We start from the raw sequence: 57,671 nt of genomic DNA, 5'->3' as shown, positions 1-57,671 counted from the left end.
TATAACCTGGAGGTGTTCTCCTACGTGATGACCGCGGATTACAACGAGTTTCTGGAGATCCAGGAAGACCTGCTGCTGCGCATGCTGGACGTGATCAATGCCAGCGGATCGGGGTTGGCGTTTCCGTCCCAGACACTGTACCTGGGCCGCGACACCGGCTTGTCTGAGGAGAAAACCCAGGCCGCCGAGGCCAAGGTACGCCAATGGCGCGAGGCCGATGACCTGCCCCTCCCTGGTTTCAGCGAGGAACGGATTGCAAGCCTACGCAACACCATTCCTTATAAGGAGAAGGACGCTTAGGGGAGGATGGAATAGAAAACCCGTTCTGGGCTTGTTGTTCAGAAAACAGGCCCAGAACGGGGTTTTGCTTTGTAGGCTTGTGGATGCGGGTAAGTGCTACAAATTCGGCACGTGGTCCAACGCCATGAGTACAATGGCTAACCCCGGACCACATCAATGGAGTAAACTCGGTTTTGGAGGGCTTGCGCCAGCGGAGTAGAAGCTTCAGTGTGGAGCATAGGCGGGACTGAGTGAGTAATTTTTTTCTTTGTTTGCCGTAATTTTCTACTTGTTTAAATATTTAAAACAGGTAGAAAATTACTTAAGCATTTTTTAATAAAAATTAATTTATAAACTTTGGGTAGAATTTTTCATAGAAATAGCTGTTGCTTTTAGGGTCTTTTAAGCTTACGCCTGGGTAGTAGGTTTTTGTTATTTTTTTTATAAACTGCTCTAGCTTTAAGTCCTTATTATTCTTTAGTAGATTATTAAGTTCAATAGGGTCTAAATTTAAAGTCGCAGAAACTTTGGAAGCCGATGAGTTGAGTATAGCATAGGTTATTCCACTTAAGAAAAGTTTATTCTTTCTTGATAATATGCTTGTGTTTTCTTTGAATAAAAACGAAATACACCAATTGAATTTGTTAGACCCAAAAAATATTTTTTGTTTAAAATATGAACTGTATATTTTATGTGTTGAGTTAAGGCTAAATTTTTTTATGAATTCAGATAAGGAATCTAGGTAAGTGTTTTCGTTTAATAAAAAAGGATAATGATCAAGTATAAATAAATATTCATTATCAAAGTTTAAAGAGTTTTCTTTTAAAATTTTTATTAGGGAAGTCTCTCCAGATGCTATTGATAATTCATAAGCAAAAATTCCAAGATTTTCTTCTTTTAAATTTGGACTTTTTCTTTTTATGAGTTTTTCAAATGATTGATCTATTAAAGGCTTGAATTTTTCTAAAGTATAGAGTGCTAATAAGCTGTTAAAAAGATGTTCTTTGTAATCATTTTTATTGTCTTTTGATTTGCTAGTAAGATCAAAACAGCTTTGGATTGAATTTTCAAAAAGGAAATTTGAAATTCTAGGACTTACGTTTTTAAGATATTTGATGATCTGAAGAAAAAATAAAATAGCATCTATCCCATTTTTATTTACTTGTTCTTCAATGATTTCATCTAAAACCTCAAAGTCAATCATTTGATCATCAATTTTACATATAAGGAGTTCCAAAACTACTGCCCAAGATGATAAACCAATAAAGTTTGTTAATATGTTTTTGAATATATGTTGATTTTTGTGCTTTGAATAATAATTGCTAAAGATGAAATAGGCTGTAAAGTATTCTAAGAATGTTTTGTGAGTGAATTTATTTTCTAAATAAATTGATCTAGTTTTAGCAAACTCCAAAAACTCAGTTGCTGCTGAGTCTGCTAAATTGTCTTCAGAAAATTCGTTTTTTTCAAGGAGATATTGTTTGATGTGGTTTTGGGAATTGGTATAATTGAAAACTCTATTTTTTCCACTTTCTGAAAATTGCCAATATGCTAAGGAAGAGAATACAGAAACTTTATTTCCAACTTTCAAATTAATCTTAAGCTTCTTTTCATTGGTGTCACGTGTGTCGACTATTGTTTGTGTGCAACCTTCGTATATTTTCAATTTACTAGTAGGAATTTCTAATTCATTTCGGTAAAGAATTAAAATCAAGGATAACAGTAGAGGATTGTATTTTAATTCGGGATCAACATTCTTTAGTTGTTGAAGACAATTCTTGATCTCGTTTTCTCGAATAACTTTATTGGGTTCTTCAAGATTATACCAGTTGTTTACATATTTCTCAACTTGGGAATCATTGAAGTTGTTTACAACTAAGCTGCTGAATTGCTTACCATCTAAATTCACTTCCTCGTATGATTCAAATCTACTAGTTACAAGAACTTTCGATTCTTGATAGCTTTTAACGAAATTCTCAATATCATTTCTTACAGAAATTCTTTCTTGTATATCAAAAATCTCATCCAAACCATCAAAAAATACTAAAGTTGGAAAATACTGTAAAATATATTGGAGATTCTCAGCCGAGATATTGAGCTGGTATTCTTCCTTAAGTAATGATTCAAGGTAATCTACAATGCCAATATTTTTTGAGGTCTTTATTTGGTTATACTTGTGAAGTTCGATTCTTAAAGGTAAAGTTTTGTAAATTTCCGAACTTTCGAAAACATCAGTATCATTCTCTAGTATTTTGCAAATAGAGTATTTAATCATTGAAGATTTTCCTGCCCCTGGATTGCCTAAAAGAACAATGTTATTATGGATAGTATATAGTTTGGAGAATTCAATTCCTTTTGTAGTTGAATAAAAAAAATCGTTTTTACTTAGAATTTCATAAGCTTCAATTGATTCAATTTTATCTGTTTCTAGTTTTATTTTTATCTCATTTTTTAATGCTTCTTTTAATTCAAATATACTTTCCTCATAAATTCTAGATTTTAATTTATTATAATGAGTTTCAATGTTTACTTTTATTTTAGATGTGTTTAAGCTAAATGTCGGTGACACAAAAAGAGAGTAAAGTTCAACTTCCCTAGGTTTCTTACTGATTGATAAACCAAAGAAATTTAGTCTTGAGAAGTTGGTTAGGCATTTTTCTTTATAACTTTCTCTGAATTCTTCTAGTTGTTTAAAGGTGAATATGCCATTTATCTTGCTCTCAGAAAATTGTCTTTCTAGTAGATTTGCTATCTCCCTTATATTGTCGAAATTATTCTGTGTTTTTATTTTGTTATATATGTCAGATGCATCTAAAATGTGTTCTTTTGCCTTGAATTTAAATTTGTCTTTGCTTTTGTCAATGCTTTCTTGGGAGTAACTGCTTTGTTTGTCTGTTAGTATATAAATGAATAACGTTTTTACATCCTTAAAATTTGTAGATTTTGATAACTTCTCTAAAGTGTTTTTAACTTTAGATATTTTGTTAGTTGATGTAACTTGAATCGCAGTTTTATTTGTGATGTCTATTAAGTCGATTGAATCGGCATTCTTTACCTCGTTATTTGCATTCTTAAAATTGCTTTCAAAAACTAGGTTTAGGATTGGAATCAAAATATTTTCTGAATGAATGTTTATATCATATTCATTGTTTGCAGAGCTTATTTTTACAATCTGTTGGTACCAGCCTAAATATTTCTTGATTTTGTTTAGATAGTCAATTTGGTTCATTGATTTAGCTAAGTATGGTTTTTGGATATCTAAATATAGGGAAATACCTTTTATGGTTTTAAATCATCATTTAATTATTATAAAGTATTGTTAAGTAAGTATATGGTGGATTTGCATTTTCAAGCAGATGAAAATCCCATTACCAGCTTCGTCACCGTTCGTGGTGCACGCGAGCAAAACCTGAAGAACATGGATTTCACCATCCCGAGACGCGCTGGTGGTGTTCATGGGCGTGTTAGGAAAGTCGTCCCTGGCGTTCGTGTTGCAAGACAAATTCCATTCAGTGCTGTAAAGCAGAAGAGCCGTTTTGAAACTGTTTTCATTTAAACAGCTTCAAAACGGCTCTTCTGCTTTAGGTTGGTAGAACTTCTTATTAGGTGAGCAGGTCTTTTAGTTGAAGTTGAAAAACTAAATACTCATGTTCCTCTTCGTCAATATAGCCCATTTCCATTAGCCACTCAAATCTTGCCAGGTGAACTTCACGGCTTAAATGAGGCTCAATGTTCCCAAACTTGTTCTTGTAGTAACATTTAATCTGTTCATACAATGCAGCAATAAAATTATCAACTTCCCCCTTAGAAGGAGAGGACCTGAACAATTCCAGTACCTTGGTGCCACCTGTTAAATACACCACCTCTTTATTGAGGCTTTGCAAGGCGAATACTGTTAAGAACCCAAAGAAAACAGCACTTGCCGCCCACATGAGAACCTCTACTAAGCGTTCTCCATTGATTAGGGCATCAACGAGCAGGTATAAGTCAAGCAGTAGCAGCAGGCCAAAAAATATGACCCCTATCATAGCACCCTTCTCCTGTTTCTTTACCTGTTCAAAACCAAGTTCTTCATACTTAATGGTGTATTCCAGGTTTTCCTGCAGGGTTTTAGAAACCACTTTCACCCCAGTCTTCTCCAGGTAAAATTCTTTCTTAGTAAACTGTGCCCGTTGCTTTAACTCCGTCATTTGTTTCTGTATATAAAAAGGAAAGCCGCTATGAGGCCGCCCGCGATGATCATAAAATTGCCAAAGAAAAGATTGAAGTCTCCTCTAATGTAGTGTGGCTTCCCTTCTTTTTCTATCTGTTGGGTGAAAAAGATAATCTTCTCGGCTTCCCCATTTGATTGAGCAAAAAACGGGGCTTCTTCATAGTACACCGTCACCGTGTCGCCTGGCCTCAGTTTGGCGATGGATTGAAAATCAGGAAGAAAATCTCCTGATTCCCCTCCTAAATAGACCTCAAAGGCTTTCTCAAAACCTGCTACTTGAATGTATCGGTCTTTGGGGCCTGCTCTCCTTGGAAAATCTGGATGCTTTTCTAAGATACTTGTGATTGGCCCGGTGACCTGTTCAAATTCTGACAATTCCTTTTTGCCCGAGAACACCATATACAGCCCCATGAAAATAATCAATAAGGTGCCTACCCAATACATAGGGTTATAAATAGCAAAAGCAGATTTGTTCATATCGCTCAAGCAGCGGTAAAATAGATTAAGAAACAATAAAGGTAGCAAATAGGTACCTTGCTTAATGATTGATTTCCTACTCTTATAAAATTTAGTAGGGAGGAATCTGTCAATTATTTTATGACCATGGACTCCAATTCCCCATCAAATATCCCTTTCACCGGCTTCGTCACCATACGCGGGGCACGCGAGCATAACCTGAAGAACGTAGACCTCACCATTCCCCGAGACGCGCTGGTGGTGTTCACGGGCGTGTCGGGGTCAGGGAAGTCGTCGCTGGCGTTCGGGACGCTGTACGCCGAGGCCCAGCGCCGTTACCTGGAGAGTGTGAGCCCCTACGCGCGGCGGCTGTTCCACCAGATGGCCGTGCCCGAGGTAGACGCCATTGAGGGCCTGCCCCCGGCCGTAGCCCTGCAGCAGCAACGCGGCACGCCCACCACCCGCTCCAGCGTGGGCAGCGTAACCACGCTCTCTAACCTGGTGCGCATGCTGTATAGCCGGGCCGGAGACTATCCGCCAGGCCAACCCATCATCTACGCCGAGGCATTTTCGCCCAACACCCCCGAGGGGGCTTGCCCCACCTGCCACGGCCTGGGCCGCATCTACGAGGTCTCCGAGGAAAGCATGGTGCCAGACCCCTCGCTCACCATCCGGGAGCGGGCCATTGCCGCCTGGCCCACCGCCTGGGGCGGCCAGAACCAGCGCGACATCCTAATGACCCTGGGCTATGACGTAGACAAACCCTGGCGCGAGCTGCCCCAGAAAGACCGCGACTGGATTTTGTTCACCCAGGAGCAACCCGTGGTGCCCGTGTACCCTGGCTATACCCCAGAGCAAACTCGCCGCGCCCTGCAGCGCAAAGAGGAACCCAACTACATGGGCACCTTCACCAGCGCCCGGCGGCACGTGTTCCATACCTTCGCCAACACCAACAGCCCCCAGATGAAAAAGCGGGTGATGCAGTACATGCTCCACACAGACTGCCCCACCTGCCACGGCAAACGCCTGAACCCCGCCTCGCTCTCCGTCACCTTCGCGGGCTATGACATTACCGAGCTGTCGCGCCTGCCCCTCAAACGCGTGGCCCAGACCCTGCAACCGTACGTAAACGCCTCGGCCCCTGGTCCAGCCGCGCAAGATGAGGCCCACCCCGAGCAACAGATCGCCAAGCAGCGCATTGCCCAGGACCTGGTAGCCCGCATACAGGTGCTGCTGGATCTGGGCCTCGGGTACCTGTCTCTGGAACGAAGCACGCCCACCTTGTCGCCCGGCGAGTTGCAGCGCTTGCGGCTGGCCACGCAGCTGTACTCGCATTTATTTGGAGTGGTGTACGTGCTGGACGAACCCTCGGCGGGCCTGCACCCCAGTGATACCGTAGCCCTGCTCACCGCTCTGGCCAACCTGAAGAAAGCGGGCAACTCCCTGTTTGTGGTAGAGCATAACCTGGATGTGATCCGGCAAGCCGATTGGCTCGTGGACGTAGGCCCCGCCGCCGGCGAGAAAGGCGGCGAAGTCCTCTACAGCGGTCCGCCCGATGGCCTGCAACAAGTCACTAACTCCCAAACCGCCGCCTACCTGTTCGGCTCGGCCCCTCTGCAAACGCGCCCGCGCCGCACGCCCTCCGGCTGGCTCAAACTCAGCGGCGTGACCCGCAACAACCTGCATAACTTGTCTGCCGAGTTTCCGCTGGGCGTGTTCACCACTGTCACGGGCGTGTCGGGCTCGGGCAAGAGCAGCCTGGTGAGCCAGGTGCTGGTAGAACTGGTAGCCGAACACCTGGGCCAGGAACTCCAGCCCGAGGAAGAGGAAAGAGATGCGCTGGAGAGCCCCGCCCCGCAGACCCTGGGCGGCAGAATCGTGAGCGGCATGGAGCAGATCAAGCGGTTGGTGCGGGTAGACCAGAAAGCCATCGGCCGCACGCCCCGCTCCAACATGGCCACCTACACCGGCCTCTTCGACCACGTCCGCAAACTCTTCGCTGAGACGCCGCTGGCCAAAAAACGCCGCTATGACGCCGGCCGCTTCTCGTTCAACGTCGCCAAAGGCCGTTGCGAAAACTGCCAGGGTGAAGGCTTCGTAATGGTGGAACTGCTCTTTTTGCCCAGCGTGTACGCGCCCTGCCCCGTCTGCCACGGCGCCCGCTACAACGCCCAGACCCTGGAAGTCACCTACCGCGACCTCAACATCGCCCAGGTCCTGGACCTCACCGTAGACGCCGCCTGGGCCTTTTTTGACGAAGAACCCACGCTCCACCGCATCCTCACCGTGCTGCGCGAAGTAGGCCTGGGCTACCTGCGCCTCGGCCAGCCCGCCACCGAGCTCTCCGGCGGAGAAGCCCAGCGCATCAAACTCGCCACCGAACTCCAGCGCCTCAGCCGCGGCAACACCCTATATGTCTTAGACGAACCCACCACCGGCCTACACCCCTCCGACGTAGACAAACTCATGGCCCAACTGGAGAAACTGGTTGACGCCGGTAACACCGTGCTGGTGGTAGAACACACCATGCGCGTCGCCGCCGCCTCAGACTGGGTGATAGATATGGGTCCTGGCGCAGGAGAGGAGGGAGGAACTGTTGTGGCGGCTGGTACCCCGGAGGAAGTAGCGGAGGCCTCAGGCAGCAAGACAGCTCCGTTTTTGGCAGAAGCGTTGAGGGGGTAAGTGGGAATTGGTGTGTTTTGAGGCTGGTTTAATTCAATCAGCTTTAAACTACATTAGTAGATTCGCTGGCGCGAGCTTGCAGCTCGTGTCCGCACGCATTGCTGATTAACATTATTTACGTAGTAACATTGTTTTACTATTGTAATGCAAGCCAAGTAGTAGAAAGGGTAAGTTAATCAGCAAAAGAGGATCAGGTACGCGTGCGGACACGAGCTGCAAGCTCGCGCCAGCGGGGTGAATGAAGTTGCATTTTGTTAGAGCCCAAAAGCAAATGAGCCGAAAGTATAAGTTCTACAATCAGGAAGGTCTGTACTTTGTAAGTTTTGCGGTGGTCTATTGGATAGATGTGTTTACCCGGGAAGCGTATTTCCAGATTGTGACGGATAGCCTTGCTTACTGCCGGAAACACAAAGGAATGGAGATATATGCCTGGTGCGTGATGCCGAGCCATGTGCATTTGCTTTTCCGCTCGAAAGAAAATAACCCAAGTACGGTTCTGAAGGATTTTAAGGCGCATACCTCAAAGCAGATGCAGAAAGCCATTGCAGAAAACGTTCAGGAAAGCCGGAAAGAGTGGATGTTGTGGTTAATGGAAAGGGCCGGTTTGAAGAACAGCAATGTCCAAAAGCGGCAGTTTTGGCAACAACATAACCAACCGGTTGAACTGTGGAGCCCTGCAGTTATTGAGCAAAAGCTACAGTATATTCACAATAATCCGGTAGAGGCTGGTTTTGTCTCTGAACCACACCATTGGAAGTATAGCAGTGCCCTTGATTATAGCGGCGGCAAAGGAATCATTGACATTGACCTGGATTGAAGTTGGGTATTGCAGGCAAAGGGCTTTGAGAAAGGGGAGCTGGGCTGCGGTTGTAGGTAGAGGTTCGGAATGCGTGCGGACACGTGCGGGACGCTCGCGCCAGCGGAGGCTCTCCTTCAGGCCAACGGGACTCTCCTTCAAGTTTAAGCGAAGCGGTAACTTGGAGGACCAATGACCGCTAGTTTGTAACTGGCGCAACACACTACCTGATTACGTAGCAAGCCAATTTGTACCAAGCCAGTTACAATCTATAAGCAAACCCGCCAACTATAGTAAATGGTCCCCTCAAACTTGCAGCATAGAACATTTTTAACACATTTCTAGAAATCACTACAAAAAAAGAGAGACGCCGGAAACAACCCCCCATCTCTCTCGTGCAGAATTTCTATTCTTTATCAAACCTTAGTCCTTGTCTTCCGGGATGCCCAGTCTGGCCTGGGTGGAGTCTTCAAATTTGTTCCAGGAGTTTTTGGTCTGTTGCCATTTCTGTTTGGTTTTCTCGTCCCAGGTGCTGCTTTTGGCCTCAAGTTCGGCCTCGCGGGTTTTGTACTCGGTTTTGAGTTCCTGCCATTCTTCTTTGGTGGCGGTTTTCGCGCGGGATGTCTTTTCGCTTACCCAGGTGGAGAAGTCATTCAGGTCACGGTCGGCCTCATTGCCGGCTTCGTTCGCCTCGCTGGAGATCTCAGATCCGGCCGCGCGAGTTTCGGCTCCTACTTCGTTTGCTTCAGCGTTGGTTTCTCTTTGCGCTTCCTGGGAGCAGGAAGAGAACAGCAGCATACCGGCAAAGCCGAGGTTAAGGGCGAAGGTTTGGTTTAACAGTTTCATGGTATAACTTCTTTTGTGTAGGGGTTTATACGGATAAACCCTAAAGGAGTATAGAATAAATCAGATATAAGGATTGTACTGGCTGTAAAGCATGTAAGATGCTGGATAGTAGTTTTTTATCAGTTTTAACCTTGCTTGGAGATGCTGGGTGTTGGTTTTGCGAATACGGCAGGGGCGTCCAGGGGCAGGAGCCACCTGAGCAGGGTGCTTCAGATGATGAGCTTCTACCAAAGGTTTGCGCTGAAACCTTACGCCACCGATGGACTTCTGATGCCAATTCTGGTAACACCCAGACCTCAAATTTTTATGGGCGGCGGCAGCTACTTACCTCGTCATTTTTGGTAAATTAGGTGCCGGCCGCCTACATTAGATGGCTGAAATTTTAAAGACCCGTCTATGATAAAAAATCTACGAAACTATTGCTTTCTCCTGGCGCTTTCTCTATTCACCATGAACTGTGGTTCAAACGAAAAAGAGGACCCAGATCCTGTGGTAGACAGTGCCTGTTACTTTACCCGGGAGGTGTTTACCAACCCTAACACTGGCCAGACCCGCACCCGGGATTTTGTCTATGGCAACGACCGCCTGGAGGTGATCAATGAAACCACCAATCTGCCTGCGGCCACTACGCTCAACCTTGTAGCCGAGTATGATGGCCAGGGTAGAGTGAGTAGAACTGTTACCCTGCAGAATGGCCGGGAGATGCAGTACTACACGTTTGAATATGACAACCAAAACCTGCTGCGGAAGATCAATCTCTATACCGATCGGAACGGTAACCTGGGACTGAATTCCTCGATAGAGTTGGGGTATAATGCCCAGAAACAGATTGTCACGTCAAAGAATTACTTTCTGTTAGGGTCGGCGCCCCTCCTCACCAATGACATCACCTACACCTATGACGCCAATGGAAACATGATCAGAAGCCGGGAGTACCGGGTTCTTTCGTTCAGGGGAGCCGAGGTCTTATCAGATGTGGTGATCAATATGCAGTACACGCATGATGACAAGATCAACCCGCACTACAGAGTTCCTTATCTGATGTACACCTATCCTAATTCTATGGCAACTACCTTGTCTAAGAATAACTCAGTGTCGGTGGTTTCTTCCACGTCCACCGAAGGTACCCAGAAAGGACCCGGCACTTCAGATATGAGGCCTTTCAATTATTCGCGCACCTTTACGTATACCTATTCAGACAAGAACTGGCCTTTAACCCGCATGGGGGCAGATGGCACCAGCACCTCCTATGCCTATATCTGCGAGTAAGCGTAAATGCCTTAGACATATAACTCAAAACAGAAAAGCGGCGGAATGGGGTAATACCCGTTCCGCCGCTTTCTTTATGTGGTATCAGGTGTCTCTACCTGTGTCTATATCACCAGGCTTGCAGCCTTCTAAAAACCGCCCAGTTCCCTGGTGCTGCGGCCATTGTTTTGGGAGGAGGTGTTGCCAGAACTGCCCATGCCGCTGCCGTAAGAACTGTCGTTCATTGAGCCATAGCCGCTGATGTTGCCTGAGTAGCTGCCGTAGGAGTTATTCCCCCAGGTACCGCCCATGTGCCCGCCGGTGTAACCAGTGCCGCCGCCGTAATTGGTGCCCCCGTAAGAACTGCCCAAGCCGGAGCCGTAAGGTTCCTGGAAAGAGCGGGTGCTGTAATTAGGGACGCCCCGGTCTGAGTGCAATCCTGAGTCGCCGAGGCCGCTGCCAAACTGGGCGCTTCTGAATTCGTCCTGAGCCCCGGAGTAGTAGGGTTGCTCATCCTGCCGGTCGCCGTAGTGTTGCTCGCTATTTAAGGTATTGAACCGGTCTGAGGTGCCGTCATAGCTGGAGATGCCGTAGCCCTGCCGGATGTTGCCCATCAGGTCATCGTCTTCCCGCCCCTGGGGCATGGTAGGGTCATGCCGGAAGTTACGCTGGTAAGCGTCCCCGAACTGGTCACGGTCCTGGCGGTAATTGCTCTGGTAGGGATGGCGGCCGTCCTGGTCTCTCCGGTACTGGTGGGAGTCATTCCGGCGGAAGTCTTCCTCCCGGTTATAAAACTGCCCGGACCGATGATATTCATTTCGGGAGTCATAAGGATAATGCTGGTCATCATGGCTCATGCCCTGGTCAGACCAATTTTCATGGTAGTGGTCAAATCTGTTTTGGTGTCTGTTCCCACCGTTATCATAGCGATCTCTGTCATCTCTTTCCATAGTATGTAAGTTAAGGTTAAACAATACACCACTTTTTTAACGAGTGCAATCCGCTACGGTTGATGTACTTAGCTAGGAACGTTGGTGGGTTTTAGGAAGGTGGCGGTTTGAGGTTGACTAGCCCGGAGGGAGTGGCATGTTACTGGGTGGTGCAGTTTTTACAAACCAAGGAAGGCTGAACCGGAAGAGAATGTCCATGATTTTCTGGTATTACAGCTGGCCCACAAGATCCTTTCAGGATGACAAAAGAGAGAATAGGCTGGCAAGGTATGATAGAAATAGGATGCCAAAAATGAGGGAATAGGGTGACGGTATCGGTAATGAACCGGATTATAAAAAAGAGAAGGATTTACCTCAAAGGAAGAAGGTTTTACCTCGCCTAAACCTGGTAATTAAGTTTACTTCCGGGTAGCTATTAACTATTTCAAAAACCATTCAACGGCGGCTTGAGAGATGTTGGAGGGGATCTCGTGCTCACCGTCAAACTCCAGGTATTTCACCTCCAATCCTTCCTTCTTTAAATCCCGGTGTACCAACCGGCCGCAGGGATCAATGGGCAGGATGCCGTCATGCACACCGTGGGAGATGAAAACGGCGGGGGCGCCGTGTTTCTCGCGGGTAAAGCCGAAACCCGGAGAGAAGGCAATGATGTGGGTGAAGACATCGCCGTTGGTTAAACCCATGCACAAGGCATAGGAAGCACCGTCTGAAAAGCCGCCAATGGCAACCTTGCCCGGGTCGATGTTGAAGTGATCAAAGGCAAAGGCGAGGGACTGGTCAATGTAAATGGCATCGGGCCCGAAAGTGTCTGTCACGATCACATCCCAGGTGTATTTGCGCGAGGCCGGGGAGATAAGGATGATGTTGTGGTCATCTGCGTAACGTTGGAGGAGCCACATTCCCTGCTCAGGGTTACCACCCGAGCCGTGTAGCATCAGGGCCAGGGCAGCCGGTTTGCTCCGGTCGTACCCCTTGGGGAGGTAAAGCAAACCGTCTTTGGCGGAATCCAAGCCAAGCGGCTGTACCACGCCAGCCTGTAAAGGTTTATCCTGGGTAGGAACTCCGTGCCGGGCCGTGACCCGTCCGGTGCTGTAAGCGTCTCTCTTCCTGATTTGCATCTTACTGGCTTCTTTACAGTGAGACAAAATGATGCATACGGCAAAAAGCCACACAGTTATGCGGCCCACCCCTTAAAAACTAAGACCAGAAGAAAAGAAGCCGTACCCCTTCATACCTAAAGACATCAAAGCTGGATGCTCTGTCTACGGCTGGCGCTTGCGGCCAAAGAGCAGCTTTAAGCTTGTTTTCTGAAAATCAGGGTAAAAACAGGAATTCCTTTATACGGAAGGAGAGGAGAGAGCACTTTTTTCCTGAACTGCAGTGATCGGGTTTAGAATGCTATACAGAAGTTCGTTCCGGTTCTTGCCCACCACGGTGAGGGCCTCCATTTTGCGGAGGCAGTAAGTGATCTGGCGGCACCGGTGCAGGGGAAGGAGCAGGGCTTTCTCCAGGTCGCGGTTAGAGAAAGGCTGCGGCAGGTTAGGCGGCAGAAACAGCAGAAAATCCTGGGCGCAGTTAAAGCGGTGCGAGCTGATGACCTCCAGGAGTTTCCGGTCTTTAATGCTCACCTTCTTGCGGTGCTTGCTACCCTTCCCATCGCGGCAGCGGACTTCCTCTTCCCTGATGAGGGGGAATTCCAACGTGAACCCCTCATGCTTCACCAGTTCCGGGATGCGCACCAACTCCTCGAAGATATCGGTCAGAGCCCCTCGGAAAGTTGATTTCCGGCGGGACAGCACCGAGGTACCTTTGGCGTCTACCTGCACCACCCATTTCTCAAACGTGATGGGGTGCAGCAGATGCACCTTGTGTTCCTTGAGCAGGGCCTGCAGTTTGGGCCGGATAGCCGTGAAATTACGCGTCTGGATCTCCACCAACTGCGGTCCCCGCACCAGGTCAATTACGAAACCACCCACCGGTACCTCAAACCTGTCTTCGGGCTGCGCATACCACAACTTCAGGCCCGCATGCAACGACCGCTCATTCTGAACATTAATCCCGTTCCTCTCCGCCGCTGCCCGCCTTTTCTCCCCCGATTCTTCCACTACCCCTGCTTTTCTATGAAAGTAAAGCCTCAAAGCTACGAATTCCCATGGTTTGACTAAACAAAGGCTAGGCGCGAAGGCAAGATTTTAGCTTAGTTGATTTCGAGGTCTTTTTCAGAAGACATGCTCTAAACAGGTACCCACCCCTGTCCCTCCGCGGAGGGGAATTCTGGAATGCGAAGTAGGTGGTTTAGCTGCAGTTTTGGTTGTTGGTGATAACACCCCCAGCGGTTAGCAGGGTTGGTACGCATCCACAACGGATTGGTGAGCCATTCTCCGGCAGACGGCAAGAAATGTAGGGGCATCTCTTGTGGGTGCCCTCAGGTAGCGCCTGTTATTTCCTGTAGCAGCCGCCTATTGCGGTGGAACCGTGGGAGACAAGGCATGCCTTGTCTCTACATTTTTCAACCAATGATAACAAGACGAGAACAGCTGCATTTTCCATCCGTCCGAAAGGACGATGCAGGCATTGCAGCGGTTCTCTGCCAAGGCAGCTAACATGCAGGGAGGCGGAGGTTGGGCGCGTGCGTAACCCAACCTCCGGTGACCGCAGGCAGGAATTGCTCCAATGGCAGTGGCGTTAGTTAGCTATGCAACAGAGGACAGTGGCGAGGTGTCACAAGAATGAAGAAAAGACTGTTTGAGCGTCAGCGAGTTACTTTTCTTCTTGATTCTTTTGGTTACTTTTCTCATCAAGGAGAAAAGTGACAAACCTCCAAACGGAGGAACAAGCGTTGGAGGCAGAGTAAGGAAGATAGTTGTAAGTAAAGACTCATAAAGTGCCTTTGAGGCTGACGCCTCACTGCAGTTGCAAACTGCAGACCATAGTAGGTCCAAGTTGAAAACTTGAACCAGAGAAGAGAGAAGAAGGATCTGCAGAAGAAGTCATCCCCAACCCCCTTCAAAGGGGGACATACGCTTAGGAAAGCCTTTTGCAAACGGGCATAAAAGCCTACAGCCAATAGAACATTAAGAGAAACAAACCCTTGAACTAAGTGCAACAAAAGCAACGCGCAAGTCACCCGTACAAATACGCAATCCCCTCCGGAGGAAACTACTTAATTTCAAACCCTTCCTCAACTCAGGGATGAAAACTCCCGTTGCGGAGGAAAAAGCAATACCATGATTTTACCTCCCTTTCTCAAGGCCGGCGATAAGGTTGGGCTTCTGAGCACCAGTTCTTTTACTGAGCAGAAATATGTGGATGAGTTGGTGCAGATTCTGAAGGATTGGAAACTGACACCGGTGCTGGGGAAAACCATCGGGGCGCGGGAGGGGAGCCTGGCGGGGCCGGATGAGCTCCGGCAAACCGATCTGCAGGAAATGCTGGACAATGACCAGATCAGGGCCATTCTGCAGACCATGGGCGGCTACGGCATTGTGCGGGTCATTGACAGGGTGGACTTCAGTAAGTTCAAGTATAAACCCAAGTGGCTCGTGGGGTACAGTGATACCACGTTTTTGCATACGCACGTGCAGGGTATGCTGAGCACCGCCACCATCCATGGCACCATGGCAGCCGATCTGGAGGCCGGTTACACCAAAGATTCCTGGGAATCTCTGCGCAAGGCTTTGTTTGGGGAGAGATTGGAATACAGTGTGAAAGCGCATCCTTTGAACCGGAAGGGCTCCTCGCAGGGCTTACTGGTGGGTGGCAATGTGAGCCTTCTGTGCAATGCCAAGGGCACCATGTCTGAGGTGGACACCAACGGAAAGATTCTGTTTCTGGAAGAAGTAGGCGAAAAGCATTTCCGGTTGGATAGTTACCTCAGGTCTTTGAAGCAGGCGGGCAAGTTTGAGTACGTGCGGGGCCTGGTGGTGGGAGAATTAGTGGAAATGGAAGACGATGACCCGCCCTTCGGGAAAACGCCTGAGGAGATTGTCCTGGAGGTGATGCAGGAATTCGATTTTCCTATCTGTTTCGGATTTCCGGCAGGGCACGGAAAGGTGAACAAAGCACTCATCTTCGGGGCGATGGTGCATTTGGAGGTGACCGCCAAGGGCAGCATTCTTAAGTTCGATATTTAACTTAAATCCGGTTGGAAAGCGGTTCCTGTGTTTAGGGGCTGTTTTCTGAAAATCGGCTTGAAAACACCTTACGCTTTATTCTGATACCTATGCCTGTGACCTGCCTCCTGACCTGTGAACATGCCGGCAATGACATCCCGGACCAATACCAGCACCTGTTCAAAGGCAAGGAGGAGAAGCTTTATTCGCACAAGGCTATTGATTTCGGGGCGCTCCGCCTGGCCAAACATCTTGCCTCAGAGTTGGACCTGCCGTTGTTCTACACCACTTTTTCAAGATTGCTGGTGGAGGGCAACAGGTCACTGGACAGTGACGAGTTGTTCTCTCATTTCACCAAAACTTTGCCGCAGAAAGAGAAGCAACATATCCTGAACGAATACTACCACCCGCACCGGAATGAGGTTGAGGAGAAGATCAAAGCCGAGACAGCTAAGGGGCAGCAGGTACTACACCTGGCGGTGCATACGTTCACGCCGGCCAAAGAAGGAGAGGTGCGGGAAGCAGACATTGGGATTCTGTTTGACCCGGCCAGGTCAGGGGAGAAGGACTACGCCGCCATTATGCAAGCCGAGCTCCAGAGGCTAAATCCAGGCCGGAAGGTGCTGTACAATTCGCCGTACCCCGGGGTAGATGACGGTTTACCCACGTATCTCCGGAAGAAGTTCAGGAATGACCAGTACGCCGGCTTTGAGCTGGAGATCAACCAGAAGTTTTTTCTGGCAGGGGAGCCCGAGGTATGGCAAAAGCTGCTGGCTGAAATGACGGCGGCGGTGAAAGCGGCCGTTTTTGGTGAAAGGGAAAATTGACCATTCCTGCAAGGAGCGAGGGCAGGCCTGTCGGTTGTTTTTGAGCCGGAAAAAAGGAAGGAGCAGAGAAACGCAGTTTGTACGTAAAAAGCGAAGACTATGGAAATGCGCATCGGTAATAAGGGTACCCAATTGTTTACCACCGCTTTTCCTAAAAACGGGCGCGAAACGGTAATCCTTCTGCATGGCGGGCCCGGGGTGCCGGAGGGTATGACCTTTCTGGTGAAGTACCTGGCCCGGCATTTCCAGGTCATCCATTTCCATCAGCGCGGAACCCTTAAATCGCCCAACCCTTCCGGCGACTACTCTCTGCAGAGCTACAACTCAGACATTAACCGCATCGCGGAGCTTTTCCAGCTGGAGAAGTTCCATTTGCTGGGGCATTCCTGGGGCGGTCTGTACGCGCAGGTGTATGCCCAGGAAAACCCGGACCGGTTGCTGAGTTTGTTCCTGTGCAGTCCGGCCTCGGGCACGGGCCGGCAGTGGGCCCAGACTTCCCTGGATATAGCCCGGTACAACAAAGGTAAATCCAGCTTTTCTGAGGGGCTGGCCATGCTGGTGAACTCGGGTTTGGGTACACTGGGCAGTGACCTGGGGTACAAAAGATTCTATAGCCAGGCGCTCATTAACTTCAGCCGCGGGTTTGAAGAGTCGCACCCGGAGTATTTCGCCATTGACTGCGTGAAGGCCAAAGCCATCAACCAGACCATCAAATCTATCCTTACCTATCCCGTGCTGCGGGACATGCAGCAGACGCCGTTCAAAACTACCATTGTGTATGGAAGTGAGGACCCCATCCAGGAAAGCAGGAAACACGTGCTGCAGCGGTACCCCGGGGCTTCGGCCCATATCATTTCGGGCAGCGGCCACATTCCGTGGTCTCACCGCCAGAAGGAGTTTGTCAGGATTTTGCACGAACACTATGGTATTCAGTAAAGCCTAATGGTAAGGGTGGCCTGGTCTAAGTTCTTTTAGGACGATGCGTTTTAGGTAGGAATGTCTCCAGCCCCTTGAAAGAACTTCACGTTCCTGCAGGGAGTGAATACGGGAACAAGCTAAGGAGGTGCAGATGAAGGCAAGTGGGAGGCGTTTGCTTTTAACGACCTTCGATACAGAAAAAAGAAGTTAAAGTAAGTTTTTGCCCATTTTGGGAAGGGTTTGCACCCAAGAGATAAGGAATACAACAGGCACTGCCATTTTTGGCGCATTTTCCTAAAAGGAGGTGCTTTTCAGCTTACATGCCTTCCAAACCAGCTACTATATCGATTCTCAGCCTTCTTCCCCATGTGGTGTTTTCCGGCGGCTTAAGGGCAATAAAAGCAAACCCATAAGTCAGGTAATCGTCAGTTGCGGTAAGCACGATGGATGGATGTAGGAAATACCTAATTCCTTTTGGGCCACCAACTTAACAGGGTGGCGGGCGTACCTCTTTACCGGACCAGGAATTTAAAATGGTAAAGAAATGGTAGCAATAATCACAGGAGCATCTAGCGGAATTGGGCGTGCCACAGCCTTTGAGTTTGCCCGTAAAGGGCATGATGTGGTGTTGGCCGCCCGTTTTGAGGCTGGTTTAGAGGAAGTAGCCATAGAATGTGAGCGCCTGGGCGTGAAGGCCCTGGCCGTGCCGACCGATGTCGCCAAAGAAGAAGAGGTGAACGCGCTGGCGGCCCGGGCCAGGGAAGCCTTCGGTGGGTTTGACGTTTGGGTGAACAATGCGGCCGTGGGCCTGTTCGGGCACTTTGAGGAAATCCCTACTGAGGACATCCGCCAGCTCATGGACATCAACCTGTTTGGGTATATCTACGGTGCGAGGGCTGCGGTGCGGCAGTTCCGGACTCAGGGCTTCGGGACGCTGATCAATGTTTCCTCCATGGTGGCCTTGGTAGGGCAGCCTTTCTCTATTCCGTATTCCATCAGTAAGTTCGCGGTGAGGGGCATGAGCATCAGCCTGTCGCAGGAACTCGCCGATGAGGAGAATATCCACGTTTGCTGCGTGCTGCCCGCCGTCATTGACACGCCAATCTTTCAGCATGCCGGTAACTACATGGGCAAAGCCATCAAGGCCCCGGATCCGGTAATTCCGGCCAAGCGGGTAGCCAGAACCATCTACAATCTCACCAGAAAGCCGAAGGAGCAGGTCACCGTGGGGAACATGTCGCGCATGATGCGGTTCCAGCGCCTGACCTCGCCCGCCCTACTGTTTGACAAGTACATGCAGAAGATGATCGCGGCCAATCACTTTAAGAGCAAACCATCCAGGGCCTTTCAGGGCAACCTCTATGAGCCCCTCACCAACTGGAACAAGGTAAACGGCGGCTGGCTACCCGAAGATTCAGGGAAAGTCAAAGTGAAAACCATTTCTGCTTTGGCCGGAATGGCTCTGGTCGGCGCTTTAGGGGTGATTTTCTGGAACAAGCAGAAAAGGAAAACCTCTGCCGTCCGGAGTAATCCCATCACCCCGCTACCCAATACTTATCCTCAAACCCCAGGTCAGCAGGGTTCTGTTTCTGGCAGCCATGGCGCAGATACCGAGGTGAAGGAATCTGTGGTTTTTGAACATCACCGGGATGATTCTGAAACCCTGGGAACCGTCTTTGTAGACCCTGATAATACCACCGACAGTCACGGCATTACTCCCGGAAGCTTGTAAATAGGGGCATGCCTGAGGGATGAAGAAGAAGGGCTTTGGTTTGCACTTTCCTTCTTAATTCCTCCTAAAACCAAAGTTCTAAAATTAAATCAGTTATCAAATTCATCAGAAGAAAGAGAAGTGTTGTATGGACCAGATGAAGAGCAAGTCTACCGGCTGTTGGTTTCTGTTTCTGCTTTGCGTGCTGTGTTTGGGTTGTAACAAAGCGCCTCAGCCGCAGACCGCAGGAACACAGTTGGTAGGTCAGCAAGTGGCGCAGAAGAAAGATAAATCCGTTACCCTCAAAATACCTAATTACCCGCTGAGAGACCAACGCGACCTTGACATCCTGCTGCAGGAGATCGGCGATGCCCGGGTGGTGCTGCTAGGAGAGGCCTCGCACGGAACGTCCGAGTATTACCAGTGGCGGGCCGCCATCACCAAACGGCTCATGCAGGAGAAAGGCTTTGATTTTGTGGCCGTAGAAGGGGAGTGGGCCGATTCTTACCGGGTAAACCAGTTCATCAAAGGTCCGGCCAAAGACAGCGCAGCCGCCGTGTCCCTGCTGGAGCAGTATGACCGCTGGCCTACCTGGATGTGGGGAAACCACGAGATCGCCTCTTTGGTGACCTGGCTCAACAAGTACAACCAGGGAAAACCCGCCCCTGAAAAAGTAGGCTTCTTTGGGCTTGATGTGTACTGCTTGTGGGAGTCCATGACCGAGCTCATGCCTTACGTGAAGAATAACCCAGACCTGGTGAAATCAGCGCGGGGCGTGCATCAATGTTTCCAGCCTTTCTCCGCCGATGCCATGCAATACGCCGAGGCCGTTGCCCGCGCCTCGGCCAATTGCCGGGGAGAAACCAGCCGCCTCTGGAAGGAAGTGCAGAACCTGGGCCAAGCCAATGGTACACCCCAGACAGAAACCCATTTCGTGGCCGAACAGAACGCCCTGGTGGCGCTTAACGGGGAGCGGTACTACCGGGCAGCGGTGAGCAGCAACACCGAGTCCTGGAACATCCGGGACAACCACATGGCCCTTACCCTCAAGCGCCTCCTTGATTTCCATGGCCCTACCTCCAAAGCCATCGTGTGGGAACATAACACCCACGTGGGAGACGCCCGCTACACCGACATGGCCAGCAGCGGCGAGGTCAATGTGGGGCAGTTGGTGCGCAAAGAATACGGGGAGGAAAATGTGTACATCGTAGGTTTCGGGTCACATAGGGGAACCGTGATTGCGGCCGGGAGCTGGGGCGCACCAATGAAGAAAATTGAAGTGCCAGCGGCAACCCAGGGCAGTTGGGAGCAGATCCTGCACCAGCTCAGCCCCACAGACAAAATCATCTTTTCAAAAGACCTGCGGGACAACAAGGTGCTGAACCGGCCGGTAGGGCACCGGGCTATTGGGGTGGTGTACAACCCCAAGCTGGAGCACCTGGGCAATTACGTACCCTCCGTCATGCCTAGGCGCTATGATGCTTTCATCTACTTAGATAGTACCCGGGCGCTGCGGCCCATCCAGAACATTACCGTCAGAAACGAGCCACCAGATCTTTACCCCTCAGGCTCTTAATCGCGTATGACCTTTGGCCTGACCTTTAGCAGCAGGCGCCAAAGCGCGGCCCCTGCCCAAGGTTTGTGCCCCATGTAGAAATAATTAAGCGCATCTTTGCGCAGTTAAATTTTTAAGATGCAGTTAATTCAAAAGCAGCGGATTTTCCTCAGCCTTTTCTTTTTTCTTTCCGGATTCAATTTCTCCAGCTGGGCCTCCAGAATTCCCACCATCAAACAAGCCTTACACCTGAACGAGGCCGAGTTGGGCACCATCCTGCTCACCATGCCCATTTCCTCCCTCATCGGGGTGCCCTTGTCGGGTTGGCTCGTGTCCAGGTTTGAGACCAGGATTCCCCTCTCGGTGGGTTTTCTGCTCAATTCCATCGCGCTTTCCTTTATAGGGCTAGCCTCTACACCGATGGCCCTGGCCATGGTGTTGTTCATGTTTTCCCTGAGCATGCGCATCTTCAACATCTCGGTGAACACCCAGGCCATTACGCTGCAGAGGAAGTTTGACAAGAAGATTAACGGATCTTTCCACGGGCTCTGGAGCACCGGCGGGATCATTGGCGTGGGGTTCACCACCTTGCTCATTTCCTTGGATGTTCCCATGGTTCCGCACCTCATCACGGTATCGGTGATCAGTGTGCTGGCCACCATCATCTCTTTCCGCTATTTGCTGCAGAACGACAGATCCACCTCCGGGAACAAACTGACCCTGAGCAAACCCGATCCTTACATCCTGTTTCTAGGCTTGCTGGTGTTCTTCGCGGCCGTCTGCGAGGGAGGCATGTTTGACTGGAGCGGCATTTACTTCCAGCAGGTGGTAAAAGAAGATGTGTTTACTGTGGGATACCTCACATTCATGGCGTTCATGGCGCTCTCCAGGTTTATGTCTGATCTCATCATTGACAGGATTGGCATGGCCACCACCTATATGCTGAGCGGGGTGTTCATCTTTTCCGGCATTACGCTGGCCATTCTGTTCCCCACCTTCTGGCCGGCCATGATCGGGTTCTCGCTCGTGGGTTTCGGAACGGCTTCCGTGATACCCATGACCTACACGCTGGCCGGCGCATCTAAAACCTATTCCCCGGGCATCGCCATCTCGCTTATCGCCACCTTCGGGATCGTGGGCATGCTCATCGGACCACCCCTGATCGGGTACCTGGCCCACGCCTTCAACCTCAAAATCTCCTTTATCGCCTTCGCTCTGGCCGGCCTCCTGTTGATTCCCTTCTCCCGCATGTTCTTCAAAACGCAACGCTCCGAGAATGAAATCTATGAAGTGGAGACCAGAGAGGTAGCTTGATTTAGGTCTGTTTTCTTAAAAGGAGCTTGAAACTGAAGGAGTAATTGCATGTGGTTGCCCTTTCCGTTTCCATTGTTCTCACGCATTAATCCCCCTTTGAAGGGGGTAGGGGGATGATTACTCCTGCAGATCTCACGCATTTCAATATGTAGGGGCAATCCCTTGTGGTTGCCCATGGTGAGGAGAACCATTGAAGTCTCTGCTCTGTAGATAAGCAAATCGGTTCTTCATGCGCCTTTGTCATCCCCCTACCCCCTTCAAAGGGGGACGGAATGCGTGTTCTCTAAAGAAGGAGATTAGCGTTTTTCTGCCGTTTTTTGGTTGTTAGTGTTATCTCTAACAACCAAAAAGGTAGAATGCGCATGGGCAACCACAAGGGATTGCCCCTACATTTTTTAGCAGAGTAACCAGTATTTGACCTTGCGCTTTGAGCCTGTTTTTCCCAAAACAACCCTAAAAGCCGGCGGCGGCGTCATCTCCGCGGGGATCGGCGCCGCCTTCCAGTTGGCCGGTGGGGAGCACCAGGATGCCGGCGGCTCTTCCTATGCCTCCGTATCTGGGAACAATCTTATGGCCTTTGATCCACAAACCCGCACCGGTGCCAAACCCTAAAGCGCCCCACTCAGATAAAACCCAATTAGGTTTCCATTGATGGTGGAACCGGCCGGCGCTCACGGCTCCCTGCATGGTGAAACCGTGCCGCGTCACGTTCTGAATGATTTGGTAAACAGTGGTAATAATAGTGGAGCCGCCCATCGCCCCGATGACCATGAACAGTTTACCGTCTTTTTCCAGGATGGTGGGCGACATAGAACTGAGCATGCGCTTGCCGGGGGCAATGGCGTTGGCTTCCTCTCCCACCAAACCATAACTGTTAGGATAGCCGGGCTTGATACTGAAATCATCCATCTCGTTGTTGAGCAGGAAACCCGCGCCGCCCACAAACACCTTGCTCCCGAAACTGCTGTTGAGAGTAGTAGTCACGGAAACGGCGTTTCCCTCCGGGTCCACAATGGAATAATGTGTGGTGTTAGGGCCTTCGGGGAGGGGCGGCACCCCCGCCGATACTTCTTTGCTGGGCGTAGCTTTCTTAGGCGAATATCCCCGCATCCGGCTCTTGATATAGGTGGTGTCCAGCAATCCTTTTACCGGAACCTCGTAGAAATCGGCGTCGCCGAAGTGTTTGGCCCGGTCGGCGTAGACCCTTCGCTCGGCCTCAATCATGAGGTGCGCTGATTTTACCGTGTTCCAGCCCCATGCTTTCAGCGGATAATCCTGGGCAATGGTCAGGAGTTGGATAAGGGCGATGCCGCCGCTGGAGGGCGGGGGCATGGAGATGACGCGGTAATCGCCTACCTGGCCGGTCACTGGTTTGCGCCACACCGCGCGGTAGGCCGCCAGGTCATCTTTGGTGATAATGCCGGTTCCCCGCTTCATCTCGGCCACAATGAGATCAGCCGTTTGGCCTTCGTAAAAACCTGCCCGTCCATGGTCTCTGATCCGTTCCAGGGTGCGGGCCAGGTCTTTCAGGCGCAGGGTATCGCCGGGGCGCCAGCGGTCTTTCAGGATGAAGTCGGGACTTTGGGAGTTGTAGCGGATGAAATCCTTGCGCTGCTCGTTCAGCTTTTTCGCCTCATTTTTGGTGAGCGGAAAGCCGCGCTCGGCGAGGAGGATGGCCGGTTGCACCAGCTGCGCCCAGGGCAGACGGCCGTAAGTGGCGTGCACCTGCACCATGCCGTCCACGGTGCCGGGCACGCCCACGGCCAGATGCCCTTTGTAGCTTAAATCCTCAATGACCTCGCCCTGGCCGTTGAGGTACATGTCTCGGTGGGCAGCAGTAGGGGCTTTCTCGCGGTAATCAAGGGTGTTCAAAGTACCATCGTGCTGGCGCAGTACCAGAAACCCGCCACCACCAATATTGCCGGCATCTGGGTAGACCACGGCTAGCGCAAACTGCACGGCCACGGCCGCATCCATCGCGTTTCCGCCGCGCCGGAGAATGTCGGCCCCCACGGCCGAGGCCAGCGGATGCGCCGTGACTACCATGGCTTTTTGGGTGACAAGTCCTGGTTTCTGGTGGGCTTTGTTCGCGCAGCCAACTGTGCCCAGGAAAAAAAGGATAAAAGCGATTCTTCTGAAAACCACACCTTCGGTTTTAAGTGAAAAACAAACGAATCTTTGTCTTTACCCCAACCCGGCTCCGGAGGTTTGCTTAACCAGTTTCCATCCTCTGGAAAGATGGACGGATTTGAATTTAGGTAGGATAATTAAATCTTAAAAAATTGCAAGTTGTCACCGCAATCCATATCTTCATTCTGGGTTTACCTTCTGACGGTATGCAAATTAAAGCCGACCGATAATTGAATAACCCGATTATTGATGGCAGAAAAGCTGTCATTGGAATTGGTGCTGGAATACTGCCTGTTCTAGAAAAACAGGCTTAATACGATCTCAAGTCCAAGGTTCGGCGAAGCAGCCGATCTGGGAAACCGTTTCCTTCCGTCTTCCTCGTTGAGGAATTTCCTGCCCCTGGTTCAGACGTTGCCTACGTCCTTCATTTACAGGTTCTCTCCGCGCAAACTGCACTCCCTCCAGTAAATTTTTACTGCCTTAACAATTCAGGGCTTTTCGTGTCAATTCTTTCTAATCAATGGAATCATGGTAAATCATTGCAATTCATATCTATTTTGGACCAGGATGATGTGCTGGTGCAGTGCACTGACTTGTCTCATGCTGTTTTCTTCCTGTGAGGACGACGATGAGGAAAGTCTGGAAGGCACCTTTTACGGACCTGTGGTGGCCGTGGGGCAGGGGAACGCAAGAACCTGGGTGACCACAGATGAGGCAGGAACTCCTACTTCCCTGGGCGTTACCTTCTCTGAGCAGGCGATCAATAGCACTGGGCTGGGAAATGCCATGCGGATGTACACGCTGGCCTTGCCTGCGCAGGCCGAGGAGACGCTTTATGACCACGTGATGCTGGACTGGAACCCGCAGGGGCACGAACCTATTCCGCTCTACGGGGTTCCTCACTTTGACCTGCATTTTTATACCATTTCTGAGGCACAAGTAGCCGCTATCCAAGGACAAGTTGAGATGGACGAAATGCCGGCCGAGCAGTTCAGACCCACAAATTACATTCTTACGCCGGGAGTGGTACCTGGCATGGGCGCCCACTGGGTAGACATCACTGATATCAACAATTCACCGGGGAACTTCGCCAAGACCTTCATTTACGGATCGCATGACGGCATTTTCATCTTCCACGAACCCATGTTCACCCTGGATTTCCTGAACACCTTACCTACCGCAGGCACCCAGACCATGAGCATACCGCAACCAGCCGCCTACCAGCAGCCTGGTTTGTACCCCCAGCGGTACAGCTATTCATACAACTCCACCACAAAGGAATACACCATTTCCTTGCTAGACCTTACTGAGAAGGATTAGCAAGCTCTAATGGACAAGCGCAGGTTATCGGTTCCAGGTGCCTCTTGCCAGATAAGAGGCACCACCATAAGGCGCTTTAAGGCTGTTTTATAAAAACCAGGCTCAAAAGGTGATAAGGCGCCAAGGATATGCTTTGCTTTTGGTTTTTAGCCCTTCTTTGAAAATGGCCCCTAAACAAAGACCTGCTCCAACCCATTGTTTTACCCCAGCAAAGCCAGCAGGTCCTGCTTGGAAAGGGATTTGAGCATACCGCCATCGGTTTTGATCAGGTCCTTGGCCAGGTCTTTTTTGGAGGCCTGCAGCTGCATGATCTTCTCTTCCACGGTATCGGGGCAGATGAGCCGGACGGCCACCACGTTCTTCTCCTGCCCGATGCGGTAGGTCCGGTCAATGGCTTGGTTCTCCACGGCCGGGTTCCACCAGGGGTCCACCAGGTACACATAGTCGGCGCGGGTGAGGTTGAGGCCGGTGCCGCCCGCCTTGAGGCTGATGAGGAAAACGCGCACGTCTTCCTGTTCCTGGAACGCGGCCACGGCGCCCGCGCGGTCTTTGGTCTGACCCGTGAGGGTGGAGAATTTGATGCCCCGCGCCCGAAGCTCTTTCTGGATAAGCTGCAGCATGGACACGAACTGCGAGAACACCAGGATTTTGTGGTGCGGCGCTTTGCTTTCTATCTGCTCCAGCAGCACCTCCAGTTTGGCCGAGGTCTCGCCGTAGGCGGCTTCCTCGGGGAGCAGGGCGGGGGAGTTGCAGATCTGGCGCAGTCTGGTGAGGCCGCGCAGCACGTGCATGGGACTTTTCTGGATTTCTTCCTCGGCCTGGGCCGAGATGAATTCCCTGATCTCCAGTTCATGGGCGGCGTAGATTTTCCGCTGATCGGTGCCCATCTCGCAGTAGAGCACCATCTCGGTTTTCTCGGGCAGCTCTTTGGCCACCTGCTCTTTTGTTCTCCGGAGCAGGAATGGACTGATTTTCCGCTGCAGTTCCCGGGCCCGTTTGTAACTCTTGAACTGATCAATAGGTTTGGAGTAGTGGTCCCGGAAGTAGCGATTGTTGCCCAACAACCCGGGGCAGGCGAAGGAAAGCTGGCCGTACAGGTCATAAGTGTTGTTCTCCAGCGGCGTACCCGTCATGACAAGGCGGTTGCGGGCCTGCAAGAGCCGCACCGCCCGGTACCGCTGGCTCTCGGGGTTCTTAATGGCCTGCGACTCATCCAGGATAATGTAGTTGAACCGGTACTCTTTCAAGACCATGATGTCAGACAACAGCGTGCCGTAGGAGGTGAGCACAACCTCGTAGCCGTCCAGTTCTGACGGGTTCTTGACGCGGTTGTTGCCGTACACGGTGGTGATTCTGAGGGTGGGCGCAAACCGGGCCGCTTCCTGCTGCCAGTTGAACAGGAGCGAGGTGGGCACCACCACCAGGTTGGTGTTGCGTTCTACCCTGGTGCGCTGCGAGAGAAGGAAGGCCAGCACCTGCACGGTTTTCCCCAAACCCATGTCATCTGCCAGACAGCCCCCGAAGTTGAACTGATCCAGAAAGCTGAGCCAGTTGAGCCCCTGCCGCTGATAGCCGCGCAAAGTGGTCTGCAGTTCCTGCGGCACCTCCACCTCCGGGATGGCAGCAAAGTCAGCCAGTTTCTGGCGATACAGTGAGAGCTCCTCCCGCACCTCCTGGCTCAAAACCTCGGCCTCGTAGAGTTCCTCAATGCTGCTGAAGTTCATCTTGGGCGTACGCAGGCGCTCGCCCACCACCTCTGCGGCGTCAAAGAAAGTCTTTAGTTTGTCTATCCATTCCTGCGGCAGGATGCCTTGGGTACCATCGTCCAGCGTCACGAAGCGGGTTTTGTTGCGCAGGGTTTTGTGCAGGTGCTTGAGCGAGGCCTTCTGTTTACCGAACTGTACGTTCAAGGAGGTGTCAAACCAGTTGATGCCGCTGGTGACCAGAATGTTGATTTTGACTTTATGCGGATTGAGGTTGCTGTTTTTTAGTTCTTTGAAGCCCAGGATGGTAATGCCCAGTTTGCGCCAGGCCTCAAAGGCGTCCAGAAACCAATCGTCCTGCAGAAAGCGGTCTTTGTGCAGGTAGAAGCAGTCCAGGTGCAGTTGTTCCCTGAAATGCGGGTGTTGCTTGAGCATGACGGCGGTGAACTGCAGCTCGGCTTCGCGGTCGCGGGCCACGGTAAAGGAAGTGCCCTGGGCATCGGTGGCCTGGATCTGCTTTTGGGAGAGCACCGGAATCTCCACGTGGCCGTAGCGCATGACGGGCGTGAGCAGCACGTAGTCCTCAGATTCAGAAAGGTAGATCAACTGTTCCCGATCCTGGTCAAAACCCTGTTCCTCCAGCTGTTTGGCCGTGGCCGGTTTCAGGTACGAATAGGAAATCCTGATTTTGGTTTCCAGGTTAGCCAGGATGCTTTCGCGGAACTCCTCAAACTTGGAGCCGTGCACCAGCACATGGAAGCCCCGCTTCTGGAAGAAATCCAGCACCCGGCGCAGGTCGGGGTTGTGGAGCAGGTACAGGTTGTGCTGGATCTGCAGAAAGTGACCGTATTTGAGTTGCAGGTGCTTGAGCGGGTACGGCTGGTCCTCAATGTACAGTTGCGCCACGATGGCGTAGAAGTTGTCTTTCACCTGCACGTCCAGCACCAGCTCCAAAGGCGTTTTCTTCAGCTGCACCGGCACCACCGAGCTGGCGGTGATGTTGCTTGATACTTCGGGGTTGTGCTGGTACACCGCCAGGTTCATTGGGTTTTGCACCAGCGCCTTCAGGGCTTCTAAGTCGGCCTCAGTGGGCTCAGAGTTGTAGTTGTTCTGGAAACGGGAGAGGGCAGTGTAGAACCGTAGTTCCTCGGGTTGGTTCGTTTTCCAGACATAATCCAGCGGACTCAGGCCTTTGAGCGGATTTTTGATCTTCCCGGTCTGGGTTGTGGCCGCCTCCAGCAGTTCCACGCTCAGGTGCTTATAATACCGGTGCTCGCCCAGCACCACAATGAGCTGCGTTTTTTCCTTCTGTTTCGTTTTGGCCGGCAGAAAAGGCAGGCTTTGCTTGGGCAGCAGCTTCTCTTTTAAAGCTACCTGCGTCTCCGGGGTCACGGGCAAAAGCTCCGGCAGGCGGGGCTTGATTTTAAGGGATTTGTGGGCGTACTCCAGCGCAAAATACTGGTCCAGGTTTTCTTCCTCGCCTAAGCCATATTCTGCGGCCACGGGTTTTATCTTATCGTGGCGCAGGGCATCGTCAAAGAAGACGCGTAGTTCCTGGCGGTTCAGAAGGGTCTGAAGCACCTGTGCCTGGTGGGCGCACAGGGCGTCTTTTGGCGTGGCGCAGTCACAGGAAAGCAGGAGTCCGTTTGGGTACTGAATGACGGAAACGGATGGAAAACGGCCGAAGGGCGAGGTGCCGGAGAAATACGCCGCGTTGATCTCTATCTGCAGGGGTTGCAGGTCAAACCCCAGGGTGCCGCCGGCCATGGCTTGGGCCGAGGAATGCCGCGCAATGGTGGCATAGGTGAGCGTACTGCCCCAGATGTTCTGTAAAAAGTAATTAGAAGGATGCACGGTCTCCGCCGCCGGTGCCTGCTCATTTTCCGCCATGTCGCCCTGAGTTTCCAAGGCATGAAGTTACGCAGAAAATTTTCCTTTTCGCCCTGGGAGCTTGTCCTGGGTCAATCACCTCAGGCTGTGATTTCAGCCTTTGGTTTCGTAGATCCTTTCAATGCGGCGGTCGGGGAGGAGCCACATGAAAGCCACCAACACGTAGATGAGGCCAGAGAGCCAAGGATTCACAAACGTGAGCACAATGCCAGTGAGATAAAGGAAAGGCGATACCTTGCCTTTGATGTCCTTGCCGATGGCGTGCGCCAGGGCAGATTCTTTGCCGCTGTGGGTGATGATGAGGTGCTGCAGAATCCAGTAGGCAATAGAGCACATGAGCAGCATGATGCCGTAGAGCGCCACCGGAACCGGGGCAAAATTGTTCTCACCCATCCAACCGGTAGTGAAAGGCACCAGGGAAAGCCAGAAGAGCAGGTGCAGGTTGGCCCACAGAATGTTGCCGTTTATTTTCCCGGCGCTGTGCAGCAGGTGGTGGTGGTTGTTCCAATAAATGCCCAGGTAAATGAAACTAAGGATGTAGCTGAGAATAACCGGAAAAAGCGGCTTAAGGGCGGTGAAATCCTGTCCGTGCGGAACCTTGATCTCCAGTACCATAATGGTGATGATGATGGCCAGTACGCCATCGCTGAATGCCTCTAAACGTCCTTTGTTCATTCTGATGCCTAATAAGCCGGTGGGATGTTCTCTTTTGAAATGGCTCTAAAATAAGAAGCGACCTGCCTTAAACCAAATCAGGCCTTGTTTCTGGAAAACAGGCCTCAAACCCCCGTGGGGTATTTTTTAGAATGGTATCAATGGAAATGCTTTCTCCTTAGGCTATCGCCTCACGGAAGTTTCAAACTTACGGCATTTTAGGTCCAAGTTGAAAACTTGAACCAGAGACCTTAGAGAAAGACCCTAAAGCCGGAGATTCCCCTCTTGGAAGGGGTAGGTTTACGCCAAATGCTTTAAACTGGCAGAGTTGATGCAATAACGCAGGCCACTTGGCTCGGGACCATCGGGAAAGACGTGGCCCAGGTGCCCGTCGCAGACGTTGCATTGCACTTCCATCCTTTGCATGTTGTGGCTGGCATCGAAGAGGTATTTGATGACGCCTTTGGCGATGGGTTGCGTGAAACTGGGCCACCCGGAAATGGCGTGGTACTTCTCAGATGCATTGAACAGCAAAGTACCGCACCCGGCGCAGGCGTACATCCCGGGCTCATAAGAACGACAATAGGCGTTCCGGTACGGCGACTCGGTGCCTTTCTGCCGCAAGATCTGGTACTGGGCGGGCGTGAGCCGCTGTTGCCATTCCTCCTCCGTTAGCTCCACTCGGTGTGCAGGCTCAGGGTTGCTGTACTTGGCATACTTGATAACGTCAATCCACCGGATCATGATAGAAACTAATGAAGCTATTAACCCTGAAAAACGAACGAACCACTGGAGAAGTTTATGCCTCTGATTTAGGAGAGGGACCCAACCCAGGTGGAAACCCTCGTAAACGGCATTTTAGCTTTCAAGCTGATTTTGTGAAAACAAGGCCTAAACGCCCTTTGAGTGAGGTGAATAACTGGTTGTAGGAATTCATTGCCCAATGGTAAATGCCTGCTTTTCCGGATTCTATACTATTGGTTTGTAATTTTATAAGATAGGTTCTCGCTTGAAAAGGCCAAGGAAGTTAATCGTAAGTCAACTTAGTTGACCTTTCGATGAATAAGTTTATCCTGCGGGTATTAAGTAAAAAGTCAATTTTGTTTTAGGGCTGGTTTGCTAAAATAAGCCTTAAAGCTCACGTTAGGGCATAGGTAGCCTAAAGGAAAGCAGGGTTGCCTTGAGGAAGTACTACTTTTATGAGGTTTTCTCGTATGACGCATTTAAACACAGGTATAGGGAATTACACTTTGTGAAATCAAAGGATAGATTTGCCTTTTTCCTGACTGATGCTGAACCATTTATATGAGATACAGACTTACTTTCCTCTTTTTCTTTAGCTACATAATGGGGCTGCAGGCCCAGGTGATCACGGCTCCGGATTCCATCAAACCGGGTAGGGGCAGCCGGGAGACACAATTGCAGCGTATCAAAGAACGCAAGAAACGGCTGTTTACTGATCCGGTCAACGGCACCGAACCCAAGAACGCTTTCCTGCTGGACACCACGCTGTTCAACAAGTACGGCGACCTGCTCAACGATGACCCCGAGTACAATAAACGGCAACCTATCTGGAAACCCACGGCCCAGGTCATCGGGTTGAATGCGGGATTTATGGCCTTCAACCGCTACGTGGCCAAGGCAGATTACGGCTACGTAAGCCCTGAGACCTGGAAAACTAACCTGAGGTCTAAACCCGAGTGGGATACGGATGAGTTCGGGATCAACTTCATCGGGCACCCGTACCAGGGTACCTTGTATTTCAACGCCGCCCGATCGCAGGGCTACAACTACTGGCAGTCTTTGCCGTTTGCCGTGGGCGGAAGCCTTACTTGGGAGTACCTGGGCGAGAACACGCTGCCGTCTTATAATGACATGATTTACACACCGCTCAATGGGGCCGCGCTGGGGGAGATTCTGTATCGCCTCAGCTCTAACATCCTGGACGACCGTACCCGCGGCCGCGAACGGGCGGTGCGCGAGATTGCCGCGGGCCTGGTGAACCCGGTACGCGGACTGAACCGATTGCTGCAAGGCAAAACCTTCCAGGTCACGAACAAGGAAGTCTACGAGAAAGAACCCATCAACATCACGCTGTTTGCCGGGGTGCATCGCCAGAACGAACGCCAGGATGATGTCTTCGGCCCCGCCGATACCAAGGGAATGCTCAACGTGCAACTGGACTACGGCAACCCTTTTGAACGGCAGAAACGCAAACCATTTGACCTGTTCCGCCTCCGGGCCGAGTTCAGTAAGGGTGGCGAGGACACCACTGCCGGTATTATCAACAACATCACCGGGTACGGCATCCTGACGGGGCGCAACTCTAAACTGGGCAAACTGGACCTGCTCACCGGCATTTTCCAGTACTACGACTATTGGAACACGCGTAACTTCGACTTAGGGGCGCTGGGTTTTGGCGGAGGGGTGTTCACGCGTTTGCCGCTCACAAACCAACTGAACCTCTATACCAACGCGCACCTGGGCGTGATTCCGCTGGCCGGCAACAGCACCCGTTTCGCGCCGGATGAAAACGGCCTCCGCAACTACGTGTACACCACTGGTCTGCACGGGAAAATAGAAAGCACGTTGAGTCTGGGGCGCTACGCTTCCGCCGCGTTTGTGTATTACCATTACTGGCTCAAGACCTTTGAAGGCCTGGAGGGCAGCAACTCCATCGGGATCATCCGGCCGCGGGTAACGGTGCAGTTGTACAAGAACCTGAGCCTGGGTTACGAGCATTTCGGATACACTACCAACCGCCGACTGGAAGAATACCCCACCCAGCGCGCCGTCATCACCGACCAGAAAATCTTCCTGCAACTCTTCCTCCAGGACCCGCAGCGCAAAGGCCGGTACAACTAAGACTGATGTCTGGTTATAGTTCGCTCAGGTTTGTTAGTCTGTTGGTGTTTAAGGCCTGTTTAGCCAAAATCAGACTTAAACACCAAACAGGGCTTCATACTGAAACTAACCTCAGTACCTGCTTTCGGCTCTATTGAAATCAGGAGGAAAGCAACGTCCTAAAGGGAATTCTATAAGTTCTGCCCCTGATGCCGTACCTTTAGTGTTTAAGAAAAGGGTTGGCAATCTGGCGCAGCCCTGGAAGAGAACGGCAGAAACATGAAAGCAATAGGCAACATCCTTAACATCAACACGCAGCGCGACAGCCGGCACAAAGGCATTGAGGTGCACCTTGATTCCATTGAATACCTCACCAGCAAGAAAGACGGACGCTACTACCAGGATTTTGAGTATCTGGACGAGCTGGAAACCCCGCTGGTGATCACCGGCGACTGCTTGGCACGGGTGAGCGGCAAACCCTCTGCAGACGGGGAGTACGAGTTCAAGGTGTATGACAAGGTAGGGGAGGAGTACGTCCTGAACCCCGACAAAAAGCTGTACTTAACCGTAGTCTATGACTTTGACGAGGATCTGAACATCCTCTCTGAGGCGTATTACTCCGTGAACATGCCCAACGAGGAGTTCACCCAATTCAAAATGGAGAAGGAGAAAGAGAAATCCAGGAAAAACTGGAAAGGCCGTAAGAGAGGTTAAGCTGGTCTTTTTTTAACGCAAAAACCTTTTGGTTTTCAGGCTGTTTTCAGAAAATTGACTCTAAAGGCGGAATACTGGCCCCTGGCCGAACTTTTGTGCTCAGACAGAGTACATAAACAGAGTATTTCTTACATTAGGAAAGGTGGTGAAAACCCCATCAGGAACCGGAAAATGGCAACCTTGCAACTAGAGAATCTGTACCAGGATGACGTTGTCCAGATAGACCTAGACAAAGGCAACGCCATGCTGCAGTTCACTTTCCTGCAGCAGCCCACTCTTGATCAGTTCAGAAATCGGTACCAACTGGCCTTTGACCGGGCGGGCCTCAAAGGAGTAAAGCTCTGGCTCACCGATGCCCAGAAAATCAAAGTCATGCAACCCGAGAACCAGACCTGGCTCAAGCAGAACATGGCGCCGCTGTTTGCCTCAAATCAACTGCAGAAATTCGCGATTGTCATGGCGCCTGAGTGCTTTGTCATGACCAATCCGCATAAAGTATATGAAAAACCCGCCGAAGGTAAAGATGCTCCGGTGACGGGGAAAATAAAGGTGCATTTCGCCAAGGATGCCGCCTTAGACTGGCTCCTGAATGATTAAAGCCCTGCCCCTTCTTACAAAAAGCACCGCTTTTTTCAGGCGGCCCACAAAAACCATCCACCATGCGGGTGTATCTTGCCAGGAAAGCAGCAACGGCGGCTATCGGGGCACCGGTGCACCAGAAGGAAATTACAATCTATGAATTACAAGCAACCAGAGCTTAGAACCGTCAATGTGGTGCGGTACGTGACCCCGCTGCGCGAAGGTGGTTCTCTGCCCGCCATTGTGGAGGCAGACGATGAGTTTCTCTATGTGCTCAAATTCCGGGGAGCCGGACAGGGCGTAAAAGCCCTCATTGCCGAGCTGGTGGCCGGCGAGATGGCCCGCATCCTGGGTTTCAGGGTACCTGAGCTGGTGTTCGCGCACCTGGACGAGAGTTTCGGGCGCACCGAGCCTGATGAGGAGATCCAGGATTTGCTGCGGTTCAGCGAAGGCCTCAACCTGGGTCTCCATTACCTGTCAAGGGCCATTACCTTTGATGCGCTGGTGACCACCGTTGATGCCCGGCTGGCCTCTGAGGTAGTCTGGTTTGATTGCCTCATCACCAACGTGGACCGCACCGCCCGCAACACCAACATGCTCATGTGGCACAAGGAACTGTGGCTTATTGACCACGGCGCGGCCTTTTACTTCCACCACTCGTGGCAGAACTGGCTGGAGCAGGCCAAGCGGCCGTTCGCCCAGGCCAAAGACCACGTGCTGCTGCCCCAGGCCACCGAGCTGGAGGCGGTGGACGCTGAGTTCAAGGCCATTCTTACCCCCGAGGTAATCCAATCCATTGTATCTTTGATCCCCGAGGACTGGCTCACCGGGGATTCCCCGTTTGCCACCCCAGAAGAGCACCGCCAGGCGTACGCCCAGTTCCTGGAGACCCGCCTGGCCCATACCGAAACCTTTGTGAAAGAAGCGCAACATGCAAGAAAAGCACTTATTTGAGTACGCCGTTTTAAGGGTAGTTCCCTGCGTGGAGCGCGAGGAATTTCTCAACGTGGGTGTGGTGCTCTACTGTTCTTCGCAAGGATTTCTCCAGACCCTGTTCCACCTGGACCATCAGCGCCTGCAGGCCTTCACCACACCCGTGGACCTGGACGAGCTGCACGCCCGCCTGGATGCCTTCGCCCGCATCTGCGCCGGTGGCAAAGCGGGCGGCACCATCGGCCGGTTGCCCATCGCCTCCCGTTTCCGGTGGCTCACCGCTACCCGCAGCACCATTGTGCAGACTTCGCCCGTACATCCCGGCCTATGCACTGATGCTCAGGAGACCCTGGACCGCCTGTTCCATCAACTGGTGCTGTAAGTTGAGCGCCTGGTAAAAATTGATCTTGGTGGCCCTGCTCCGTTTAGCGCCTGTTTTTCTAAAATGGGGCACTAAACGGAGCTCGCCAGATATGGAGAATTCCTCCGGCGAGCAGCTTGAAAAGCATGGGAATTGAATTCATTGTGCCTGAGTGATGTTTCCTTTCTGACGCCTTTGGTGGCGGAAAGCTCAGCATTTAAGAGCAGACACCAGGATCGCATAAAGAGAGGTACAACCCAGATGAAGATGACAGAAGAAGAATTTGATAATAGATTGGTGGAGACCCTGGATGCTTTCCTGGAAACCATGGCCGAGAGTCCCGAGGTAGACCTGGACAGATTCTATACCATGACCTGCCTGCTGGAGAACCTGCGGTTTTTCAGCCCGGTTCTGTACAGCGCCATCAAGAACAAAGAGTAAGCATAGCGGCTCCTGGGCCAAGAGCCCATGTAGCGTTTAACGCCTATTTTCACGGAATTAAGCCCAGAAAAAGCCATCAGAAGATGGCTTTTTTGGTTTCTGTCCCACAAACCTGAGACTTCATCACATTTAATTTTGCCTCTGCTCAAAGCTTTTTACTCTTGCTCATCATTAGTACAGGTTGTTTCATCTAACCCTAAAGATTATGAGCAATTCCCTTCAGAAAGCCAGCCAAACCGCTCGGTGCCTGCCCGCAGGTTCCTTTCTCCGGAGCGGTTTACTTCTTCTTGCCTTCGGGGTAGCCTCGCTGCCGGCCTGCACCCAGAAGGCCAAATTGGCACACCTCCAGGTTTCCGCTTCGCAAAGCCTGGTTACCCAAGCTTCCTCCCCCCACATAGACCGAATAGAGTTCGCCGCCAACCTGGCCGCCGATGATCACCTGCGGGCGGGCCTCACGCCGGGCATGAGCCTGGCCGTGGCCAAAGACGGCAAGGTGGTGTTTGAGCGCGGCTACGGCGAGGCCGATGTAGAGAACGGTGTATTGGCCGGTCCGGAAACGGTGTACAAGATTGGCTCGCTCACCAGACAGTTTACCGCGGCTATGGTCATGCGGTTAGTGGAGGAGGGCCGGGTTTCCCTGGATGACCCCGTAACCCAGTTTCTGCCTGATTACCTAACGAGGGGAAACCAGGTCACCATCCGCCACCTGCTCAACCACACTTCCGGCATCAAATCGTTCCCGCTGAAGGTCCAGGAAAACCGGCAGCGGTTTCGGCAGGATCTTTCTTACGAAGAGATGGTTCAACTCTTCGGGGAACAGCCTTTTGACTTCAGGCCCGGCGAGCGGTTCGCAGAAAACAACATGGCTTATTACCTGCTGAACGAGATCATCTCCAGGGTAACCGGAATGCCTTATGAAGATTACGTCAACACCGAGCTTCTGCAGCCCTTGCAGCTGAACCACACCGCTTTCTGCGAGGAAAATCGGCTGATCCCTAACCGGACCCGGGGTTACGAGTACCAGGAAGGCAAACTCATGAACGCCGGTTATGTCAACATGCAGGTGGCCGGCGGGGCAGGGGCGCTCTGCTCTAACTTAGGTGACCTGCTCCGCTGGACATATTTGCTGCACAGCGGTCAGGTCGTATCACCCGCCTCGTTGCGGCAAATGATGTCGCCTACCCAGTTGGCCAACGGCGATACCGTAGGATATGGGTTCGGGTTGGAGCTGAATGAATTGGGCGGGCATCCGCAGGTTTTCCAAACGGGCAGTGCCAACGGGTTTGTCTCGGCGCTGGCTTATTATCCCAAAGACGGCCTCACTGTTGCCGTGTTGATGAATTCCACCACCGGAAAGCCTTTAGAGGTTTTGAAATCTTTGGCCCGTGCGGCCTTGGGTCTGGAAGTGCACGATCTGCCTCTCCGGGCCAAAGAGATCGGCAAGTACCAAGGCACCTATACTTACCGGGCCGGCCAGAAAACGCGCGAGCTGCGTGTGTTCTGTGAGAAGGGGCAGCTCAAAGCCCAATCCTTGGGCGGCAAACCCTTCCGGCTTCTCTACCAAGGAAACCACGTGTTCATTCCTGAGGTGGACGAGGACCTGCGCATCGCCTTCTCCATGGAAAACGGCCGGGCCCGGGGCTTGCACCTGCATGCTGGGCGGTGGGAGGTAACATCGGCTAGACGAAAGTCTTAGCCCAAAAGCCTTCTTCATAGAGAAATGTCGCTGGTGTTTTAGAGCTGTTTTGTGGAAAGCGCATCCAAAATGCCAGCCGCTTTTCTTGTCATCCTTCCTGCTTTACAGTCTTTTTCCCGGTTTTTCTTTTGCCCAGCGGTACGCCTTGTGGCTTTCATCACATTTTCGGCGGCACTCGTCACTTTTTTTATTTTTCAAGCGGGCATTGCCCTATCATTGTTTTAAAATCCTGAGCCATGAATGACCTCGTCAATAATCCATCGTACCTCAAAAGAGTAGAGTTTTGGGGCGCCACTACCATCTTCGTTTTTGCGGTTTTCTTCCTGACCACCATCTCCCATGGGCCCGACCAACATCGGTTTGAGGAGGCCGGGATTCCGTTTTACTATTACCAGGACTTTTTTTTTCCGCGGCTCATCCGCTACACGCTTCTTTACCTGGGCTTCCTGCTGCTCAACTTCAAAGTCATCCCCAAACTCCTGGAGAAAGAAGGCTTAGTAAAGAACATCCTGGTGGTGATAGGGCTCTTTCTGTTGGTGGGACTGGTGTTTGGCATTACCGATACCTACTCTAAAAATTACATCTTTAACCGGTACACCTCGGAGGACGAGGCCTACCAGGCCATTTTCCAGGGGAGCTATTTCTATGCTTTTAGGTTGCTGTTGCTCATCGGGTTTTACGCCTTCATTAAATATGTAGGGTTGTACCTGCTGTCCAGCTCAGAGATGATCCAATCTAAATACCGCCTTATCACCCGCGACGGCCTGGCCGCTTTTGTGATCTGGATGATCAGTATGTTCCTCTTGATGGTAGTGGATGCTGAAGGGGAGTTGATTTTGGGCTGGGGCATTGTGGGGCCCAGTAGTATCCTGCTTTACTGCTACTCGTTTTATGCTCTTATCCCTAAATCTCTGTCTAAAAAGAAACCCTTCAGAGCATATTTGGGAAAAGCAGTTCTGGTACTGATTGCCTCAATTATTCCCATCGGGTTTCTGGCGCTGCTTCTGGTACAGGGTACTGTACAGGATAATGAGTTTGCCTTCATGATAGCGATTTTCAATGTTTTCTTTCAGTTACTCATCACAGTGCCTGTTTCCTGGGTACTGTTCAAGCGCCAGATGCAGGGCCATGCAGAGATCCACGTGCTCAAGCAGGAACTGGGTCAGTCAACCGCTAACTTTGATTTCCTGCGCTCGCAGATCAACCCGCATTTTCTGTTCAACGCGTTGAATACGATCTACGGCACCGCCATTCAGGAAAATGCCGAGCGCACGAGCGAGGGTGTGGAGAGGCTGGGCAACATGATGCGGTTCATGCTGCAGGAGAACCTGCAGGAGCGGATCTCGCTGGTGCGTGAAGTGGAGTACCTGGAGAACTACATCAGCTTCCAGCGCCTCCGCACCGATGAAAGCCCCAGCGTACGCATCACGGCCCAGATTGAGCAGCCCATTTGCCCTGTTCAGATATCGCCCATGCTGCTGATTCCGTTTGTGGAGAACGCCTTTAAGCACGGCATCAGTTTTAGGGAGCCTTCGCACATCAACATCACGCTGGAGGTGAAAGACAAGACCCTGTACTTTGACGTGCACAACAGCAAGCACGACAAACAGGGTAATGATCCGGAGAAAGACAAAAGCGGGATTGGCCTGGTGAACGTACGGCAGCGACTGCAACTGCTTTACCCGGGCCGGCATGAACTCATCATCCGGGAAACAGGCAAAGAATTTTTTGTGCATCTTACCCTGCAGGTAGCCTAGTCCGTTAAAACCTATATGTCCACTTCTACTATGAAAGCCATTGCCATTGACGATGAACCCATAGCGCTGGAGATTGTGCGTTCGCACGCCTCCAAGGTTCCCTTCCTGGACCTGAAAGCCGAGTTCACCGATGCCTTCAAAGCCCTGGAGTACCTGCAGAAGGAGAGCATTGACTTACTGTTCCTGGACATAAAGATGCCCGATATCTCGGGCATCGATTTTTTCAATTCTCTCAGCAAAAAGCCGCTCCTTATCTTCACCACTGCCTACTCAGAGCACGCCGTGACCTCTTTTGAGATGGATGCCGTTGATTACCTGCTCAAGCCGTTTTCCTTGTCAAGGTTCATTAAGGGCTGTAACAAGGCGTTTGAGCTCTATAATTTCAGAAACGCCTCAGAAACCACGGACCATCTCTACATCAAAACCGGCTACGAGCAGATCAAGGTTTTTTACGAAGACATCCTCTACCTGGAAGCCACCGGCAACTACGTCACCTTCGCCACCAAAGACAAAAGCATTCTCTCGCGCAGCACCTTCATTGAAGCCATCAACCTGTTGCCCCCGGATAAATTCGTGCGGGTGCACCGTTCTTTCGTAGTGGCAGTGAACAAGATTGACAAAGTGGAAAGGCACCAGGTCACCATCAACCACAAAACCATCCCCTTGAGCGAAGCCTTTCGCCAAAGCCTCACCGCTTATTTAGGCCGGTAGAGGGGAAATCTGTTTAGAGGTTGTTTTTTAGAAAAAGGTCTTTAAACAGGGTAGAGGCTAGTGAATAGTTGGCAGTTCTTTCTACACGCATTCCGTCCCCCTTTGAAGGGGGTAGGGGGATGACTACTCATGCAGAGCATGGCATTCCCGAAATTTTTGTTAGGACAATCCCTTGTGTTTGCTCTAACTCCGTAGCCATAGTATTTGGTTCTTGAAACGGCCTTGTCATCCCCCTACCCCCTTTGAAGGGGGACGATATGCGTGGGGAATGCGCAGTAAAAACGAAAAGCCGGTAAGACAATTCATACCGGCTTTCGCTTTCCAAAATATATTCTCCGCCTTAGGTCCAATACAAAATGGGAGCCTGAGGGAAGCGTCTTTTGAGTTCGCTGTAGAAGAAGCTGCGCAGCATGTGCATGGTGGCGGAGTTGTAGACGTACTTCTTGCCCCCGAACTTGTTGTATTTGAGGGATCGGTTGCTCTCATCAAAGTCAATGATGGTGTTGGGGTACCATTCCTGCAGGAGCGCCTTGGAGCCTGGGGTGAACCGGTGACTGATCAGCTCAAAGGTGATCTCACAGGGGAAATCCAGGGTCTGCTCCAGGCGGTCCAGCAAATAGGTGTACTGCTCTTCCCAATCGGGCACGGGCATGATGGGCGCGATGACCAGACCTACTTTGTAGCCTCCGCCGCCTTGGGCCTGCGGGAGCGCCAACTTGCGGATGGCGGCCAACCGGGCCTCCATAGAAGCAGTACCACCTTCCATCCGCCGAGAGATGAAATCGGTGTTGAGGCTGATGCGGGGTTGGGTATGGCCGCTGTGCGGAAGGTTGAGCAGGCCGTCTACCTGGTCAAATTTGGAGACCCAGCGCAGGTGCAAGTTCTCCTGTTCCCCAAAGAAACGGATAGTCTCGGCCAGGCTGCCCGTGAGGTGCTCAATACCCAGCGGATCTGTGTAGCAGCTCGCCTCAAAGGTGGTCACCTCGTTTGGTTTGCGGTAGTTCACCAGGTTGTTGAGAATGGTAGGCAGGTTGGCGAAGGTTCTGATCACGGGCGGACCCTGCAAACTGCCGGCCAGATAGCAGTACTGGCAATGGGCGGGACAGCCTTCGGCCAGGTGAAACTGGTAATCGGCGGAGGGGGGAATGGGTTGCAGTTTCAAGGCGCTGGGTGGGGCGGTGACAATGGCCAGGGTGCTTTTGGCCTTGCGGTAGGTTTCACGTTCTTCTTCGCCGCGCAAACCAGTCAGCCGGTTGCTCTTCAGTTCCTGCACCGGCAAGCCCAAGTCCTGCACCCGCTTGTAGATCTGCCTACCCCAGGGCTCGTCCAACGCGGCAGGGGTAATGAGTACTTGCTTGGGCATCCATATTTTAGAGCGGATCTCCGCTGTAGGATTTACAATCTCCTGAACTGCTTCCATGTACGTGTTTTATAGCTGAGATAATGGGTGATTCTAAGGCAGCACATCAGCATGAAAAGGCTTTTCTGCTGCTATAGAACTAACATCAACTCACCTCCTTTGATTCATATTTTTAGCCTGTAAAATGTTTATAAATCGTTATTTATCAATAGGTTGTAAATATATTTTCCTGAACCGGAACACTGTTGCAGCTGTTGTAAAAGGGTATGCAAAAATTCAATCCATCTACTATTCTCTACACTCCCGATGCCCTGAATGAGCGCGGGCAGAAGGCTTTGCTCACCTACCCAGAGGCGGTGCCACAGGCCATTGCGCAGCATAACCGGTTACCGGTTCTGGAGAGAAACCATTACCAGGTAAAGTCAGATGTGTTGGTGCTGGGTCGCCTGAAAACGCTGGTGTGTCGGGAGAGCGGCCGCAGCTCAGATTTCATCGCGCCTAGCCTGGCCAATGGGTGTCTGGGGGCTTGTGCCTATTGCTACGTTGACCGCAACAAGACCGTCAACCCCATCACGCTGTTCACCAATACCGAGGAGATACTGGCCGCCGTAAATAAGCACGTGCAGAAGCAGGCCTGGCCCAAGATTCCTAACCAGACGCACGCGCAGTTCTATACCTATGACATCGGGTGTAACTCAGACGTTTCGGTGGATGCTTCTATCTCTGATGGCGTGGAGACGGCCATCCGGTTTTTCCGGGACCATCCCAAAGCGTTTGCCACCTTCGCCACTAAGTTTGTGAACCCCCAGATGCTGGACTATGATCCGCAGGGTAAGACCCGGATCAGGTTTAGTCTGCTGCCCCAGAAAGTAAGCAAGCTCGTAGACGTGCGCACCGATAGCCTGGCCAAGCGCCTGGCCGCCATCAACGACTTCTACCAGGCCGGTTATGACGTGCACGTGAATTTCTCACCGGTGATTGTGTATGAAGGCTGGCTGGACGATTACCGCGAACTATTTGAGCAATTGAATGAGGTGGTGCCTCCCAAATTGAAGGAAACCATGAGTTGCGAAGTTATTTTCCTTACCCACAACCAGTGGCAGCACGAGATCAACCTGTCTATCAACCCTAAAGCCGAGGACATGATCTGGGCCCCGGCTATTCAGGAGACGAAGAAAAGCCAGTTTGGCGGCATTAATGTGCGCTACCAGTACCAGCTCAAAGCCCAGTGGATTTCTGAATTCAAAAAGCTGCAGCAGGAAGTGATTCCGTGGTGCCAGATCAGGTACATTTTCTAAAAAACAGCCTCAAAATGCATAAGCCTCTGTTCCGCTTTCATGGAAGCAGAGGCTTTTTTTACCCTTCGTTTCATCAGAGTAGGGCATAGATAAGTCATTGCTGGTCTTTATATTAGATTCAGCAACAGAGGCATCATTACATCTATGAATCTCCATGCTGACACCAACAAAAGACCAGGTACCCAGAACTTAAGTGTTTTAGAGATGAGGATTGAACAGTTTACAACCGAGAATGGGCTGGTGCAGTCTACCTTGACCCAACTGCGCGAGCGGGTAAAAGATAAAACCTTCTCAGACGTGGTAGACGGGGAGGGGCACCAGTACGTGGACCTGGTGATGGAAGGCGGCGGCATGCTGGGGATTGCCTTGGTGGGTTACGTATATGTGCTGGAGCAGATGGGCATTAGGTTTCTGCGCTTGGGCGGCACTTCGGCGGGATCTATCAACGCTCTGCTTATGGCCGCGGCCGGACCCAAATACCAACCGGCCAGCGACTGGATTCTGCAGATCATGGCCAATAAGAACTTCTATGACTTTGTAGACGGCGACTCAGACGCCAGAGACTTTATTGAGGCTTGGGTAGAAGGCAGCGGCCTGGTGAAACTCACCTGGAAAGGGGCTCAGGTCATAGACAACCTCCGCAATGACTTTGGGCTGAACCCGGGCCGGCATTTCCATGAATGGCTTACGGCGCAGCTGAAGGTGAAAGGGGTAGATACCTGGGGCAAACTGGAGGCCCTCAGGGTGCAGGGGAATGAACGCCTTATCCACCGCGACGGTACGCCCTACATCTCAGATTCTGCGGGCCGGCTGGCCCTGGTGGCCGCCGATGTCACGACCCAGACCAAGGTGGATTTTCCGGCCATGGCCAATCTGTATTGGGCAAACCCCAGCCAGGTGAACCCGGCAGATTTTGTGCGGGCCTCCATGGCCATTCCCTTGTTTTACCAGCCGTTTGTGGTGAGAAACCTGCCCAAGGGATTAGCGGCATTGGACAGATGGAACAAGGTGGGCTACACCGGCAATGTGCCGGAAGAAGTCTATTTCATAGACGGCGGCATCAACTCAAACTTCCCCATTGACTTGTTCCACAACCACAATAAAGTCCCGCAGGCGCCCACCTTCGGGGTGCAGCTGGGCGTGGACCGTGATGAACCAAGGCGCATCAAAACCGTGACGAACCTAATAGGCGCCATCTTTGACTCGGCCCGCCACGTGCACGACTATGACTTCATTGCCCGTAACCCAGACTACCGGCACCTGGTGGCCTTTCTGGATACCGACGAGTTCACCTGGTTTGACTTCCGGATGCCCGATGCGCAGAAACTCCGTTTGTTTGAGGTAGGGGTGAAAGGCGCTGCTGACTTTCTCATCAGGTTTGATTGGGTTAAATACAAAGAACTGCGGCAAACCATGGTGGCCCTGAAACAGAAGTCAGACAACATGTTAGCCAAGGCCAATACCAAAGCCTTGATCCATGGCCATCTCAAAGATCATCCAGATTTAGATTCTTCCCATGCGCCAGGCGCCTGACCCTATATTTTGACAAAACAGCCCTAAAACGCAAGCCTGAAGACTTCACTAGGTCGTGGCTGATGTATGGGCAGTTCTGGTATGCTGGAGTTATAACATCAGCGAAGCAGGTTGAGGCTTTTGCCTCAAGGAGGTTGCAAACTTCCGGCCAATATAGGTCCCATTTGGAAACTTGAACCAGGTACTCATGATAATGAATTAACCTTATGTTTTGGGAGTGTTATTTACATCCGGCGGCGGCGTTTAGTGGGCATTTTCAGCAAAAGAGGCTAAATTGGCCATCTGTCTATTCCACCATCTAACAGCCCATGCATTACTTCAGAAAGAATACGGCCCTGGTATTCCTTTTCATTTCCCTTCTTTTCTCCTGCGCCTCCAGTGAAAAGGCCGTCTCCGCGAAACAGGTGGAGAAATGGGAGCAGCAGGCCGCCCGCGTGACCATTATCCGCGACGATTTCGGGGTGCCCCACATCTACGGTAAAACCGATGCCGATGCGGTTTTCGGGCTGCTGTACGCGCAGTGCGAGGATGACTTCAACCGGGTGGAGCGCAACTACCTGTGGGCCATCGGCCGGCTGGCCGAGGTGGAGGGCGAGGAGATGCTCTACAGCGACCTGCGGGCGCGCCTGTACATGACCAAAGAGGAAGCCATCCGGAACTACGAGAAAAGCCCGGCCTGGCTCAAGACGCTCTGCAACGCCTTCGCCGATGGCATCAACTATTACCTGCACACGCACCCAGAGGTGAAGCCCAAACTGCTCACCCATTTTGAGCCCTGGATGCCCATGTACTTCTCTGAAGGTTCCATTGGCGGCGATATTGAAAGCGTGTCCACTGCCCGCATCAAGGCGTTTTATGAGTCAAACAAATCATTGGGCTACAACAGCTACGGCGATGGGCTGGAGCACCCGGCCCTTCTGGCCGAGCCGAAAGGCTCCAACGGCTTCACCATCTCGGGCAAGCACACCGCCTCCGGTAAGGCCATGCTGCTGATCAACCCGCATACGTCCTTTTTCTTCCGGGGCGAAGTGCACGCCGTGAGCGAGGAAGGCCTCAACGCCTACGGTGCCGTGACCTGGGGGCAGTTCTTCATCTACCAGGGCTTCAACGAGAAAACCGGCTGGATGCATACCTCGGCCTACGCCGATGTGATTGACGAGTTTGAGGAAACCATTGTGAAGGAAAACGGCAAACTGTTCTACCAGTACGGGAGTGAGAAGCGGCCGGTGACCTCGTCAAAAGTGACCCTGGCCTACAAAGACGGCGGCGAGGTGAAAGAGAAAACCTTCACCACGTTCAGGACGCACCATGGGCCTATCACGCACCAGAACGGCGACAAATGGGTGGCTACGGCCCTCATGTGGAAACCCGTGGAGGCCCTGACCCAATCCTACACCCGCACGAAGAAAAGCAACCTGAAGGAGTTCAACGAGATGATGAAGATCAGGACGAATTCCTCCAACGGCACCGTCTACGCCGATGCCGACGGCAACATTGCTTATTACCACGGCAACTTCTTCCCGCGCCGCGATCCGGCTTTTGACTACACCAAACCCGTAGACGGCTCAAACCCCAAAACCGACTGGAAGGGAATCCATCCGCTGGAGGAAACCATCATTGTCACCAACCCGGCCAACGGCTGGATTCAGAACTGCAATTCCACCCCGTTCACCAGCGCTGGCGAATACAGCCCCAAAAAGGAAAACTACCCCGTGTACATGGGCCAGTCGCCGGAGAATTTCAGGGGCATTCATGCGGTGCGGCTCCTGAAGAAAGCGAATGACCTCACCCTGGACAAACTCATCAAACTGGCGTACGACCCGTACCTGCCGGCTTTTGAGGTGTTGATTCCGGGTTTGGTGAAAGCCTATGATGCCCAGAAACCCAATGATCCCAAACTGAAGGAAGCCATTGACGTGATGCGTCACTGGGATTTCGCCGTTTCAAAGGAATCCGTTCCTATGTCGCTGGCGCACTTCTACGCGACCAACCTGTTCAAAAACGGCAGCGCGCCGCAGGGCCTGAGTCTGATTGACCGCATCACCTACTATGCCAACACTGCTCTTGAGAAAGAGCGCCTGGAGATTTTCGCCCAGACCGTGGCACAGGTGGAAAAGGACTTCGGGACCTGGAGGACGCCCTGGGGCGAGATCAACCGTTACCAGCGCCTCACCGGCGACATTAAGCAGCCGTTCAATGACGCGGCGCCCAGCATTCCGGTGGGCATGGCCTCGGGGAATTGGGGCGCGCTGGCTTCCTTCGGGTCTAGCGCGTACAACACCAAACGCCTGTACGGCACCCTGGGCAACAGCTTCGTGGCGGTAGTGGAGTTCGGGGACAAAGTGAAGGCCAAAACCCTGTTGGCCGGTGGCCAGAGCGGCGACCCTAAATCGCCGCACTTCTCTGACCAGGCCCAGCGCTACGCCGATGTCCAGTTCAAAGACGTGGCCTATTACCGCGAGGACGTAGAGAAACGCGCCGAAGCCACCTACCATCCCGGCCAGAAACCCACTAGAACCAAATAGCTTTTCCGTTTAGGGGCCCTTTTCTGGAAAACAGGCCCAAAATAGTATCACCAAACAAAAGTCCTCTCTACCCGGGAGGTCTTTTGTTTTTAGGGCCATGCAGCCGAAGATTTCATTAACAGGCCAGACCTTCCTGGCCAACCAAGGGTAGGGCAGAGGGACAAAGAAGATTTTACTTGATACTGGCTTCGTAAGTGATCCTTATCCTTAACTCATGAGACTCTTATCTTTTGAAGTACCCAGTCATCTTTTTACCAATCAAAGTAGAAGATTTTTGAATTTATGTTAACTTTATTAGAGTAAGTTATACTTTTCGTTTTTGCCGGAGGTAGGTTTAGCTACCTGGCAAAAAGCAACGGTCTCCTTGTCCCAGTTTCTTGCTATCTCCGTTCTGGAGCGCAAGTGTTTCTGAGAAATAGTTTTCATTGAGCCTTCATCAGGCTTCCCGTTCTAACAGATCTCAACAGAACTTTAATTGCCCATTCCCAATGGAGTGCTTCGGCCTCAGATAAACTGCTCCTGGTATTTGTATCCACTTCCCTGCGGGGGACTTCTGGTAGCTGATCAATGGAACAATTCTACAAATCAAGGTTCATCTTTTTGCTGGCCTTTCTGCTGATGTGCCACAGTGCTATGGGGCAGTTCACCATTTCGGGGAAAGTAGGGGAGAAGACCGGAGAGGCTATGCCTTTTGCCAATGTGCTGCTCCTGAACGGTACTGACTCGGTGCTGGTCAAGGGCGTGCTGGCCAGGGAGAACGGCACCTACCTTTTCGAGGATGTGAAGCCGGGCCATTACATGGTGGCGGCCACCATGGTGGGGTACGGGAAAACCTTCAGCCCGGCGTTTTCGGTGGCAAATTCTGAAAACGGCCAAAAAGAGATCAACCTGGTTTTGGCGGGCGGAGGTATTGCCCTGAAGGAGGTGAAAGTGGTGGGGCAGAAGCCCTTGTTTGAGCAACAGCTTGACCGCCTGGTGGTGAATGTGGAGGGGAGTATTGTGTCTGCGGGGGCAACGGCGCTGGAGGTGCTGGAGCGTTCGCCGGGCATTACCGTGAACCGGCAAAGCAATAGCATGAGCATCGCCGGGAAAGATGGCGTGATGGTCATGATCAACGGGAAACAGAGCCGGGTGCCTATCTCGGCGGTGATCCAGATGCTGAGCGGGATGAACGCCGGCAACATTGAGAAAATAGAGATCATCACCACCCCCTCGGCCCAGTATGATGCCGAGGGGAATGCCGGGATAATCAACCTGGTGTTGAAAAAGAACGAGGACTACGGCACCAACGGAGCTTATTCCCTTACCATGGGCTACGGCTGGTATGAAAAACCGGCGGGTACCTTCAACCTGAACCATCGCACCGAAAAGCTGAACCTGTACACTGACTACTCTTTCCTGCGCAACCATTCTTATGAACGTATTGAGACCTTCAGGGAGGTTTCTTACGAAGGGCAAATAAAGCAGACCACCAGCGCCAACCGTCGCCAGCCCATCATCGCCAACCATACGGCCCGGGCGGGGTTTGACTATACCATTTCTCCCAAAACCACCCTGAGCGGATTGGTGTCTGGATTCAGCGATAGATGGGAAACCGGCCCCAGAGATGAGCAGGGAACCTCGCAGACTCTAGTGAATGGCGTATTGGAATCGGCGGTAAGTACGCGGCACGTAGAGGTAAATCACTGGCGCCACCTCATGGGAAACCTGAACCTGAGCCACAAATTAACGCCCAATCAGGAATTCAGCCTGGATACCGATCTCCTGTTTTACCACGACAGAAACCCGCACCAATACAGCAATGCCTTTACCTTTTACGCCCCCGCTGAAACCAAAGACCAGCAGTTGACCATGAAGAAAACCACGCCCATCCAGCTGTGGGTGTCCAAAGCCGATTACCGGTATAAAATGAAGGAGAACACCACGTTGGAGATCGGGGTAAAGGCGACCATCTCCCAACTGAAGAACCAGGTGGTGGTGCAGGACTACAAAGACGGCGTCTGGACCCCCAATGCAGAGTTCAGCCAGCACATCCGCATGCTGGAAGACATTGGGGCGGCCTACGTGAACTTCTCCCACCAACTGCCTTTCAAGGTGAAGTTGCAGACGGGCCTGCGCTATGAATACACCCACACAGACCTGCACACCATTGAGAAAGAACCCATTGTTGATCGGCGATACGGCAATCTCTTCCCCAGTATTTTCGTCTCCAGAGATCTTTCCAAGAAAAGCAGCCTGCAGGTTTCTTACAGCCGCCGCATCACGCGGCCTACCTATGACAACCTGGCCCCTTTTGTCTACTTTATTGACCCCAACACGTTTCTGTCGGGCAACACCAACCTGCGGCCCACCATCACCGATGCCCTGCAGACTACCTACCGATTCAAGGACGCTTACCTCATTACCTTGGGCTACAGTTATGACAAAACCCCCATCATTGCCTGGCAGATCCACCTGGACTCAGCCACGAACAAGCAGTACGCCCGGGCCGAGAACCTGAAACATCGCCGCAACTACTCGCTCACTTTGTCGCTGCCATTCAACCCTACCCGGTGGTGGCAGATCCAGAGCAACCTCATGGCCACCTGGATCATTACCACCGGCCTGTACGATGGCCGGGAGGTTACCCTCAAAAGCGGCTTCGCCAACGTGAACCTGAACCAGACCTTCAAACTGCCTAAAGACTTCACCCTGGAAATCTCCGGTTTCTACCAGACCCGCACGCCGTTCGGGATCTCCTACATTAAGGCTCTAGGGGCGCTCAATGCCGGTATCCAGAAAGAGTTGGAGGAGGAGAAAGGCATGTTCCGGTTATCCATAGAAGATATTTTCTGGACCAGCCGATTCAGGATATTGTCTGACATGAAGGAGCTGAACCTGTACTCCAGCTTTGACGGGATCTTCTCTGATCCGCGCGTGGTCCGGCTCACTTACTCACGCAACTTCGGGAACCGCAATATGAAAGCCTCTGCCCGCCGCGAAACCAGCTCCACCGAAGAAAGGAAACGGGCCAAGAACTAAGCCTGGTAGTTCCTTCCAACTTGAGGGCGTGGAGTTAAAAGGCAGGTTGCACATATGCGAACAGATAGGTTGGCGTCTTTCTTAAATGGATAGGCGGGACAAGCTGTTTCCAGGGGTATTTTATGAAAAGAAGCCCAAAATGGTATTAGGTTTTGGCCCGTGGCTTTACTCCATCTGGTGTAGTTGCAACTCAGGGTAGCCAAGCAAAGCTGTATCAGGAAGATTAACTAATGGAGCACCCTATCTTACCAATAATATGAACAGGAAAGCAGCCTTTTATTGGAAAAGCAATTGCGTAGATTTGTAGGATACTTGTAACGGAAGCATTACCCCAGACTATGAATCCAGTTAGAGGGTGGTGGGTTCGTTATCAAGCCTAAGTTCTATAATTGCGTTTCTATGAAGAAGTATTTGATGAAAAGGTATTTGCTCCTTTTGTCTCTTTTGGTTTCCCAAATTTCCCTGGCCCAGGTGCGGGTGGTGACTGAGCTAAGCGATAACTGGCGATTTAAAAAAGGGAAGCATGACCAGGCTTACCGCACAGATTTCAATGACAGAAGTTGGCAGAAGGTAACGGTTCCGCACGACTGGGCAATTTACGGCCCTTTTGACAAGGAAATTGATAAGCAGGTAGTGGCTATTGAGCAGAACAATGAGAAGAAAGCCTCTGAAAAAACCGGCCGCACGGGCGCGCTGCCTTACATAGGCGAAGCCTGGTACCGCAATGAGTTTATGCTGCCAAATTACAAAAAGGGGCAGAAAGTACTCCTGGTCTTTGAGGGCGCCATGAGCGAGCCCAAGGTGTTCCTGAACGGGCAGAAAGTAGGGGAGTGGGCCTACGGCTACAGCTACTTCTACTTCGACGTCACCAACCAGGTTCAGGAGGGGAAGAAGAATACGCTGGCCGTGCAGCTGAGCAACCAGGGCCAGTCCTCGCGCTGGTACCCTGGCGCCGGTTTGTACCGCAAGGTACAGATCATTGTGAAGAACCCCGAGAGCATTGAGCAGTGGGGCACCTTCGTGCCCACCCCCTTTATCTCCAAAGACATGGCCAAGGTGAACGTGAAGACCAGGGTCTCAGGCAGCAACGTGCGCCTGGTGACCCTGGTGTTGGATGCCAAAGGCAACACCGTGGCCACCGACAGCACCGGCAAGCTCTTCGGGCAGGAGTTTGAGCAGAACATCGCGGTCAGTAACCCCCAGCTGTGGAGCCCCGAGACGCCTTACCTCTACACCGCGGTGACCCGGCTCTACGCGGGCAATGTGCTCAAAGATGAGGTCTCTACCCGCTTCGGAATACGCGAGATCAGCTACAAACCCAACGTGGGCTTCAGTTTGAACGGCAAGGTGCGCAAGTTCAAGGGCGTGTGCCTGCACCATGACCTGGGGCCGCTAGGCGCCGCGGTGAACAAGGCCGCCCTGCGCCGGCAACTGAAGATTTTGAAAGACATGGGTTGTGATGCCATTCGCTCCTCGCACAACATGCCCTCCATGGAGCAACTGGAGTTAGCCGATGAAATGGGCTTTATGTTCCTGGCCGAGAGCTTTGACGAGTGGGCCAAGCCCAAGGTGAAGAACGGCTACAACCGCTTCTTTGAGGAATACGCCGAGAAGGATATCGTGAATCTGGTGCGGGCCACCCGCAACCACCCCTCCATTGTGATGTGGAGCTCCGGCAACGAGGTGCCCGACCAGTGGGGCGCCGAGGGCGTGAAACGCGCCAAGTGGCTGCAGGAGATCTTCCATCGTGAGGACCCCACCCGCCCGGTGACGGTGGGCATGGACCAGGTGAAGGCCACCATGGCCTCGGGTTTCGGGGCCCTTTTGGACATTCCGGGCCTGAACTACCGGGTGCACCTCTACGAGGAGGCTTTTCAAGCCTTCCCGCAGGGCTTCATCCTGGGCTCAGAGACAGCATCAACCGTAAGCTCCCGCGGCATCTACAAATTCCCCGTGGAGAAAGCCGTGGAGAAGCAGTACCCCGATTTCCAGAGCTCCTCCTATGACCTGGAGTACTGCAGCTGGTCTAACCTGCCCGATGATGATTTCGTTCTGCAGGACGACAAGCCCTGGGTCATTGGCGAGTTCGTCTGGACAGGATTCGACTACCTGGGCGAGCCCACCCCTTACGATGATAAGTGGCCTTCGCGCAGCTCCTATTTCGGGATCAATGACCTGGCTGGGTTACCGAAAGATAGATTCTACCTGTACCGTAGCCGCTGGAATAAGGAATCTGAGACCCTGCACATCCTGCCGCACTGGAACTGGGAGGGAAGAGAAGGCCAGACCACCCCGGTGTTCGTGTACACGAACTATGATAGCGCCGAGCTGTTCGTGAACGGCAAGAGCATGGGCGTGCAGAAGAAGCACGCGGCCACCCCGCAGAACCGCTACCGCCTCATGTGGACGGACGTGAAATATGAGCCAGGCACCGTGAAAGTAGTCGCCTTCGGGAAAGACGGCAAGCCCGTGGCCGAGCGGGAGGTGAAGACCGCCGGCAAGCCGCACCGGATCGTGCTGCAGCCGGACCGAAAGCAGATCTCCGCCGACGGGAAAGACATCTCCTTTGTGACGGTATCGGTGGTGGACAAAGACGGAAACCTTTGCCCCACGGCCACAAACCAGCTTGACTTCAGCGTGAAGGGCAAGGGCACTTACCGCGCCGCCGCCAACGGCGACCCCACCTCGCTGGAGCAGTTCCACCTGCCCACCATGAAGCTGTTCAGCGGCAAGCTGGTGGTGCTGGTGCAGTCCACTGAGGAAGCCGGAAACCTGGAGCTGACCGTTAAAGGGAAAGGCCTGCAGACCGGAAAGGTGAGCCTGACATCTTCCCGTTAGTTTAGAGAAGTTTCTCTAAAAACGTATAAAAAACCATAGAAGCAGTACCCTGTCTTGCAAGAGATTGGGTACTGCTTTTTTGTTTCTCAGGTAGGTCCCCTGTGGTTGAATGCTGTAGGGGAGATAAGAAGCCGGTTTTGAAACCCAAAGCCATTCCGAAGTTCTGGTCTAAAGGGCCTTGGCATTCACTTTATCTTTCCATATAAGACTGCCAACTCACAATAAGCACCTTCTCCTCCTCCAGTAGCAGGTAGCCATAATCATAACAGAAATGGTAGGTGTTTCCTTTCTGGGTACGGTAAAGATTGGTAAGGTAGCGGAAATCAAAGCCCGCCTGCACCAGCGCTTCGCGGCGGAGAGTGGTTTTTCCCTGGGGACTAAACCGTTGCAGAATCTGCCGGTTCTGGCGCAAGGCGCTGTTCACCTCCCGCATAAGCCGTTCACCCCGGTCCTGCAGCTTTCGCTGGTTCCCAGACCTGGCCCGGCACTGGTCTGAGCAGAACCGCTTGTCTGCCCTGCCCACAAGGGGCTCCCCACAATGGCCGCAAACTTTTCCGATTTTCTCCATACCCGTTCTTATCCGAATACATTCGATTATATCCGGATCATTCGGATACATACGGACATATACGCGTAGTTTACGGCTAAGGCCAGGCAAGAGGCTATTTTGGTGTTTTCAGCCAAACAAGTATGCATCAGCCAGTTGTCACCATCCCTGTCCTGTATCTCAATCCCCTGGAACACGGGGGAAAGCAATTCATCCGCCTCTGGCACAAGCCGGACAAACGCATCAGTAGGAGATTGAAGGAGACCGGGGTGGCCAGGTATAGCAAAACGTATAAGTGCTACGTGGCGCACCGCACCCAGCACACTATTGAACGGCTGCACCAGACCTTTCAAGGGATTGCCCAGGTAGACACCCGTTACCTGAACCGGCCCCGGCGACTTAGGCCAGACCTGGGGACCGTAGTGGCGGGGGAAAACAGGCAGGCCGAACCGCTGCGGAAGTTGCCCAATTTGCCGGTATTGCGACTCCAACCCCTGTTGCACGAAGGTAAAGAGGTGCTGCAAGTAAGTTTCACTTATAATAGACAGCTTTATGCCAGGCTCAAGGAGAGTGGTGCCTGTAGGTGGTTACCCAAGGAAATGTGCTTCTCTCTGGATACCGGCTCCCATGGTATACATGCCTTGCTGGACAGACTGCAAGGCGTGGCCCTCGTATGGCTTAGCGCCACAGTGAAAGTAAAAGACATGTCGGTGCTGCGGAGGCTCTGGGAGCAGTCTTACCACAAGGACGGTGATTACCTAAGCTGCCCGCTCACCTACCTGGAGAAGCTGCAGTTGCTGAATTATTCCCTGAACACCATCCGGACTTACCACTCCCTGCTGGTGCGTTTTCTTAACGCCCACCGCGATTCTGGCATGAGAAAAATAGACACTTTTACGGCAGAGGAGATCAATCAATACCACCGGCAGATGGTACAGAGCCAGGCGTACTCTTTTTCTTTTGTGAACCAGAGCATTAACGCGGTCAAGTTCTATTACCAGCGGGTTTTGGGCCACCAAAGCCTGGAGTTAAACGGGGTAGAGCGCCCTGAAAAGCCGGACCGGCTGCCCACGGTGCTGAGCAAGGAGGAAGTAGCCCGGATTCTTTCTGCCACTGAGAATCTGAAACACCGGTGTCTGCTGCAACTGCTCTACGCCGGGGGACTTAGGATTGGTGAGGTCATTAACCTTAAGGTCACAGACGTGCAATCTGAGCGGAACCTGCTGCTCATCAGGGGCGGTAAGGGTAAGAAGGACCGTACCACACTGCTCTCCAAGAGGCTGTTGGAGAGCCTCAGGGCGTATTACAGAAAATACAGGCCCAAAATATGGCTCTTTGAGGGGCAGCAAGGCGGCCAGTACACCGCCGACAGCATCCGCCACGTGTTCAATGGTTGCCTGGAGAAGTCGGGGGTGGGCCGGAAGGTGACGCCTCACTCGCTTCGTCACTCCTTCGCTACGCACCTGCTGGAGCAAGGAACTGATCTGCGCTACATTCAGGCGCTTCTAGGCCACCAAAGCAGCAAAACCACCGAGATTTACACCCATATCACCAGCTACGGCCTTGAGGGCATCAAGAGCCCGCTTGACAATCTGTGAGCAATCACTATATTCAACAGCAGGTATATTGTGGAAAGTTGTATTTTGCAAAAGGATTTAGGGTCGAAATTTGGTAGGATGGGACGGCGGGAAGTAGTATCCATGACTCCATCCAAAGTGCCAATAACCGGAATTGCTCCTTATACACAGTAGTTAGGTGTAACTTAAAAAAAAAGGCAATTTCAAATCCTCTAATATTTAAAACTATGAATGAAGATTTAAGCGACTTGAAGAATATAGTTAAAAGTATAAAATTAGAAATGCAAAAATTATCTATTGAGACAAGCAAGTGCGATATTACAATAAATGATTTAATGCAAAAATCCGATGCATTAATGAGTTCTTTAGACGGCCTTGGATTAAAGTATGAAAAAGACACCGATGACCCCGACTTCTGGGGCTCAGAACCTGAACTTAATGTATTTATATTCGGACACAAGGTTGATTATAACCTTATGGTAGCTTTAACGACCATTGGTAAAGAAATATATTCTGAAAATAATTTGTTCATACTAATAGATTATGCTCCTAATCATGAGAATGATTTGGGGGAAATTGTAAGAAAAACGAGCAATAATTATGCAAGGTTAGGTGCTGATTATAAATTAGATGATGTTTATTCATATTTATCTAACTTCTTAAAACCAAGTGATATTTTATCGACTGACAAACTATTAATTACTCCTGCCAAACTGAAGGAGCTGTTTCCTCCAAAGTACCAGACTGAAGATGGTGCAGTAGAAGACATGAAAGAAAGAGCAAGATTAAGACAATTATCTAATAAGTATAGAAGGTACTCTCCGCACAGAGATGTTTTTGATGCTTTAACTGATGGTCAGTATGGAGACTATAACAGGACAAAAGTAGATAATGATATTACAAGAATATTCACAGGAGACGACTAACTAAGATAAATAGAAAAGCTACACCTAACATTGTATAAACGCCAGCATCGGCCGACGGCCTCCGCCGCCGTTTATACTAACCGTTAGGCGTAATGCATAAAAAATGAAAAAGATAAGAATAGCTTCGGGAGTAATCTTTACCATTGCCTTGATTGTTCTTGCTACTAATTCTTTTTCTCAGAATATAACGGCATCTACCGAGGACATTGTCAAAAAGATTCGAAACCAGCCTTCGCTATTGCTAAACCACCGATTGACAAGGAAGAATATTAGATTAGCCAATAAACTGTCAGAAAAAGCATCCGACAGCGAATTGATTAATTTAATTGGCAGTGAGGATGGAAAAGTAGCATGTTTAGCATTTTTACTCCTAAAGAAAAAGAATCATTCAGCATTAGATTCCATATATAATGCTTTTAGTTCACGTCCATTAGAAGAAATCAGGATGATAAACAGATATAACAACAAGTGGAAGGGTCATAATATTCTTCTTGAATCGGATGAAAACTTTATTTTCGAGGTCTACAACAAGGGAAGATATTTGGAAAATCTGAAATAGCACTACGCCTAACACTGTATAAAAATCATGCTACGGCCGACGGCCTTGCACGTTTTTTATACTAGCCGTTGTGGCAAATTTTAAATATGGCTTCTAGGTGAGGCAAGCTGAAAAAAATTATCAGCAAGAGAAGCAAAAGCCAGATAAAAACCTGCGAAAGTTGCAAAGACTTATCGGCAAAAGAATTAGATTACTTTAGCAAAAGAAAGCAGACGCCGCCCGACTTCTACCGACTGATGTTGCAGAAGTAGCAAAAGTCGCAGAAGAGGAATTGACCTGGCGTTTGAGCAAGGACGGACGCAGAATACGTTCAAACCGACGGAAGCAAAATGCGTTTTCCGCCTGATTTCCAGAAAACAGGTCAAAAACGGACAGGCATTAAAAAGTAAAGCTCTCCATTTTTGCGTTTTCGGGCTCTTTTTCTGAAAACAGGCCAAAAACAGAAAATAAAACTCGGCGGGCTTTGCAGAGAAAAAACTCGCCACAACATTGTGTAAACACCATGCCACGGCCGACGGCCTCGCACGTTGTTTACACGAGACCGTTATGTGCAATTGAAATTATCAAAACGCTAAGCTCAATAATCAGCATAAGGATAAGAGATGGAATTTAACCAAGACTTTAAAAGCGGACGAAGGTTTATTGTTGCTGGCTTTGTGATTTCCTTGTTATACTACACTGTTATACTTGGCGGACCATTATATTTTTATGGTGTCTTTTTAATGATTTGTTCAAATGCATCTTACAACACAAAGCTGAAGTGGATTTTTGTTCCAGCAGTTCTTTGGTGGCCGTCAGCATATTTCCTCATATGGGTTGCATATGAGCTCGGACGATAAACAGACTTTTGAATGTAAAATGTACAGACAGTCAAAATCAGTATTAGTGCTACTTTTTCGAAATCAGCTCAAAAATAGAAAAAGAAGAAATCAGCGGCAGGCGTAAGAAGAACAACAGCACATAACAACAACTAAACGCCAGCCTCGGCCGACGGCCTTCTGCCGCCGTTTAGCCTAGTACGTTAGCAGCAATTAAAAAAATATACTAGCCCATGTTTTTAAAGACACCAGATGACATTGAATTAGAAAAGTTAATAGATACACAAAAAACTGTTCTAGAGAAAACATTTCAGAATAACTACATAACCCAACAATCGACATTAGAGATATTAATGAAGTCAATAGAGCATTGTGACTTTAATAATTTTTCTGAAAGCCGCTTAATTTGGAATTTCGCTAGTTATATAAACATTATCTCTTTTGATTTGAAAACTATTGGGGAGAATCTTTTCTTTCAAAAGAATGAATGGAGTAAAAGATATTTCGCAAGACAAAGTGCGCTTTTAATCTATGAAGCTATAAATGATATATTTGAAATGACTGGTAAAGAACTTAGAAGAGTTATTTCATTATTTTCCGTATCCGAAGCTTTATCAAATGAATTAAAAGCCATAATAAAGAACCTTAATGAATACAAAATCACATACTTCGACTTTCTTAAAGAAATAAGACATAATTGTATTGCACATAGAGATAAAGATTCAATTGAACAGATTAGAATTATTGCTTCAGTAAAATGGAACAATGCGATTGAATTTACTAGCAAGTTCGACAATATACTTATGGATTTAGGGAAGTTCTCACAAAGATTAATTAATATAAGTTTGGAAGAATCTAAAGAACTTAAAAAATAACAGCTGCTAACATTGCATAAACGCCAGCCTCGGCTGACGGCCTCCGCCGTCGTTTATACGAGACCGTTATGTGCAAGGCTAAATAACAAAATATGAGGATTCAACATAGATACTTGGTATATGACAGCCACACAAATGTAATCGGACCAATCAA

General features: G+C 51.0%; 43 protein-coding genes (1 of these 43 running past the window's edge). 30 read left to right on the top strand and 13 right to left on the bottom strand.

All coding sequences use genetic code 11. The annotated features are described in order from the left end of the window. Positions 1–300 carry the 3' portion of a mechanosensitive ion channel family protein gene (locus J3P34_RS21325; RefSeq protein WP_246853844.1) on the top strand. The gene continues 1,416 nt to the left of window position 1, outside the view, so 300 of the gene's 1,716 nt are visible here — the last part of the coding sequence; its start codon lies off the left edge, out of view; its stop codon occupies positions 298–300. Between the two features lie 322 nt (positions 301–622). Here J3P34_RS21325 and J3P34_RS21320 read toward each other — a convergent pair whose 3' ends face one another. After that, the gene (locus tag J3P34_RS21320; RefSeq protein WP_210490656.1) at positions 623–3,508 is read right to left on the bottom strand and encodes an SMEK domain-containing protein; all 2,886 of its coding nucleotides are present in this window, start codon (positions 3,506–3,508) and stop codon (positions 623–625) included. A gap of 102 nt (positions 3,509–3,610) precedes the next feature. Between J3P34_RS21320 and J3P34_RS21315 the strand changes: the two genes are divergently transcribed. Beyond that, positions 3,611–3,835, top strand: coding sequence for a hypothetical protein (locus J3P34_RS21315; protein WP_210490655.1), 225 nt, complete (start codon positions 3,611–3,613; stop codon positions 3,833–3,835). 46 nt (positions 3,836–3,881) lie between these two features. Here the strand turns inward: J3P34_RS21315 and J3P34_RS21310 are convergent, their stop codons facing one another. Further along, positions 3,882–4,469, bottom strand: coding sequence for a hypothetical protein (locus J3P34_RS21310; protein WP_210490654.1), 588 nt, complete (start codon positions 4,467–4,469; stop codon positions 3,882–3,884). Next, positions 4,466–4,969, bottom strand: coding sequence for a hypothetical protein (locus J3P34_RS21305; RefSeq protein ID WP_210490653.1), 504 nt, complete (start codon positions 4,967–4,969; stop codon positions 4,466–4,468). Before J3P34_RS21305 ends, J3P34_RS21310 begins: the two co-directional genes overlap by 4 nt. Positions 4,970–5,095: 126 nt before the next feature. On the opposite strand from J3P34_RS21305, the gene uvrA reads away from it, so the two are divergent. Both uvrA and J3P34_RS21295 read left to right on the top strand, forming a co-directional pair. Beyond that, positions 5,096–7,630, top strand: coding sequence for an excinuclease ABC subunit UvrA (gene uvrA / locus J3P34_RS21300; protein ID WP_210490652.1), 2,535 nt, complete (start codon positions 5,096–5,098; stop codon positions 7,628–7,630). Positions 7,631–7,868: 238 nt separating this feature from the next. Then, the gene (locus tag J3P34_RS21295; protein ID WP_345890390.1) at positions 7,869–8,447 is read left to right on the top strand and encodes an REP-associated tyrosine transposase; all 579 of its coding nucleotides are present in this window, start codon (positions 7,869–7,871) and stop codon (positions 8,445–8,447) included. A 402-nt stretch (positions 8,448–8,849) separates the two neighbouring features. Here J3P34_RS21295 and J3P34_RS21290 read toward each other — a convergent pair whose 3' ends face one another. Then, the gene (locus tag J3P34_RS21290; protein ID WP_210490650.1) at positions 8,850–9,272 is read right to left on the bottom strand and encodes a hypothetical protein; all 423 of its coding nucleotides are present in this window, start codon (positions 9,270–9,272) and stop codon (positions 8,850–8,852) included. A 396-nt stretch (positions 9,273–9,668) separates the two neighbouring features. On the opposite strand from J3P34_RS21290, the gene J3P34_RS21285 reads away from it, so the two are divergent. Next, the gene (locus J3P34_RS21285) at positions 9,669–10,541 is read left to right on the top strand and encodes a hypothetical protein (RefSeq protein ID WP_210490649.1); all 873 of its coding nucleotides are present in this window, start codon (positions 9,669–9,671) and stop codon (positions 10,539–10,541) included. Positions 10,542–10,669: 128 nt separating this feature from the next. Here J3P34_RS21285 and J3P34_RS21280 read toward each other — a convergent pair whose 3' ends face one another. From J3P34_RS21280 to J3P34_RS21270, 3 genes are all read right to left on the bottom strand, one after another. Further along, positions 10,670–11,470, bottom strand: a complete 801-nt coding sequence (locus tag J3P34_RS21280) for a hypothetical protein (RefSeq protein ID WP_210490647.1) — start codon at positions 11,468–11,470, stop codon at positions 10,670–10,672. A 419-nt stretch (positions 11,471–11,889) separates the two neighbouring features. Further along, entirely contained in the window at positions 11,890–12,588 is a 699-nt protein-coding gene (locus J3P34_RS21275) for an alpha/beta hydrolase (RefSeq protein ID WP_246853843.1), read from the bottom strand. 219 nt (positions 12,589–12,807) lie between these two features. Then, positions 12,808–13,575 (bottom strand): DUF8091 domain-containing protein, encoded by a 768-nt coding sequence (locus J3P34_RS21270; RefSeq protein ID WP_210490646.1) that lies wholly within the window; start codon positions 13,573–13,575, stop codon positions 12,808–12,810. Positions 13,576–14,697: 1,122 nt separating this feature from the next. Between J3P34_RS21270 and J3P34_RS21265 the strand changes: the two genes are divergently transcribed. The 6 genes from J3P34_RS21265 to J3P34_RS21240 all read left to right on the top strand — a co-directional run bounded on the left by J3P34_RS21265 (position 14,698) and on the right by J3P34_RS21240 (position 21,907). Further along, a complete protein-coding gene (locus J3P34_RS21265) occupies positions 14,698–15,603 on the top strand; it encodes a S66 peptidase family protein (RefSeq protein WP_210490645.1) in 906 nt (301 codons plus the stop codon). A gap of 89 nt (positions 15,604–15,692) precedes the next feature. Further along, a complete protein-coding gene (locus J3P34_RS21260) occupies positions 15,693–16,409 on the top strand; it encodes an N-formylglutamate amidohydrolase (protein WP_210490644.1) in 717 nt (238 codons plus the stop codon). 99 nt (positions 16,410–16,508) lie between these two features. After that, positions 16,509–17,345 carry an alpha/beta fold hydrolase gene (locus J3P34_RS21255; RefSeq protein ID WP_210490643.1) on the top strand — a complete coding sequence of 279 codons (837 nt, stop codon included), beginning with the start codon at positions 16,509–16,511 and terminating at the stop codon, positions 17,343–17,345. Positions 17,346–17,871: 526 nt separating this feature from the next. After that, positions 17,872–19,059: an SDR family oxidoreductase gene (locus J3P34_RS21250; RefSeq protein WP_210490642.1), complete on the top strand. Its 1,188-nt coding sequence runs from the start codon at positions 17,872–17,874 to the stop codon at positions 19,057–19,059. Between the two features lie 127 nt (positions 19,060–19,186). Beyond that, complete coding sequence (locus tag J3P34_RS21245) at positions 19,187–20,614, top strand: erythromycin esterase family protein (protein ID WP_246853842.1); 1,428 nt, start codon at positions 19,187–19,189, stop codon at positions 20,612–20,614. Between the two features lie 117 nt (positions 20,615–20,731). Continuing rightward, positions 20,732–21,907 (top strand): MFS transporter, encoded by a 1,176-nt coding sequence (locus J3P34_RS21240; RefSeq protein ID WP_210490641.1) that lies wholly within the window; start codon positions 20,732–20,734, stop codon positions 21,905–21,907. Between the two features lie 453 nt (positions 21,908–22,360). Here J3P34_RS21240 and ggt read toward each other — a convergent pair whose 3' ends face one another. Beyond that, positions 22,361–23,953, bottom strand: coding sequence for a gamma-glutamyltransferase (gene ggt, locus J3P34_RS21235; protein ID WP_210490775.1), 1,593 nt, complete (start codon positions 23,951–23,953; stop codon positions 22,361–22,363). A gap of 684 nt (positions 23,954–24,637) precedes the next feature. Here ggt and J3P34_RS21230 point away from each other — a divergent pair. After that, positions 24,638–25,357 (top strand): DUF5602 domain-containing protein, encoded by a 720-nt coding sequence (locus J3P34_RS21230; protein ID WP_210490640.1) that lies wholly within the window; start codon positions 24,638–24,640, stop codon positions 25,355–25,357. A 200-nt stretch (positions 25,358–25,557) separates the two neighbouring features. Here the strand turns inward: J3P34_RS21230 and J3P34_RS21225 are convergent, their stop codons facing one another. From J3P34_RS21225 to msrB, 3 genes are all read right to left on the bottom strand, one after another. Further along, entirely contained in the window at positions 25,558–28,950 is a 3,393-nt protein-coding gene (locus J3P34_RS21225; protein ID WP_210490639.1) for a DEAD/DEAH box helicase, read from the bottom strand. A gap of 93 nt (positions 28,951–29,043) precedes the next feature. Beyond that, entirely contained in the window at positions 29,044–29,625 is a 582-nt protein-coding gene (locus J3P34_RS21220) for a TMEM175 family protein (protein ID WP_210490638.1), read from the bottom strand. 279 nt (positions 29,626–29,904) lie between these two features. Continuing rightward, entirely contained in the window at positions 29,905–30,348 is a 444-nt protein-coding gene (msrB, locus tag J3P34_RS21215) for a peptide-methionine (R)-S-oxide reductase MsrB (RefSeq protein WP_210490637.1), read from the bottom strand. A gap of 561 nt (positions 30,349–30,909) precedes the next feature. On the opposite strand from msrB, the gene J3P34_RS21210 reads away from it, so the two are divergent. From J3P34_RS21210 to J3P34_RS21170, 9 genes are all read left to right on the top strand, one after another. Then, the gene (locus J3P34_RS21210; protein WP_210490636.1) at positions 30,910–32,469 is read left to right on the top strand and encodes a DUF3943 domain-containing protein; all 1,560 of its coding nucleotides are present in this window, start codon (positions 30,910–30,912) and stop codon (positions 32,467–32,469) included. A 258-nt stretch (positions 32,470–32,727) separates the two neighbouring features. Further along, positions 32,728–33,162 (top strand): hypothetical protein, encoded by a 435-nt coding sequence (locus tag J3P34_RS21205; RefSeq protein WP_210490634.1) that lies wholly within the window; start codon positions 32,728–32,730, stop codon positions 33,160–33,162. A gap of 171 nt (positions 33,163–33,333) precedes the next feature. Further along, on the top strand, positions 33,334–33,759 hold the full coding sequence (locus tag J3P34_RS21200) for a hypothetical protein (protein ID WP_210465401.1): 426 nt from the start codon (positions 33,334–33,336) through the stop codon (positions 33,757–33,759). Positions 33,760–33,897: 138 nt separating this feature from the next. Next, complete coding sequence (locus tag J3P34_RS21195; protein WP_210490633.1) at positions 33,898–34,695, top strand: HipA family kinase; 798 nt, start codon at positions 33,898–33,900, stop codon at positions 34,693–34,695. Continuing rightward, complete coding sequence (locus J3P34_RS21190; RefSeq protein ID WP_210490632.1) at positions 34,673–35,056, top strand: DUF3037 domain-containing protein; 384 nt, start codon at positions 34,673–34,675, stop codon at positions 35,054–35,056. Before J3P34_RS21195 ends, J3P34_RS21190 begins: the two co-directional genes overlap by 23 nt. A gap of 246 nt (positions 35,057–35,302) precedes the next feature. Continuing rightward, positions 35,303–35,476: a hypothetical protein gene (locus J3P34_RS21185; protein ID WP_246853841.1), complete on the top strand. Its 174-nt coding sequence runs from the start codon at positions 35,303–35,305 to the stop codon at positions 35,474–35,476. A gap of 205 nt (positions 35,477–35,681) precedes the next feature. After that, a complete protein-coding gene (locus tag J3P34_RS21180; RefSeq protein WP_210490630.1) occupies positions 35,682–37,172 on the top strand; it encodes a serine hydrolase domain-containing protein in 1,491 nt (496 codons plus the stop codon). A gap of 236 nt (positions 37,173–37,408) precedes the next feature. Beyond that, positions 37,409–38,929, top strand: coding sequence for a sensor histidine kinase (locus J3P34_RS21175; RefSeq protein WP_210490629.1), 1,521 nt, complete (start codon positions 37,409–37,411; stop codon positions 38,927–38,929). A 15-nt stretch (positions 38,930–38,944) separates the two neighbouring features. Next, positions 38,945–39,640, top strand: coding sequence for a LytR/AlgR family response regulator transcription factor (locus J3P34_RS21170; protein ID WP_246853840.1), 696 nt, complete (start codon positions 38,945–38,947; stop codon positions 39,638–39,640). A gap of 340 nt (positions 39,641–39,980) precedes the next feature. Here the strand turns inward: J3P34_RS21170 and J3P34_RS21165 are convergent, their stop codons facing one another. Next, entirely contained in the window at positions 39,981–41,060 is a 1,080-nt protein-coding gene (locus J3P34_RS21165) for a spore photoproduct lyase family protein (protein ID WP_246853839.1), read from the bottom strand. A 206-nt stretch (positions 41,061–41,266) separates the two neighbouring features. Between J3P34_RS21165 and J3P34_RS21160 the strand changes: the two genes are divergently transcribed. From J3P34_RS21160 to J3P34_RS21140, 5 genes are all read left to right on the top strand, one after another. Beyond that, positions 41,267–42,298: a spore photoproduct lyase family protein gene (locus J3P34_RS21160; protein WP_210490628.1), complete on the top strand. Its 1,032-nt coding sequence runs from the start codon at positions 41,267–41,269 to the stop codon at positions 42,296–42,298. 144 nt (positions 42,299–42,442) lie between these two features. Further along, positions 42,443–43,831 (top strand): patatin-like phospholipase family protein, encoded by a 1,389-nt coding sequence (locus J3P34_RS21155; RefSeq protein ID WP_210490627.1) that lies wholly within the window; start codon positions 42,443–42,445, stop codon positions 43,829–43,831. 308 nt (positions 43,832–44,139) lie between these two features. Beyond that, on the top strand, positions 44,140–46,356 hold the full coding sequence (locus J3P34_RS21150) for an acylase (protein WP_210490626.1): 2,217 nt from the start codon (positions 44,140–44,142) through the stop codon (positions 46,354–46,356). Positions 46,357–46,923: 567 nt separating this feature from the next. Then, positions 46,924–49,377 (top strand): outer membrane beta-barrel protein, encoded by a 2,454-nt coding sequence (locus tag J3P34_RS21145; RefSeq protein ID WP_210490625.1) that lies wholly within the window; start codon positions 46,924–46,926, stop codon positions 49,375–49,377. A 399-nt stretch (positions 49,378–49,776) separates the two neighbouring features. After that, positions 49,777–52,215 carry a DUF4982 domain-containing protein gene (locus J3P34_RS21140; protein ID WP_246853838.1) on the top strand — a complete coding sequence of 813 codons (2,439 nt, stop codon included), beginning with the start codon at positions 49,777–49,779 and terminating at the stop codon, positions 52,213–52,215. Between the two features lie 190 nt (positions 52,216–52,405). Here J3P34_RS21140 and J3P34_RS21135 read toward each other — a convergent pair whose 3' ends face one another. After that, entirely contained in the window at positions 52,406–52,783 is a 378-nt protein-coding gene (locus tag J3P34_RS21135) for a hypothetical protein (protein WP_210490623.1), read from the bottom strand. Positions 52,784–52,905: 122 nt separating this feature from the next. Here J3P34_RS21135 and J3P34_RS21130 point away from each other — a divergent pair, with 122 nt between their 5' ends. The 4 genes from J3P34_RS21130 to J3P34_RS21115 all read left to right on the top strand — a co-directional run bounded on the left by J3P34_RS21130 (position 52,906) and on the right by J3P34_RS21115 (position 57,517). Then, positions 52,906–54,360, top strand: coding sequence for a tyrosine-type recombinase/integrase (locus tag J3P34_RS21130; RefSeq protein WP_246853837.1), 1,455 nt, complete (start codon positions 52,906–52,908; stop codon positions 54,358–54,360). Between the two features lie 206 nt (positions 54,361–54,566). Beyond that, positions 54,567–55,265, top strand: coding sequence for a hypothetical protein (locus tag J3P34_RS21125; RefSeq protein WP_210490622.1), 699 nt, complete (start codon positions 54,567–54,569; stop codon positions 55,263–55,265). A 103-nt stretch (positions 55,266–55,368) separates the two neighbouring features. Next, positions 55,369–55,824 (top strand): hypothetical protein, encoded by a 456-nt coding sequence (locus J3P34_RS21120; protein WP_210490621.1) that lies wholly within the window; start codon positions 55,369–55,371, stop codon positions 55,822–55,824. Positions 55,825–56,875: 1,051 nt separating this feature from the next. Continuing rightward, complete coding sequence (locus J3P34_RS21115) at positions 56,876–57,517, top strand: AbiU2 domain-containing protein (RefSeq protein WP_210490620.1); 642 nt, start codon at positions 56,876–56,878, stop codon at positions 57,515–57,517. Positions 57,518–57,671 lie beyond the last annotated feature (154 nt).

The sequence above is a fragment of the Rufibacter aurantiacus genome (assembly GCF_017916345.1).
In the GTDB taxonomy this organism is placed as follows: Bacteria; Bacteroidota; Bacteroidia; order Cytophagales; family Hymenobacteraceae; genus Nibribacter; species Nibribacter roseolus.
Note: the sequence above shows the minus strand (reverse complement) of the source record. Positions and strands in the feature narration are given on the sequence as shown.

What these genes read in the sequence shown, in the direction of transcription:
- ggt (WP_210490775.1), bottom strand. Translation starts at nt 23,953, where the DNA reads ATGGTAGTCACGGCGCATCCGCTGGCCTCGGCCGTGGGGGCCGACATT.
- J3P34_RS21315 (WP_210490655.1), top strand. Translation starts at nt 3,611, where the DNA reads ATGGTGGATTTGCATTTTCAAGCAGATGAAAATCCCATTACCAGCTTC.
- J3P34_RS21155 (WP_210490627.1), top strand. Translation starts at nt 42,443, where the DNA reads ATGAATCTCCATGCTGACACCAACAAAAGACCAGGTACCCAGAACTTA.
- J3P34_RS21165 (WP_246853839.1), bottom strand. Translation starts at nt 41,060, where the DNA reads ATGGAAGCAGTTCAGGAGATTGTAAATCCTACAGCGGAGATCCGCTCT.
- J3P34_RS21250 (WP_210490642.1), top strand. Translation starts at nt 17,872, where the DNA reads ATGGTAGCAATAATCACAGGAGCATCTAGCGGAATTGGGCGTGCCACA.
- J3P34_RS21160 (WP_210490628.1), top strand. Translation starts at nt 41,267, where the DNA reads ATGCAAAAATTCAATCCATCTACTATTCTCTACACTCCCGATGCCCTG.
- J3P34_RS21150 (WP_210490626.1), top strand. Translation starts at nt 44,140, where the DNA reads ATGCATTACTTCAGAAAGAATACGGCCCTGGTATTCCTTTTCATTTCC.
- J3P34_RS21175 (WP_210490629.1), top strand. Translation starts at nt 37,409, where the DNA reads ATGAATGACCTCGTCAATAATCCATCGTACCTCAAAAGAGTAGAGTTT.
- J3P34_RS21195 (WP_210490633.1), top strand. Translation starts at nt 33,898, where the DNA reads ATGAATTACAAGCAACCAGAGCTTAGAACCGTCAATGTGGTGCGGTAC.
- msrB (WP_210490637.1), bottom strand. Translation starts at nt 30,348, where the DNA reads ATGATCCGGTGGATTGACGTTATCAAGTATGCCAAGTACAGCAACCCT.
- J3P34_RS21290 (WP_210490650.1), bottom strand. Translation starts at nt 9,272, where the DNA reads ATGAAACTGTTAAACCAAACCTTCGCCCTTAACCTCGGCTTTGCCGGT.
- J3P34_RS21275 (WP_246853843.1), bottom strand. Translation starts at nt 12,588, where the DNA reads ATGCAAATCAGGAAGAGAGACGCTTACAGCACCGGACGGGTCACGGCC.
- J3P34_RS21220 (WP_210490638.1), bottom strand. Translation starts at nt 29,625, where the DNA reads ATGAACAAAGGACGTTTAGAGGCATTCAGCGATGGCGTACTGGCCATC.
- J3P34_RS21240 (WP_210490641.1), top strand. Translation starts at nt 20,732, where the DNA reads ATGCAGTTAATTCAAAAGCAGCGGATTTTCCTCAGCCTTTTCTTTTTT.
- J3P34_RS21245 (WP_246853842.1), top strand. Translation starts at nt 19,187, where the DNA reads ATGGACCAGATGAAGAGCAAGTCTACCGGCTGTTGGTTTCTGTTTCTG.
- J3P34_RS21190 (WP_210490632.1), top strand. Translation starts at nt 34,673, where the DNA reads ATGCAAGAAAAGCACTTATTTGAGTACGCCGTTTTAAGGGTAGTTCCC.
- J3P34_RS21210 (WP_210490636.1), top strand. Translation starts at nt 30,910, where the DNA reads ATGAGATACAGACTTACTTTCCTCTTTTTCTTTAGCTACATAATGGGG.
- J3P34_RS21125 (WP_210490622.1), top strand. Translation starts at nt 54,567, where the DNA reads ATGAATGAAGATTTAAGCGACTTGAAGAATATAGTTAAAAGTATAAAA.
- J3P34_RS21285 (WP_210490649.1), top strand. Translation starts at nt 9,669, where the DNA reads ATGATAAAAAATCTACGAAACTATTGCTTTCTCCTGGCGCTTTCTCTA.
- J3P34_RS21260 (WP_210490644.1), top strand. Translation starts at nt 15,693, where the DNA reads ATGCCTGTGACCTGCCTCCTGACCTGTGAACATGCCGGCAATGACATC.
- J3P34_RS21170 (WP_246853840.1), top strand. Translation starts at nt 38,945, where the DNA reads ATGTCCACTTCTACTATGAAAGCCATTGCCATTGACGATGAACCCATA.
- J3P34_RS21320 (WP_210490656.1), bottom strand. Translation starts at nt 3,508, where the DNA reads ATGAACCAAATTGACTATCTAAACAAAATCAAGAAATATTTAGGCTGG.
- J3P34_RS21120 (WP_210490621.1), top strand. Translation starts at nt 55,369, where the DNA reads ATGAAAAAGATAAGAATAGCTTCGGGAGTAATCTTTACCATTGCCTTG.
- J3P34_RS21255 (WP_210490643.1), top strand. Translation starts at nt 16,509, where the DNA reads ATGGAAATGCGCATCGGTAATAAGGGTACCCAATTGTTTACCACCGCT.
- J3P34_RS21265 (WP_210490645.1), top strand. Translation starts at nt 14,698, where the DNA reads ATGATTTTACCTCCCTTTCTCAAGGCCGGCGATAAGGTTGGGCTTCTG.
- J3P34_RS21200 (WP_210465401.1), top strand. Translation starts at nt 33,334, where the DNA reads ATGGCAACCTTGCAACTAGAGAATCTGTACCAGGATGACGTTGTCCAG.
- J3P34_RS21115 (WP_210490620.1), top strand. Translation starts at nt 56,876, where the DNA reads ATGTTTTTAAAGACACCAGATGACATTGAATTAGAAAAGTTAATAGAT.
- J3P34_RS21135 (WP_210490623.1), bottom strand. Translation starts at nt 52,783, where the DNA reads ATGGAGAAAATCGGAAAAGTTTGCGGCCATTGTGGGGAGCCCCTTGTG.
- J3P34_RS21205 (WP_210490634.1), top strand. Translation starts at nt 32,728, where the DNA reads ATGAAAGCAATAGGCAACATCCTTAACATCAACACGCAGCGCGACAGC.
- J3P34_RS21310 (WP_210490654.1), bottom strand. Translation starts at nt 4,469, where the DNA reads ATGACGGAGTTAAAGCAACGGGCACAGTTTACTAAGAAAGAATTTTAC.
- J3P34_RS21130 (WP_246853837.1), top strand. Translation starts at nt 52,906, where the DNA reads ATGCATCAGCCAGTTGTCACCATCCCTGTCCTGTATCTCAATCCCCTG.
- J3P34_RS21230 (WP_210490640.1), top strand. Translation starts at nt 24,638, where the DNA reads ATGCTGTTTTCTTCCTGTGAGGACGACGATGAGGAAAGTCTGGAAGGC.
- J3P34_RS21140 (WP_246853838.1), top strand. Translation starts at nt 49,777, where the DNA reads ATGAAGAAGTATTTGATGAAAAGGTATTTGCTCCTTTTGTCTCTTTTG.
- J3P34_RS21305 (WP_210490653.1), bottom strand. Translation starts at nt 4,969, where the DNA reads ATGAACAAATCTGCTTTTGCTATTTATAACCCTATGTATTGGGTAGGC.
- J3P34_RS21145 (WP_210490625.1), top strand. Translation starts at nt 46,924, where the DNA reads ATGGAACAATTCTACAAATCAAGGTTCATCTTTTTGCTGGCCTTTCTG.
- J3P34_RS21185 (WP_246853841.1), top strand. Translation starts at nt 35,303, where the DNA reads ATGACAGAAGAAGAATTTGATAATAGATTGGTGGAGACCCTGGATGCT.
- J3P34_RS21295 (WP_345890390.1), top strand. Translation starts at nt 7,869, where the DNA reads ATGAAGTTGCATTTTGTTAGAGCCCAAAAGCAAATGAGCCGAAAGTAT.
- J3P34_RS21225 (WP_210490639.1), bottom strand. Translation starts at nt 28,950, where the DNA reads ATGGCGGAAAATGAGCAGGCACCGGCGGCGGAGACCGTGCATCCTTCT.
- uvrA (WP_210490652.1), top strand. Translation starts at nt 5,096, where the DNA reads ATGGACTCCAATTCCCCATCAAATATCCCTTTCACCGGCTTCGTCACC.
- J3P34_RS21280 (WP_210490647.1), bottom strand. Translation starts at nt 11,470, where the DNA reads ATGGAAAGAGATGACAGAGATCGCTATGATAACGGTGGGAACAGACAC.
- J3P34_RS21180 (WP_210490630.1), top strand. Translation starts at nt 35,682, where the DNA reads ATGAGCAATTCCCTTCAGAAAGCCAGCCAAACCGCTCGGTGCCTGCCC.